Source organism: Neobacillus sp. PVCKKU3, assembly GCF_058323225.1.
In genome coordinates this window covers 1-57,671 of record NZ_JBLVQN010000017.1, presented here as the reverse complement: position 1 = coordinate 57,671, position 57,671 = coordinate 1, and the positions used below count along the sequence as shown (strand labels likewise).

56 protein-coding genes (1 of these 56 running past the window's edge) are annotated in these 57,671 nt (G+C 42.8%); 19 read left to right on the top strand and 37 right to left on the bottom strand.

The features are described from left to right. A protein-coding gene (gene guaD / locus ACNQGS_RS13220; protein WP_491487711.1) for a guanine deaminase crosses the window boundary here: on the bottom strand, positions 1 to 319 show its start. The gene continues 1,046 nt to the left of window position 1, outside the view; the window shows 319 of its 1,365 coding nt (coding positions 1-319); the start codon lies at positions 317 to 319; the stop codon falls past the left edge of the window. Between the two features lie 111 nt (positions 320 to 430). Between guaD and ACNQGS_RS13215 the strand changes: the two genes are divergently transcribed. The 4 genes from ACNQGS_RS13215 to ACNQGS_RS13200 are packed head-to-tail and all read left to right on the top strand — an operon-like array spanning position 431 to position 4,545. Further along, a complete protein-coding gene (locus ACNQGS_RS13215; RefSeq protein ID WP_491487710.1) occupies positions 431 to 2,008 on the top strand; it encodes a spore germination protein in 1,578 nt (525 codons plus the stop codon). Further along, complete coding sequence (locus ACNQGS_RS13210) at positions 2,005 to 3,186, top strand: Ger(x)C family spore germination protein (RefSeq protein ID WP_491487709.1); 1,182 nt, start codon at positions 2,005 to 2,007, stop codon at positions 3,184 to 3,186. Before ACNQGS_RS13215 ends, ACNQGS_RS13210 begins: the two co-directional genes overlap by 4 nt. An 11-nt stretch (positions 3,187 to 3,197) precedes the next feature. Next, a complete protein-coding gene (locus ACNQGS_RS13205; protein ID WP_491487708.1) occupies positions 3,198 to 3,419 on the top strand; it encodes a hypothetical protein in 222 nt (73 codons plus the stop codon). 31 nt (positions 3,420 to 3,450) lie between these two features. Further along, positions 3,451 to 4,545, top strand: coding sequence for a GerAB/ArcD/ProY family transporter (locus tag ACNQGS_RS13200; protein ID WP_491487707.1), 1,095 nt, complete (start codon positions 3,451 to 3,453; stop codon positions 4,543 to 4,545). Positions 4,546 to 4,687: 142 nt separating this feature from the next. Here ACNQGS_RS13200 and lsrB read toward each other — a convergent pair whose 3' ends face one another. The 4 genes from lsrB to ACNQGS_RS13180 are packed head-to-tail and all read right to left on the bottom strand — an operon-like array spanning position 4,688 to position 9,262. After that, positions 4,688 to 5,761: an autoinducer 2 ABC transporter substrate-binding protein LsrB gene (gene lsrB, locus ACNQGS_RS13195; RefSeq protein WP_491487706.1), complete on the bottom strand. Its 1,074-nt coding sequence runs from the start codon at positions 5,759 to 5,761 to the stop codon at positions 4,688 to 4,690. A gap of 15 nt (positions 5,762 to 5,776) precedes the next feature. Then, positions 5,777 to 6,763 carry an ABC transporter permease gene (locus ACNQGS_RS13190; RefSeq protein WP_491487705.1) on the bottom strand — a complete coding sequence of 329 codons (987 nt, stop codon included), beginning with the start codon at positions 6,761 to 6,763 and terminating at the stop codon, positions 5,777 to 5,779. Next, complete coding sequence (locus ACNQGS_RS13185) at positions 6,747 to 7,760, bottom strand: ABC transporter permease subunit (RefSeq protein ID WP_491487704.1); 1,014 nt, start codon at positions 7,758 to 7,760, stop codon at positions 6,747 to 6,749. The genes ACNQGS_RS13190 and ACNQGS_RS13185 overlap by 17 nt, the downstream gene beginning before the upstream one ends. After that, entirely contained in the window at positions 7,757 to 9,262 is a 1,506-nt protein-coding gene (locus tag ACNQGS_RS13180; RefSeq protein ID WP_491487703.1) for a sugar ABC transporter ATP-binding protein, read from the bottom strand. The genes ACNQGS_RS13185 and ACNQGS_RS13180 overlap by 4 nt, the downstream gene beginning before the upstream one ends. A gap of 251 nt (positions 9,263 to 9,513) precedes the next feature. Between ACNQGS_RS13180 and ACNQGS_RS13175 the strand changes: the two genes are divergently transcribed. The 5 genes from ACNQGS_RS13175 (at position 9,514) to ACNQGS_RS13155 (ending at position 14,634) form a co-directional block, all read left to right on the top strand. Continuing rightward, positions 9,514 to 10,461, top strand: a complete 948-nt coding sequence (locus ACNQGS_RS13175) for a sugar-binding transcriptional regulator (protein WP_491487702.1) — start codon at positions 9,514 to 9,516, stop codon at positions 10,459 to 10,461. Next, entirely contained in the window at positions 10,462 to 12,027 is a 1,566-nt protein-coding gene (gene lsrK, locus ACNQGS_RS13170; RefSeq protein WP_491487701.1) for an autoinducer-2 kinase, read from the top strand. Positions 12,028 to 12,051: 24 nt separating this feature from the next. Continuing rightward, positions 12,052 to 12,411 carry a cupin domain-containing protein gene (locus ACNQGS_RS13165; protein WP_464492868.1) on the top strand — a complete coding sequence of 120 codons (360 nt, stop codon included), beginning with the start codon at positions 12,052 to 12,054 and terminating at the stop codon, positions 12,409 to 12,411. A gap of 8 nt (positions 12,412 to 12,419) precedes the next feature. Next, positions 12,420 to 13,211 carry a 3-hydroxy-5-phosphonooxypentane-2,4-dione thiolase gene (lsrF, locus tag ACNQGS_RS13160; protein WP_491487700.1) on the top strand — a complete coding sequence of 264 codons (792 nt, stop codon included), beginning with the start codon at positions 12,420 to 12,422 and terminating at the stop codon, positions 13,209 to 13,211. An 880-nt stretch (positions 13,212 to 14,091) separates the two neighbouring features. Beyond that, positions 14,092 to 14,634: a M15 family metallopeptidase gene (locus ACNQGS_RS13155; protein ID WP_491487699.1), complete on the top strand. Its 543-nt coding sequence runs from the start codon at positions 14,092 to 14,094 to the stop codon at positions 14,632 to 14,634. 61 nt (positions 14,635 to 14,695) lie between these two features. On the opposite strand, the gene ACNQGS_RS13150 is transcribed toward ACNQGS_RS13155, so the two are convergent. Beyond that, positions 14,696 to 15,466, bottom strand: a complete 771-nt coding sequence (locus ACNQGS_RS13150) for a hypothetical protein (RefSeq protein ID WP_491487698.1) — start codon at positions 15,464 to 15,466, stop codon at positions 14,696 to 14,698. Further along, positions 15,463 to 15,963, bottom strand: coding sequence for an RNA polymerase sigma factor (locus tag ACNQGS_RS13145; RefSeq protein WP_491487697.1), 501 nt, complete (start codon positions 15,961 to 15,963; stop codon positions 15,463 to 15,465). The genes ACNQGS_RS13150 and ACNQGS_RS13145 overlap by 4 nt, the downstream gene beginning before the upstream one ends. Before the next feature lie 219 nt (positions 15,964 to 16,182). Between ACNQGS_RS13145 and ACNQGS_RS13140 the strand changes: the two genes are divergently transcribed. Then, positions 16,183 to 17,670 carry a carboxylesterase/lipase family protein gene (locus ACNQGS_RS13140; protein ID WP_491487696.1) on the top strand — a complete coding sequence of 496 codons (1,488 nt, stop codon included), beginning with the start codon at positions 16,183 to 16,185 and terminating at the stop codon, positions 17,668 to 17,670. Positions 17,671 to 18,196: 526 nt separating this feature from the next. On the opposite strand, the gene ACNQGS_RS13135 is transcribed toward ACNQGS_RS13140, so the two are convergent. After that, positions 18,197 to 18,550, bottom strand: a complete 354-nt coding sequence (locus tag ACNQGS_RS13135; RefSeq protein ID WP_491487695.1) for a ribosomal maturation YjgA family protein — start codon at positions 18,548 to 18,550, stop codon at positions 18,197 to 18,199. A 114-nt stretch (positions 18,551 to 18,664) separates the two neighbouring features. Here ACNQGS_RS13135 and ACNQGS_RS13130 point away from each other — a divergent pair, with 114 nt between their 5' ends. Next, positions 18,665 to 19,195 carry a DinB family protein gene (locus tag ACNQGS_RS13130; RefSeq protein WP_213146310.1) on the top strand — a complete coding sequence of 177 codons (531 nt, stop codon included), beginning with the start codon at positions 18,665 to 18,667 and terminating at the stop codon, positions 19,193 to 19,195. Positions 19,196 to 19,266: 71 nt separating this feature from the next. Here ACNQGS_RS13130 and ACNQGS_RS13125 read toward each other — a convergent pair whose 3' ends face one another. From ACNQGS_RS13125 to ACNQGS_RS13090, 8 genes are all read right to left on the bottom strand, one after another. After that, positions 19,267 to 20,568 (bottom strand): MFS transporter, encoded by a 1,302-nt coding sequence (locus ACNQGS_RS13125; protein ID WP_491487694.1) that lies wholly within the window; start codon positions 20,566 to 20,568, stop codon positions 19,267 to 19,269. An 87-nt stretch (positions 20,569 to 20,655) separates the two neighbouring features. Further along, positions 20,656 to 21,447: a 2-keto-4-pentenoate hydratase gene (locus ACNQGS_RS13120; RefSeq protein ID WP_491487693.1), complete on the bottom strand. Its 792-nt coding sequence runs from the start codon at positions 21,445 to 21,447 to the stop codon at positions 20,656 to 20,658. A gap of 99 nt (positions 21,448 to 21,546) precedes the next feature. Next, entirely contained in the window at positions 21,547 to 22,437 is an 891-nt protein-coding gene (locus tag ACNQGS_RS13115) for an alpha/beta fold hydrolase (RefSeq protein WP_213118412.1), read from the bottom strand. Positions 22,438 to 22,481: 44 nt separating this feature from the next. Further along, the gene (locus tag ACNQGS_RS13110; RefSeq protein WP_491487692.1) at positions 22,482 to 23,465 is read right to left on the bottom strand and encodes a DODA-type extradiol aromatic ring-opening family dioxygenase; all 984 of its coding nucleotides are present in this window, start codon (positions 23,463 to 23,465) and stop codon (positions 22,482 to 22,484) included. 30 nt (positions 23,466 to 23,495) lie between these two features. Beyond that, the gene (locus tag ACNQGS_RS13105) at positions 23,496 to 24,311 is read right to left on the bottom strand and encodes an adenylyltransferase/cytidyltransferase family protein (RefSeq protein ID WP_491487691.1); all 816 of its coding nucleotides are present in this window, start codon (positions 24,309 to 24,311) and stop codon (positions 23,496 to 23,498) included. Positions 24,312 to 24,333: 22 nt separating this feature from the next. After that, a complete protein-coding gene (locus tag ACNQGS_RS13100) occupies positions 24,334 to 24,813 on the bottom strand; it encodes a flavin reductase family protein (RefSeq protein ID WP_213146304.1) in 480 nt (159 codons plus the stop codon). 43 nt (positions 24,814 to 24,856) lie between these two features. Continuing rightward, positions 24,857 to 26,041 carry an acyl-CoA dehydrogenase family protein gene (locus ACNQGS_RS13095; RefSeq protein WP_491487690.1) on the bottom strand — a complete coding sequence of 395 codons (1,185 nt, stop codon included), beginning with the start codon at positions 26,039 to 26,041 and terminating at the stop codon, positions 24,857 to 24,859. A gap of 267 nt (positions 26,042 to 26,308) precedes the next feature. After that, a complete protein-coding gene (locus ACNQGS_RS13090) occupies positions 26,309 to 28,177 on the bottom strand; it encodes a V4R domain-containing protein (RefSeq protein WP_491487689.1) in 1,869 nt (622 codons plus the stop codon). Between the two features lie 335 nt (positions 28,178 to 28,512). Between ACNQGS_RS13090 and ACNQGS_RS13085 the strand changes: the two genes are divergently transcribed. Further along, positions 28,513 to 29,103 (top strand): HAD hydrolase-like protein, encoded by a 591-nt coding sequence (locus tag ACNQGS_RS13085; RefSeq protein ID WP_491487688.1) that lies wholly within the window; start codon positions 28,513 to 28,515, stop codon positions 29,101 to 29,103. A 67-nt stretch (positions 29,104 to 29,170) separates the two neighbouring features. Here ACNQGS_RS13085 and ACNQGS_RS13080 read toward each other — a convergent pair whose 3' ends face one another. After that, complete coding sequence (locus ACNQGS_RS13080) at positions 29,171 to 29,359, bottom strand: hypothetical protein (protein WP_491487687.1); 189 nt, start codon at positions 29,357 to 29,359, stop codon at positions 29,171 to 29,173. 410 nt (positions 29,360 to 29,769) lie between these two features. On the opposite strand from ACNQGS_RS13080, the gene ACNQGS_RS13075 reads away from it, so the two are divergent. The 3 genes from ACNQGS_RS13075 (at position 29,770) to ACNQGS_RS13065 (ending at position 33,028) form a co-directional block, all read left to right on the top strand. Then, positions 29,770 to 31,545, top strand: a complete 1,776-nt coding sequence (locus ACNQGS_RS13075; RefSeq protein WP_491487686.1) for an alpha-hydroxy-acid oxidizing protein — start codon at positions 29,770 to 29,772, stop codon at positions 31,543 to 31,545. Between the two features lie 76 nt (positions 31,546 to 31,621). Beyond that, a complete protein-coding gene (locus ACNQGS_RS13070) occupies positions 31,622 to 32,068 on the top strand; it encodes a GNAT family N-acetyltransferase (RefSeq protein WP_491487685.1) in 447 nt (148 codons plus the stop codon). A 78-nt stretch (positions 32,069 to 32,146) separates the two neighbouring features. Next, a complete protein-coding gene (locus tag ACNQGS_RS13065) occupies positions 32,147 to 33,028 on the top strand; it encodes a PhzF family phenazine biosynthesis protein (RefSeq protein WP_491487684.1) in 882 nt (293 codons plus the stop codon). A 122-nt stretch (positions 33,029 to 33,150) separates the two neighbouring features. Here ACNQGS_RS13065 and ACNQGS_RS13060 read toward each other — a convergent pair whose 3' ends face one another. Beyond that, positions 33,151 to 33,597, bottom strand: a complete 447-nt coding sequence (locus ACNQGS_RS13060) for an Lrp/AsnC family transcriptional regulator (protein ID WP_423800906.1) — start codon at positions 33,595 to 33,597, stop codon at positions 33,151 to 33,153. Positions 33,598 to 33,765: 168 nt separating this feature from the next. Between ACNQGS_RS13060 and ACNQGS_RS13055 the strand changes: the two genes are divergently transcribed. Beyond that, positions 33,766 to 34,401, top strand: coding sequence for a YitT family protein (locus ACNQGS_RS13055; protein WP_491487683.1), 636 nt, complete (start codon positions 33,766 to 33,768; stop codon positions 34,399 to 34,401). Between the two features lie 647 nt (positions 34,402 to 35,048). On the opposite strand, the gene ACNQGS_RS13050 is transcribed toward ACNQGS_RS13055, so the two are convergent. After that, positions 35,049 to 36,083 (bottom strand): SDR family oxidoreductase, encoded by a 1,035-nt coding sequence (locus tag ACNQGS_RS13050; protein WP_491487682.1) that lies wholly within the window; start codon positions 36,081 to 36,083, stop codon positions 35,049 to 35,051. A gap of 318 nt (positions 36,084 to 36,401) precedes the next feature. Here ACNQGS_RS13050 and ACNQGS_RS13045 point away from each other — a divergent pair, with 318 nt between their 5' ends. Continuing rightward, positions 36,402 to 36,620: a hypothetical protein gene (locus ACNQGS_RS13045; protein WP_213146297.1), complete on the top strand. Its 219-nt coding sequence runs from the start codon at positions 36,402 to 36,404 to the stop codon at positions 36,618 to 36,620. A gap of 271 nt (positions 36,621 to 36,891) precedes the next feature. Here the strand turns inward: ACNQGS_RS13045 and ACNQGS_RS13040 are convergent, their stop codons facing one another. Continuing rightward, a complete protein-coding gene (locus tag ACNQGS_RS13040; protein ID WP_491487681.1) occupies positions 36,892 to 37,968 on the bottom strand; it encodes a glycoside hydrolase family 25 domain-containing protein in 1,077 nt (358 codons plus the stop codon). Positions 37,969 to 37,985: 17 nt separating this feature from the next. Beyond that, positions 37,986 to 38,867: a hypothetical protein gene (locus tag ACNQGS_RS13035; protein WP_491487680.1), complete on the bottom strand. Its 882-nt coding sequence runs from the start codon at positions 38,865 to 38,867 to the stop codon at positions 37,986 to 37,988. A 351-nt stretch (positions 38,868 to 39,218) separates the two neighbouring features. Here ACNQGS_RS13035 and acpP point away from each other — a divergent pair, with 351 nt between their 5' ends. Continuing rightward, entirely contained in the window at positions 39,219 to 39,449 is a 231-nt protein-coding gene (gene acpP, locus ACNQGS_RS13030; RefSeq protein ID WP_491487679.1) for an acyl carrier protein, read from the top strand. Between the two features lie 231 nt (positions 39,450 to 39,680). Here the strand turns inward: acpP and bacA are convergent, their stop codons facing one another. The 15 genes from bacA to ACNQGS_RS12955 form a co-directional block, all read right to left on the bottom strand. Then, entirely contained in the window at positions 39,681 to 40,484 is an 804-nt protein-coding gene (bacA, locus tag ACNQGS_RS13025; RefSeq protein ID WP_491487678.1) for an undecaprenyl-diphosphate phosphatase, read from the bottom strand. 151 nt (positions 40,485 to 40,635) lie between these two features. After that, positions 40,636 to 41,343, bottom strand: a complete 708-nt coding sequence (locus ACNQGS_RS13020; RefSeq protein ID WP_491487677.1) for an ABC transporter ATP-binding protein — start codon at positions 41,341 to 41,343, stop codon at positions 40,636 to 40,638. Continuing rightward, positions 41,336 to 42,115 carry an ABC transporter ATP-binding protein gene (locus tag ACNQGS_RS13015; protein ID WP_491487676.1) on the bottom strand — a complete coding sequence of 260 codons (780 nt, stop codon included), beginning with the start codon at positions 42,113 to 42,115 and terminating at the stop codon, positions 41,336 to 41,338. Before ACNQGS_RS13015 ends, ACNQGS_RS13020 begins: the two co-directional genes overlap by 8 nt. 1 nt (position 42,116) lies before the next feature. After that, the gene (locus ACNQGS_RS13010) at positions 42,117 to 43,052 is read right to left on the bottom strand and encodes a branched-chain amino acid ABC transporter permease (RefSeq protein ID WP_491487675.1); all 936 of its coding nucleotides are present in this window, start codon (positions 43,050 to 43,052) and stop codon (positions 42,117 to 42,119) included. A 10-nt stretch (positions 43,053 to 43,062) separates the two neighbouring features. Continuing rightward, entirely contained in the window at positions 43,063 to 43,941 is an 879-nt protein-coding gene (locus tag ACNQGS_RS13005) for a branched-chain amino acid ABC transporter permease (protein ID WP_491487674.1), read from the bottom strand. 146 nt (positions 43,942 to 44,087) lie between these two features. Continuing rightward, on the bottom strand, positions 44,088 to 45,272 hold the full coding sequence (locus ACNQGS_RS13000) for an ABC transporter substrate-binding protein (RefSeq protein WP_491487673.1): 1,185 nt from the start codon (positions 45,270 to 45,272) through the stop codon (positions 44,088 to 44,090). A 357-nt stretch (positions 45,273 to 45,629) separates the two neighbouring features. After that, entirely contained in the window at positions 45,630 to 46,793 is a 1,164-nt protein-coding gene (ftsZ, locus tag ACNQGS_RS12995) for a cell division protein FtsZ (RefSeq protein WP_491487672.1), read from the bottom strand. Positions 46,794 to 47,557: 764 nt separating this feature from the next. Next, positions 47,558 to 48,343 carry an ABC transporter permease gene (locus ACNQGS_RS12990; protein ID WP_491487671.1) on the bottom strand — a complete coding sequence of 262 codons (786 nt, stop codon included), beginning with the start codon at positions 48,341 to 48,343 and terminating at the stop codon, positions 47,558 to 47,560. Continuing rightward, complete coding sequence (locus ACNQGS_RS12985; protein ID WP_491487670.1) at positions 48,343 to 49,275, bottom strand: ABC transporter permease; 933 nt, start codon at positions 49,273 to 49,275, stop codon at positions 48,343 to 48,345. Before ACNQGS_RS12985 ends, ACNQGS_RS12990 begins: the two co-directional genes overlap by 1 nt. After that, positions 49,239 to 50,348 carry an ABC transporter ATP-binding protein gene (locus ACNQGS_RS12980; protein ID WP_491487669.1) on the bottom strand — a complete coding sequence of 370 codons (1,110 nt, stop codon included), beginning with the start codon at positions 50,346 to 50,348 and terminating at the stop codon, positions 49,239 to 49,241. Before ACNQGS_RS12980 ends, ACNQGS_RS12985 begins: the two co-directional genes overlap by 37 nt. A 31-nt stretch (positions 50,349 to 50,379) precedes the next feature. Continuing rightward, positions 50,380 to 51,486, bottom strand: a complete 1,107-nt coding sequence (locus ACNQGS_RS12975; RefSeq protein ID WP_491487668.1) for an extracellular solute-binding protein — start codon at positions 51,484 to 51,486, stop codon at positions 50,380 to 50,382. A 116-nt stretch (positions 51,487 to 51,602) separates the two neighbouring features. Then, the gene (locus tag ACNQGS_RS12970) at positions 51,603 to 52,571 is read right to left on the bottom strand and encodes an aminopeptidase (RefSeq protein ID WP_491487667.1); all 969 of its coding nucleotides are present in this window, start codon (positions 52,569 to 52,571) and stop codon (positions 51,603 to 51,605) included. Between the two features lie 144 nt (positions 52,572 to 52,715). Continuing rightward, entirely contained in the window at positions 52,716 to 53,423 is a 708-nt protein-coding gene (locus ACNQGS_RS12965) for a GntR family transcriptional regulator (RefSeq protein ID WP_491487666.1), read from the bottom strand. Positions 53,424 to 53,716: 293 nt separating this feature from the next. Beyond that, on the bottom strand, positions 53,717 to 54,274 hold the full coding sequence (locus ACNQGS_RS12960; protein ID WP_491487665.1) for a DUF4240 domain-containing protein: 558 nt from the start codon (positions 54,272 to 54,274) through the stop codon (positions 53,717 to 53,719). 276 nt (positions 54,275 to 54,550) lie between these two features. Then, the gene (locus ACNQGS_RS12955; RefSeq protein WP_491487664.1) at positions 54,551 to 55,429 is read right to left on the bottom strand and encodes a DMT family transporter; all 879 of its coding nucleotides are present in this window, start codon (positions 55,427 to 55,429) and stop codon (positions 54,551 to 54,553) included. Between the two features lie 389 nt (positions 55,430 to 55,818). Here ACNQGS_RS12955 and ACNQGS_RS12950 point away from each other — a divergent pair, with 389 nt between their 5' ends. Further along, the gene (locus ACNQGS_RS12950) at positions 55,819 to 56,607 is read left to right on the top strand and encodes an HAD family hydrolase (protein WP_491487663.1); all 789 of its coding nucleotides are present in this window, start codon (positions 55,819 to 55,821) and stop codon (positions 56,605 to 56,607) included. 153 nt (positions 56,608 to 56,760) lie between these two features. On the opposite strand, the gene ACNQGS_RS12945 is transcribed toward ACNQGS_RS12950, so the two are convergent. After that, on the bottom strand, positions 56,761 to 57,648 hold the full coding sequence (locus ACNQGS_RS12945; protein ID WP_491487662.1) for a YitT family protein: 888 nt from the start codon (positions 57,646 to 57,648) through the stop codon (positions 56,761 to 56,763). Positions 57,649 to 57,671 lie beyond the last annotated feature (23 nt).

Below are 57,671 nucleotides of genomic sequence, written 5' to 3'. Positions count from 1 at the left end.
CAATCGGGAAGGTGTATGTGTTTAACCAATCGTAGAGCGGGATATCCAGCGCCGTTCCTGATTGAGCCCACTGCGGTGCGTGCACGTGCAGATCGACGAAACCTGGCAGGATGTACTGGCCTTCGGTTAAACGATGAAAGTTTGCTCCGCCTTGATATTCTGATAATAAACTTTGATAGTTTTGGTCGTCAGGAGAGACAACCTTTTCAATGGCTCCGTCATCGTTAATGAAAAACAGATAGTCTTTTAAAATTTGTACTTCTTTTGGGGATTTGCTTGAAAAAGCGGTCCCTTGGAAAATCTGAGAATATTTCTTCATGTTAGTCCGTCCTTTTATTGATTACATAGATTCCAACTGGTTTAGAAATTAGCATAATCAACATAAAATTGCAAAGAATACATGTAAATACGGATCAAGGGGAACAAGTTAATGAAATTTTTGGGGAATGGAAAAAAGTATTTTGATTTTCCAAGTAAACAATTAAATGAATCGTTAGATACGTTACCGGAAATTCCTCTTGATTCGGAGTTAAATAGAAATATCGAAATACTAAAGTCGGCTTATAAAGATTGCTCTGATGTGGTATTTCGTGAATTTCGTATCGCCGGCAGTGTCAATGCCATTCTTCTTTACATTGATGGTCTTTCGAATACGGAAGAGGTCGACCAGCATGTGTTAATGCCTCTTTTACGAATAAAAGACCTTGATTATAGCTCAATATTGGAGAGCACGAAAAAGGAAATATCAGTTTCCAGCCTTAAGGAAATTCACTCTATTCCTGATATTTTTAAACAAATTTCAATTGGCAACCCAATTATTCTGATTGAAAAACAAACGTTGGGAATTTCGATTGGCCTGCCGAAGTGGGAAAAACGCAGTATCAAGGAACCAGACGCAGAATCTGTCATTCGTGGCCCTAGAGAAGGTTTTATTGAAACTTTACGAGTGAACACCTCCTTGTTACGGAGGAAAATTCGTCATCCATTATTAAAAATGAAACAAATGGATATTGGCGGCTACACCGAAACACAAGTCATCGTAGCTTTTATCGAAGGAATTGCTGACAGCACTTTAGTTGATGAGGTGACCAATAGATTAAAGCACATCAAAATTGATGGTATTTTAGAAAGCGGGTATATTGAGGAGTTGATTCAAGATTACCCATTTTCGCCGTTTCCGCAGCTTTTAACAACGGAACGCCCGGATGTCGCCGCTGCCTGCCTGTTAGAAGGACGCGTTGTCATTTTGATTGACGGCACCCCCATCACCCTGATTGCTCCTTGTACGTTTGCAAGTCTCTTGCAGGCGCCTGAAGATTACTATAATCCATTTTACATAAGTACCTTTATCCGTTGGCTGCGCTATATCTTCTTTTTTATCGCTTTACTGGCACCATCGGCGTATGTGGCCATCTTAACGTTTCATCAGGAAATGCTTCCAACCTCTTTGCTTCTAACGATCGCCGAAAGCCGTGAACAAATCCCCTTTCCGGCCTTAGTGGAGGCATTTATTATGGAAATCACCTTTGAGGCGCTAAGGGAAGCCGGAGTGAGGCTGCCAAAACAAGTCGGGGCGGCTGTCAGTATTGTCGGAGCGCTCGTCATCGGACAAGCAGCGACGGCAGCAGGGCTAGTCTCGTCACCGATGGTCATGGTGGTCGCCATTACAGGAGTCGCCTCGTTTTTAATGCCAAGATATGCGACCGGCATTTCGATTCGGATTCTCCGCTTTCCGATCATGATTTTATCCGGCATGCTGGGGTTATTAGGCGTTATGATTGGGATTACAGCGATTGTCGCCCATATGTGTACGCTCAAATCCTTTGGGGTACCCTATTTCAATTCAGCAGCACCGCTTAAGATTCAAAATTTAAAGGATGTCCTTGTTCGTGCCCCGTGGTGGGCTATGGATACACGGCCTGAATTTTTTTCACAAGATACTAGTTACTTAAGGCGTGAGTCCAGTACCCAAAAGCCTGATCCAAGCAAAGGTGGCGACGGAAGTTGAGTTCTTTGAGTCGATCTGTAAAGAAAACTTTTACTATAATCCTACTGATTTGCTCAACTTCGTTAATCCTAACAGGCTGTTGGGACCGGGCTGAGGTAAATGATTTAGCACTCATTTTGGCATCAGGTATAGATAAAGGCAAAAAAAATAATATCGAACTCTCAGCTCAAATATTTATTCCACAGCCATCGAAAAGCGGACAACAATCTGAAATGTCCAGCGGCAGCAGCAGCGGACAGTCTTTTGTTAGATCAGCTGAAGGAGAAACCATTGCGGATGCGATGGCACGACTTCAAGAAGAACTAACGAGAGAAATTTTTTGGGGGCAAAACGAGGTGCTCATTATCGGTGAAAAATTAGCAAAGGAAGGAATAATCGACCAAATTGATTTTTGGATGCGGCACTCGGAACCTCGCATACGTGCCGACGTGTTTGTTTCAAAAGGAAGCTCAAAGACTGTTTTAAAGGCAATGCCTGAATTGGAAAGAGACACCGCAAAACAACTTCGCAAAATCGTCAAAACACATATAGGAGTGAAAGTAACGGTGAAGGATTTGTCGCAGATGCTGTCAGGCGATTCCGATGCCGCCGTACTCCCTTGGGTTGAAAACCTAGACCTATCAAAGATGGATTCAAAAAAGGCCATTCCCATCATCAAGGGGGCAGTTATTTTTAAGAAAGGAAAAATGGTAGGAAGATTAGATGATAAACAAACAAGAGGGATTCTTTGGCCGAGGAATGAGATTAAATCAGGTGTGATTACGATTTCTTTTAAAAACGAAAAAGGATACATCTCCTTTAATCTATTACGAAGCCATAATGAATTGATCCCTTCTATAAAAAATGACAAATGGAGTATGCACATTAAAACAAATGCAGACCTGGAAGTCATTCAAAATACGACAAAACTAAACTTATTCAATCCAAAGATCATAAAAGAAGCCCAGCAAAAGGTTGTTTTTGAAGTTGAACAAAGAGAGCGGTTAGCTTTTTTGGAAGTACAGAAAAAATTAAATGCTGATATTTTTGGGTTTGCTGAAGAATTCGAGAGAAAGTATCCACAAATATGGAAACAAAAGAAGGCAGATTGGAATGAAATTTTCCCGCAGGTAGCCGTTACTTTTGACACGAAGGTAAAGATTGAAAGAACCGGTTTAGGAACTGCGAAACATAACTGAGGTGAAAAGCGATGAAGATTGGAGGGATATTAGGTGTAACAGTAATACTCGTTCTCATCTTTTTATTCCAATGGCCCGAGTTGAAGAAAAATGAAAGAAAGGTAAAAAAGGCCTTTTTTTCGTTGATGATGGTGAACTGGGGCCTAGCTGCTTTACTTGTTTTCTTTCCAGAAATGCCAGGACCTGGGCAATTCATAGATTTTCTCTATAAGTCCTTTAAACCGTTTTGGTAATAGACTCCTTTTAGAAAAGGAAGGAACAAACATGATTGAAAAAGGCAGGATTTCCTACTTAGAGCTAGCCCTAATAATGTATGCAACCGTTGTTGCAACGGCCATTCTTTATATTCCATATGTAACAGCACAGCACGCAAAGCGTGACTTGTGGCTGTCTCCGATTTGGGGTTCTTTGAGCGGCTTTCTCATCGTCTTGATTATTGTCAAGCTTTCAAAACTTTTTCCGGGGAAAACACTCATTGAATATTGTGATCTTATTCTTGGCCGGGCCTTTGGAAAAATCATTGCGTTCATTTACTTGTTCTTTCTATTACATGATACGGCAATCGCTTTTAGGGAATATGGCGAGTTCATTGAAAATGCCTTTTTACATAAAACGCCCATGATTTTTGTGACAGCCAGCATTGCTCTTTCCTGCGCCATTGCTGTTCATGGCGGGATTGAAACGATTGGGCGATGTGCGATGATTTTTTTGCCAATTGTATTAGCCCTTTATATACTGATTTATATCTTTCTTATTCCAGATTTGAATGTAAAAAATATTTTACCTATCATGCAAAATGGAGTAATGCCGTCTATCCAAGGTTCTCTTGCCCCACATGCCTGGTTAAGTCAATTTTCATTGATGTCGTTCCTGCTTCCGTTTTTAACGAAACAACAAAAGGTCATGAAATGGGGAATGTTTTCGGTCGTTGCCAGTGTCTTGACAATGGTGTTCATAAATCTTGGAAATCTTTTTTTATTCGGCGGAATTATCATTAATATTCAATTTCCAGTATTTGAGGCAGCCAGATTCATTAGTATCGGTTCTTTCTTTGAACATATTGAATCGATTGTGATTGCCATATGGGTACTTGGCGGTTTTGTTCAGCTTTCCGCTTTTTTTTATATGCTTGTTCTTGGTACTGCCCAATGGCTGACATTGCCTAGTTATAAACCATTTGTCTTGCCAATTGGTTTTTTAATTATTCTATTTTCAATCTGGTCCGTCCCGTCGTTTGAGGACATGATTCGAGGGATGGGTACAACCGTACCCTATTATTTCCTAACGGTTCAGCTGCTGATTCCCATTTTCCTTTTGTGTGTTGCAGTCATACGTAGGAAAAGGGTGAAATCAGCTTGAGCTGATTTGCGGATCCAGCACTTTTATTTGCGATTTTACGAGTTTTATTTGCGAATCTTTATTACCAACAAACGTATGAAAAATGCCTTTAATAAAAGAAAACTGCCCTCAACCAAGGCAGTTTTCCAATCAAATCTCTCAATTAAAAGTCATATTTATCAATATTATCCTTCGTAAACACGACCCGCTCCGGCAAGAGGATAATTCCGCTGCGATCATCAGTATAATCATAGCCTTGAATCGTATTAGGCTCAATTTTCACATGTCCGATATTCGGTACATCAAACTCGTCGCCGACCTTCAAATCCTTGCCCTCGACCGTCATTAGGTAGGCAACATATGCAGCCAGCGCACCCTGCTTCTTAACATCCCACAGCCCGAATTGCTTCACCGTGCCGCGCTTGACAAAGTCCCGCATAACGTTTGGTGTCGAGAATCCAGTAATCGCAATTTTGCCTGCAACGCCAAGATTTTCCGCTGCTTGAGCCATGGCAGGCAGCGCAGTTGCATCCGGACAAATGACAGCGTCGATATCCGGATACGTATTAATAATGTTCTGCCCGACAGTCAGTGATTTCTGGGCATCATTTTCGCCGAATTGCGTGGTGACAATCTCCCATCCCGGGTGCTCAGCTTTAATTTTTGCCTTGGCAGCTTCAACCCATTGGTTTTGGTCCGTTACTGTTGGGCTAGAGTAGAAGAATGCAACCTTCGCCTTGTCGCCGACCTGCTCCGCCGTCATATCAATCAGCATACCGCCCAATTGGTCTGGAGTCCCTTGGTTAATATAGAAGGAACGGTGTTCTGGGTTGACATCGGAGTCCCAAGTCAGGATTTTGACGCCGCGTTTTTTTGCACGGTCCAAGGCCTGGTTCAAGCCATCTACAGATGTGGAAGAAACCATCAACGCTTTATAGCCCTGGTTTACAAAATTGTTAATGTACTTAACTTGCCCGGCAACAGACGCCTCACTTGGTCCATCGTAGGTCAACTCTACTCCAAGCTCTTTGGCCATCTCTTTTGCCCCTTCACCGCCAGAGGTAAAGAAGCCAACACCGGTTAGTTTAGGGATAAACGCTAACTTCACGTTCTTTTTGTCGGTTTTCCCGCCGCCGCCCCCGCCGGACGACTTCTCCCCGCTGCTGCTGCATGCGGCCAGTACCAGCAGTGCCGATAAAATAATAGTGAGCAGTTTCAGATAACCAGATTTTCTCATTACGCTACACTCCTTTTAAGGCCCCTTCACTTCTGCCTTTTTAATATGAAACTTTTTAAAAAGCCCCCAATTGGTTAAACGGAGTAACACGGCAATGATTAACAAAAATCCAATAACCACACTTGTTTCCTGGCTGGTCATACTCATCATCTGTAAGCCATACTGCATCATACCAATCACAATACTAGCAATTCCTGTACCGACTACTGTACCTTTGCCCCCTGTAATACTTGTTCCTCCCAAAACAACTGCCGTAATGACAGGCAATACGGCTTCCGTTCCGAGGTCTGACCTGGCGGAACTAAAGTAGGATGTCAAGATTAGCCCACTCACACCACCTCCCAAACCAGCTATGATATATGACCAAATTAAGATTGATTTTACCCGAATCCCACTGTAGCGGGCGGATTTGCTATTGATTCCCACGAGAAAAACCTGCCGGCCAAAGCGGGTAAGATTCAAAATGACCGCAAAGAAAACCATAAAGCCTACAAAAAACAGGATCGGATTCGGCAGTCCAAATGTCTCCCCATTGGCCAGCATCACAAACCCATCCGGAAACCCGCTGATTCCTTCATATCCGGAAGCACTGCTGCCGCCGGATATGACCAAAGCAATTCCGGAAAAAAGAAACATCGTTCCCAGCGTCACAACTAACGGCTGGACATTCGTCGTCGCAACAATGGTTCCGTTAACTGCCCCTGCACAGGCGCTAATCAAAAGGGCAATCAGCACGGCCAGCCAAACATTGACCCCATTCATCCAAAGAACACCGATAATAATAGAAGTCAGCCCAATTGTGGAGCCCACGGATACGTCGATTCCGCCCGTTATGATGACGTACGTCATCGGAATCGCGGCTAGTCCAATGTAGACATAGTCATTCATGCTAAAAATCAAGTTTGTTAAATTTAAAAAGTCAGGGTTCATTACTCCGAAGAAAATGAGTTCAAGGATGAGAAAAATGAAAAGTGCTCCCTCCCATCTAAAGAGTAGCTTCATCGCCCTGACCCCCTCCTTCCGCTTCAGCCGTTTCCTTCTTTTTAAATTGGCTATTTGTTAAAAAGCTTTGGAACCTAGAGTCACTGATGACAATGACGAGCAATAAAAACCCGGAAATGGCGTTATTCCAGTAGGCAGGAATTTTTAAATAAATTAATGAACTGTTAATGGCTGTTAAAAAGATTGCCCCAAGCCCTGCTCCCAGCACCGTTCCGAGACCGCCGTTTAAGCTGACACCACCTAATACCGCCGCCGCAATGACCTGTAGCTCCATCCCGCTTCCGGTTTGGTTCGGAACAAAACCGATATTCATCACAAAAATCAGCCCGGCAACCGAAGCAGATAGACCTGATAGCACGAAGGCGAGAACCCTCACCTTGGAAACAGGAATTCCAATCAGCCTTGCCCCATCAGCGTTATCACCGACTGCATAGAAATAACGGCCAAACTTGGTCAGACGCAAAACCAAATAGGCTGCAACAAGAATCACTAGTCCAATCCAAACAGGCAGCGGTAAACCGATAAAATCCGTGCCCGATAGCTTTTTAAAATAATTCGGAATGTCTTCAATCCACTTTCCGCCTGTTAAAATAATCATCAAACCTCTTAAAATACCTAATGTTCCTAATGTCATAATAATGGCGGGAATCCGTAAATAGGCAACTCCGATACCATTAAACAGGCCGGCAAGCACACCAACGGCGAGCACCGCAAGAGCCGAAACCCAGCCCGAAACTCCGCTGGTCAACAGCAGGCCACAAACCGCTGCCGATAACCCCATCGTCGACCCGACCGAAACATCTATTTCTCTCGTTAACAGAACAAATGACTGGCCGACCGCCAGGATGAGCAAAATAATCGCGCTCTCCACTAACAAAAGCAAACTTTTCCCTGTTACAAACTTGCTATTCACCATCCCTACAATTGCTATAAACACAACAATCAGAACCACAATCGAGATTTCCCGCTGCTTCATCATTTTTGAAAGGAGATTCATAGTACCTTCAACTCCTTCTGGATCCCGAATGCGGCCGAAGTGATGGAATCGATGGTTAAGTCATCTTTGGCTATCGTTGTCGTCATCCTTCCTTCATGCATGACAAGCACCCGGTCACTGAGTTGGACGATTTCTTCGGTATCGGAGGAGATGAGAATCACCGCCAGCCCCTTGTGCTTCAAGTCGTCGATCATCTTGTAAATATCACCGCGTGCTCCGGCATCGATGCCGCGCGTCGGTTCATCCAAAATAATAACTCTTGGACCAGTTTCCAGGTATTTCGAGAGAACAATTTTTTGCTGATTGCCTCCAGATAGATTGCTGATTATTTGGCTGGGGCCTTTAGTGACAACTTTTAGGCTGTTGATGGCTTGAGCGGCGATGGCTTTTTCTTTTTTAAAAGGGAGGAATAGGCTGCGAAAGGTAGGAAGGATGGTGGATGTGATGTTCATTTTTATGGAGGCGATAGAAAACAGACCGTGTTGATGTCGGTCCTCAGGGACATAAACTAAGCCCCGGTTAATCCGTTCTCGCAAAGAATACTTCTTAATACTTTCCTTTTCTAAAAAAATATCTCCGGAATCCGATGGCTCAAGGCCAAAGATTGAAGTGGCAAGTTCCGTCCTGCCTGCACCGACGACGCCGGCGATTCCCAAAATTTCACCGGGGTATAGGTCAAAGCTGATGTTTTGAAACCGGTGGCCCGATAAATTTTTCACGGAAAGGATAGGATCGCGATACTGCTCGGTTGAAGGTTGCGCCTCCATTCGTTCCACTGGCGGAGCCAAAACTTCTATTTGTTCCGGCAGTAATCCTGCCAACAATTTTTCATAAGTAAAATCCCGGACTGGCCCTTTTGCCGAGATGACGCCATCCCGAAGAACAGCAACGGTATCAGCCAGTTCGAAAATCTCGGTAAGCCGATGGGTGATATAAAACACGCCCAGGCCTTCGCTTGTTAATTTTTTGATGGTGGAAAAGAGAGAATTGATTTCACTAAAGGTTAGGGTGGAGGTTGGTTCGTCTAGGATCAGAATCTTGGCATTTCGGATTAACCCTCTAAGCAGTTCAACCAGCTGCTGCTCCGCAATCGACAGGCTCAGGCCCCTGCGGTTCAAATCCAAATTCCAGCCTAGGACGGAGAGATAATGCTGAATCCGTCTCTCGCATTCGGCTTTATTCTCATGCAAACCAATGGTCACGTTTTCGCGAATCGTCATATTGGGGAAGATTAGTGGTTCCTGTGGGACTAGATAGATTCCATGTTTGTGGGCATCGGATGGCTGGTGAAACAATACTTCGCTGCCCTCCACTACCATTTGCCCTTGATTGGGACGATATAATCCCGTGATGATTTTCATTAACGTTGACTTACCAGCACCGTTTCCGCCCACAATCGCAAAGACCTCCCCTCTATGAAGGGTTAAATCCACACCCTTTAATACGGGGTTCCCTGCAAATTGCTTGTATATTTGCCGGATGTGAAGCAGCTGGTCATCCATTCCAATCACCCGCCTTGTCCGGTTATCACACTAGTTATCTAAACATTTTTTCATGACGGCAACTTTTGTGTCAGCTCATTAAAACGCTTACAACCCAAATATTAAATGACAAAATACCCAGAGTCAATACGTTTATTTTAAATTATCTAAATTTTTAGAAATTAATTGACTTTCCATTTTCAGCCCCCTATACTCAGTATCAGAGTGAACATTTGTTACGTGATTGATTTTTTGTTGAAAGGTTGAGGAAGATGACGAACAATGATGCGTTCACTGAAAACCTCCTCGTCAAGGTCGCCTGGTATTATTACAAGGATCATCTCACCCAGACCGAAATCGCAGAACGGCTCCAATTATCCAGAAACAAAGTTGTTCGTTTACTCGAGCGCGCCCGTGCCGAAAATATTGTGCAATTTCATATCCAAGGTCACGGGGTCCATTGTCTGGAAATCGAACGTGACCTCGTCTCCGTCTTTAAGCTGCCTCAAGCCTTTGTCATTCCTACTCCAACTCATAACCTTAGCCGTTCATTGTCAAAAGGAGCCGCACAGTACCTGGAAAACAGTATTTCAAATAATAATTTGATCGGATTCGGATGGGGCGAGGCTGTATCGAGAACCATCGAAGCTTTGTCCATCGATCCTGCCATCGAGGTATCCATGGTCACCCTCACTGGCGGTGTTAACTACTATTTTCACAAGCACGATTACTCCATAGAAGGCGGCCTCGATAAATTCAAAGGCGGAATCCATGTCATTCCGGCCCCATTTCTCGCCTCCTCGGAGAGAATGGCGAAAAATATGTTATCAGAACCTTCGGTGGAAAATATACTTGATTTGGCAAGTTTGTGCCACCATGCCGTCGTCGGGATTGGCGGTTTGTCCGTCGATTCGACGATCATCAAAGAAGAAAAGATGACCCTGAACGAACTGCTTTATATTAAAAATCAAAATGCTGTCGGCGATATTCTGGGCCAATTTTTTGATGCTAATGGTGAGCTTCTGGAATTGCCGCACCACAACCGGTTAATCGGCACCCATCTTCATACATTGAAAAAATTAAAAAATGTCATCGGCGTGGCTGGCGGTCCGCATAAAGTGGAGGCCATCTACGGTGCGTTGAAAGGAGGTTACATCGATACCCTGATTACCGATGAAGAAACCGCTGCTTCACTACTGAAAAAGGAGGCTGCTTTTTAAATGGAGTATATCCTGGTTTTTGATGCCGGTACTGGCAGTGTGAGAGCTGTTCTTTTTGACAAAGCGGGCAAGCAAGTTGCCGTCTCACAATATGAGTGGACGCACCTGGAAGACCCGCGCTACCCAGGCTCGATGGATTTTGATGTGAACCGGAATTGGGAGATTATCCAAACCTGCATCTCCGAGGTGTTGGAGCGGTCCGGCGTTCCTCCAAGCAGCATTAAAGCGATCAGTGCCACAAGCATGCGCGAGGGCTTTGTCCTCTATGACGAAAATGGAAAAGAGATTTGGGCGTGCGCCAATGTCGATGCCCGGGCCATGGCAGAAGCCAAAGAGCTTAAAAACGGCGACCCCGAACTGGAGAAACGACTCTATGAATTATCCGGACAAACATTTGCCCTAGGAGCCCTCCCCCGTCTGCTCTGGATTAAAAACAACCAGCCGGAAATCTATGAAAAAATCGCCTACCTAACCATGATCAATGATTGGATTCTCTTTAAACTCACCAATAAACTTCAAGTAGACCCCTCTAACGGCTGTACCAACGGACTTTTTGATTTAAACAATCGTACTTGGACACCAGCCATTGCCGAAGCCTGTCAGCTGAAAAACAACATCTTCCCTCCCGTAAACGAAGCAGGAATTCTACTCGGAACCATTCCCAAATCAATCGCTCATTCTACTGGACTTGCAGAAGGCACGCCCGTTTTTAGCGGCGGCGGAGATGCCCAGCTTGCATCCGTCGGAGTCGGCGCTGTTAGCGACGGTCAGACCTTTATTTGCGGAGGCAGCTTCTGGCAGCAGGAAATTAACATCAAAGACGCGCTGATTGACCCTGACTGCCGAATCCGTGTGAATTGTCACGCTGTCCCGGATTTATGGCAGATAGAAACTATCGCCTTCTTCCCCGGCCTTGTGATGAGATGGTTCCGCGATGCTTTTTGTGAGCTTGAAAAAATGGAAGCCTCACAAACTGGCCGCGATGCCTATGAAATTTTAGAAGAAAAGGCAAAAGATGTTCCTGTCGGTTCAAACGGCATTATCCCAATATTCTCAGACGTCATGGATTACATCTCATGGCGGCATGCAGCCCCCTCCTTCCTTAATCTCACTATTGATCCCAATAAAACTGGTAAAAAAGAAATGTTTAAATCGATCCAGGAAAACGCCTGCCTCGTGACCTATGGCAACCTGAAGATTGTCGAGGAAGTCACCGGGCACTACCCTACGGAGGCTATTTTTGCCGGAGGTGCCTCCAAAGGTAAGCTTTGGAGCCAAACGCTGGCGGATGTGCTTGGCATTCCTGTTAGGATCCCTGTCGAAAAAGAAGCGGCTGCCCTCGGTACCGCTATTATGGCGGGGGTGGGTGCTGGTTTGTTTCTAAATCTCGAAACTGCTATTTCAGGTCTAGTGAAGTGGGAACGGGTCCACTATCCAAACATGGATAACCATGCTCGTTACCTATTACTATATGAAAATTGGCGGGCGGTTTATGCCGAGCAGCTGCGATTAGCCGATTCGGGAAAAACCAGCCACATGTGGATGGCACCCGGGTTAAGTGTTTAATTTTTGAAAGGGGGTGAAACGCCAATGTTTCACGTAAACGAAGAAAACCTCGACTACCGTTATGGCACCCACGGGCCGAAGTACTTACGAAAAGGACCAAATGTCGATATTGGCGTGGTGTTGTTAAAACCGGGCGATGACCATGAAAATCACTATCATACGACCTGCGAAGAAATTTTCTATATCCTTGAAGGGGAAATGGATATTTATATAGACGGCGAGCCTGTACATGTCAAACCTGGCGACATGCTGCAGGTGCGGCCATTCGAAACTCATTATTTAAAAAATACTTCCTCGGTCGATTTCAAAGCGGTGTTTATAAAATCGCCGCATATCAGCGAGAGAGACACGGTCATTGTAGAAAATCCGAAGATGAAGGAGTGATTTTGAAGATGAATTGGGGATTTCAAAATAGAATGAGTCAAATCTTTCCGGGTGGCAAGGCGGTCATGCTGGCGATAGACCACGGCTATTTCCTCGGCCCTGTCCATGGATTGGAAAAACCGGGCGAAACCGTTCGCAGCCTGCTGCCGCATACGGATTCGTTATTTGTGACTAGGGGGACACTCGATGCCTGCATCCCTGCCGATGTAAATAAGCCGATGCTGCTGCGGGTGTCCGGCGGTCCGAGTGTGCTGAGCGACCTTTCCAATGAGACGATTGTGACACCGATTAAGGAAGCAATCCGCCATAATGTGGTTGGGGTCGGGGTTTCGATGTTTATTGGCTCTAAGTACGAAACGCAGACGGTGGCAAATTTGGCGAATGTCGTTACCGAGGCCCACGAGTATGGCATTCCTGTACTTGCGATTACTGCTGTCGGCCACGAACTGGAGAAGCGAGATGCAAGGTTTTTAGGATTAGCTTCTCGGATTGCTGCCGAAATGGGGGCGGATATTGTTAAAACCTATTATTGTGAGGGGTTTGAAAAAGTCACGGGGACCTGTCCGGTACCGATTGTGATTGCTGGTGGTCCTAAGTTAGAGACGATTAAAGACGCGCTGGAGCTTACGTTTAATGCGATGAATCAGGGGGCGGCGGGCGTTGATATGGGCCGCAATATCTGGCAATCGGAGTATCCGGAAGCGATGATTCAGGCGATTAACGGGATTGTGCATAAGGGGCTGAAGGTTGGCGAGGCATTGGAGTTGTATGGGCAGCTGACGGGAGTGAAGGTGGGCTAAAATTGTTGCTTTAATTGGTGTGGAGGGCAAAACCTGGCCCTCCGTTTTTATTTGGTCAAATTTCACTACATAGTTTGTGCCTCTCACGACATAATTCTGGGATCTCACTACATAATTTCCGGTCCTCACGACACTTTTTGGAATAAATAGGTAATTTTTTAAACTTACTCTATTCTCTCTACCTACTTTGGATCTCTCACTACATAATTCCGGGGACTCACTACATAATTTCCGGTCCTCACGACACTTTTTGGAATAAATAGGTAACTTTTTGAACTTACTCTATTCTCTCTACATAATTTGAACCTTTCACTACATAATTCCGGGGACTCACTACATAATTTCCGGTCCTCACGACATTTTTTGGAATAAATAGGTAACTATTTAAACTTACTCTATTCTCACTACATAATTTGAACCTCTCACTACATAATTCCGGGATTTCACTACATAATTTCCGGTCCTCACGACATTGTTTGGAATAAATAGGTAACTATTTAAACTTACTCTATTCTCACTACATAATTTGAACCTCTCACTACATAATTCCGGGATTTCACTACATAATTTCCGGTCCTCACGACATTTTTTGGAATAAATAGGTAACTTTTTAAACTTACCCTATTCTCTCTACATAATTTGAACCTCTCACTACATAATTCCAGGGACTCACTACATAATTTCCGATCCTCACGACATTTTGGAATAAATAGCGTTAAAAAACCCAGTTTTTCCATTTGCTGATTATATGAAACTATTAGACTCGTCATTTCGTCTTTTATAGTGATATAATTTTTCAAAAACAAGAAAGGAACTGCTAGCTTTGAAACGAAAAAGAAAAAGAATACGAATAAAACGAGTATTACCTTTATTAGTTCTCGTGATTACCATAGTGGTAATCTTTTATAATAATACGAATTCTGATACTCCGAAACCGGCGATTGCAAAGGATGTTCCAATGCCGACTGAACTTCATCCTGTCGTGAAGGAGCGCACCAATCAGTTAATCCAGCAGGCTGCCAAAAAAGGGATTGTCGTGGTCATTACGGATGGGTTTCGCAGTGCGGATGAGCAGGACAGTCTTTATGAACAAGGCCGTACCGCTGATGGAGCGGTTGTCACCCATGCAAAGGGCGGCGAGTCTTATCACAATTACGGGCTGGCGATTGATTTTGCGCTAAAGACGCCTTCGGGAGATGTGGTTTGGGACCGGGAATATGATCGGAATGGAAACTCGAAATCCGATTGGACCGAGGTCGTCCAAATGGCGAAAAAGCTGGGGTTTGAATGGGGCGGAGACTGGGCTAAATTCAAAGATTACCCTCACCTGGAGATGAATTTTGGTTTAACGATTGCTGACCTGCAGAATGGGGAAAGACCAGATTCCTCTTTGGTTGCGGGACCAAATTCAGGCGAACAGTGATTTTCACTATTCGCCTGCGGATGTCGTTATACTTGGTCAAAATCTTTAGTAGTACCAGTGTTCATTTATCATTATTGGATACATTTTCCGTTTGAAGTGGATGGTTTTGTAAAATGGTTTCTACTTCTTCATATCCCTCTAGAAATGCAAAGTTATATCTAGCCGGCAGCGCGAAAACATATTTATCATTTTCTCCCAGCTTTGTTGGACCAATAGGTGCTGCTCCAATATGAAATTCCCCTTTTTCAAGTGAAGACCATTGTTCAAGCGTAAAAATCATAATCGGAATATCCTGTCTCGGGTTCGCCTCCGTCCAACCTGGGTGTCTAATTAAAAGGATTTTGCCACTCTCAATTATTTTATTTTGTTCAGTAGATATACCTTCCCAAGTATCCGTTACAATCTGGTACCCCTCCCAACTTTTCGGTAACGCAAAACTAAATCCATATTCTGTATTTTCATATAGACTAGGATCTGTTGATTTAGGATCAGCTGGGTTCTTATTATCATTTTCCTCTTTGTTTTTATCTATTGTTACAGGTTCTTTCGTTTGTTGCCCTGGCGTATTTAAATTAGAATTTGATAGTTTATCCTCAATGAACGGAATAGCTAAAACAGCGAATAATATGAAGGCAGCAACACTAGCTAAACCTACTAACATCTTTTTCATTATTGCAGCTCCCCTTTTCTTGTTATCATATGAACTTGCAAATTGTAATAGGTTTTCATGGATTTTATCTTGGGTATCTTTAGTAAACTGTTTATCATAATCAGGTTCTGGTAATGAGCGAATTTTTCTCTCTACATCATCAAATTTCTCATCATTTTTCATAGAGAGTATCCTCCAATACTTTTTTGTAGTGTCTTTAACGCACGATGATAGGTTATTCGAACCTTATTTTCATTCCAATTTAAAATGGATGCTGTTTCAGATACAGTGAGTTCTTTAATCCCTCTAAGGATGATGACATCTCGATAATTTGTTTTTAAAGATTGGATTGCTTGATATAGGAGCCTATTATTTTCATTTAATTGGAGAATTTTCTCCGGTGTTTCCTTATCCGTTTGCTCCTCCCTGAACCAATTCATTTGCTTGATCCTTAAACGCTTTCTTTTTCTAATTTCATCTATTCCCACATGGCGCGCAATCGAAAAAAGCCAGGTTTTAGGACTTGATTTTCCCTGATAAGTATCAAAGCCTTTAATTGCTCGGATAAAAACTTCCTGCACCAGATCTTCTACATCACTTGACCCGATGTAATAAACTAAAAAGTGGTATATATCTTTGTTATACAAGTAGAACCACTCCGAAATTGTGTTGCTTATCATCAGCTGGTCAACTCCATTTTTTCTCCTATTTTTAATCCCCACAAATTAGTCGAATTATCGCAATATTTATTTCACTTTTCACAATATTTAAGTTAACACGAAAACCTCCGCCCGGTTAGTGAAAAAATATTTTATATAACGATGTAAATAAAAGGAAAACCCCTCCCTCATCTCGAATAAAGTTAATAAGTATGATTATCGTTTGAAAGGAGAACGTTCATGTCCAATACAATTGTTGAAAGCGTTTACGGTAAATTACAGGGAGAACAGATTGATGGTGTTTATTCTTGGAAAGGGATCCCCTTTGCAAAACCGCCGGTCGGCCCGCTTCGGTTCCGGGCTCCGGAGCTGCCGGATTCTTGGGAAGGTGTTCGGGATGCTACCTCCTTTTCACCGGTTGCAGCGCAAACTCAAAAAGAAATAATGGAGTTTTTCGGGAATGACGTCTCGAATGTGAGTGAGGATTGCTTATACCTAAATGTATGGTCACCGGGAGCAGATGATAAAAAACGTCCTGTGATGGTTTGGATTCATGGTGGTGCTTATGTTACTGGATCTGGATCTGGCCATTGGTATGATGGTACTTCGTTTGCTGCCCAAGGCGATGTCGTTGTCGTGACAATTAATTACCGGTTGGGAGTTTTCGGCTTCCTTCACCTTGGCGAAATTGGCGGAGCTGAATATGCCACTTCCGGGAACTGCGGGATCCTGGATCAGGTAGCGGCACTGCATTGGGTGCAGGAGAATATTGCTGCGTTTGGCGGCGATCCAAATAACGTAACCATTTTTGGAGAATCGGCGGGGGCCATGAGTGTTGGAGTATTGCTTGGATTCCCTTCTGCTCAAGGTCTTTTCCAAAAAGCAATCCTGCAAAGCGGCGCAGCCGCAAACGTCCATCCTCCTGAAACCGCAACAAAAGTAGCGGGCGCCATACTCGCGGCTTTACAAGTAGAACCTACTAATCTGGCAAAATTGGAGGAATTACCAGTTGAACAGCTGCTTCAAGCTGCTGATCTTCTCCCGTCAATGAGCTTAGGACCGGTTGTTGATGGTGTATCCCTGCCAAAACATCCACAACTGGCGATAGCCGAGGGTTCAGCAAAGGATATCCCAGTTTTGATTGGTACCAACAAGGATGAATTTAATATTTTCAGTGTCTTTGACCCTGAGTGGAAGGATGCAGATGAGGCAAAGGTCAAGGCGATTTTTGAAAAAACCTTTGGACCGCTCGTGCCTCTTATTGCAAACTTTAATCCTGAACCACTAAGCCAAGATCTATTTAATAAACTGCTGACCATTCATATTTTTACATACCCTGCGCAAAAGCTGGCAGAACTGCAGGGTAACCAAGGCGCTCCGGTTTGGATGTATCGCTTTGATTGGGAGACACCAGTATTTGACGGCGCTCTTAAAGCAACACATGCATTAGAGATTCCATTCGTATGGAACACACTGGATAAGCCGAACACAACAAACTTTACGGGTTCTTCTCCGGAACGCCAGTTGGTAGCGAATCAAATGCACCAGGCCTGGATCAATTTTGCCCGTAACGGTAACCCAAATACCGACGCCCTTCCTTCGTGGCCAAAGTATGATTTGAACTTCCGGCCAACGATGATTTTTAATCTAGAGAGTTCGGTGGTCAATGACCCTAACCGGGCCGAACGGTTGATATGGGAACAAGCGGCAATGGTGATGAAACCGTAAGTGGTTCTATGAAAAATGGAATCTTATAAAAGCAGAGCAGTGTGGATCTGAGAAAACGCACTGCTTTTGTGCATTTATTTTACCCGCGAGCGTAGGAAAAGTGTGGTCCCGGTAAAAATAGGACGGCTATTTTGCCCGTGAGCACATGAAAAGAGTGCTCCCGGTAAAAATAGAACGGCTATTTTACCCATGAGACCAAGAAAAGAGTACTCCCGGTAAAAATAGGACGGCTATTTTGCCCGTGAGCCCATGAAAACAGTGCTCTCGGAAAAATAAAGACGGCTATTTTGCCCGTGAGCCTTAAGAAAAGAGTGCTCTCGGTAAAAATAGAACGGCTATTTTACCCGTGAGACCAAGAAAAGAGTACTCCCGGTAAAAATAGGACGGCTATTTTGCCCGTGAGCGCAAGAAAAGAGTGCTCTCGGTAAAAATAAAGGCATCTGTTTTGCACGTGCAGCCGGAATTAAAAAAGGTCCTGCCTTATAAAAGCCGGCGAGACCATTTATACGTTTCAAAAGGTACTGGTTTACCTGATGTGTGTTAATTTTAGCGCCATCTTATCTATGAAACTTCCAATCATGATACCTATTGTGTAACGAAGCAAATCCACCATCAGAAAACCATGCCCCAATACCAGCGCCCCGAGCACTGTGCCCCGAATCTGGTTAATCCAGCCGGCCTGATATAATTGGCTGAATTCAATCCCGAAACTAAAAATTAAGCTGAGCAACAGGGCGGTGAGAATTCTTTTCCGGAACAGCAAAAAGCGGAATCCTAAATATACCATCATGGCCCACAACGCATCCCCGGCGTTATCGGCTAGAAATGGCGGCAGCATATGGCTGTATTTTCTGGAGGCAAGGCCAAGTATAATAACCACCAAAATCGTTATTGAATAAATTACTCTTTTTTTAGAAAGCAATGGAATCACTCTTTTATGTTTTTTATAAGTATTAATACTAGAAACAAGATTTTACTACCATGGAGGCGTTATATGAATTTTAACATAGAGGAAGCGATTGAGGTCTTGGAGCGTACACCGAAAACATTGGAGTATTTTTTGTCTGGGATATCCAATGGCTGGCTTCAATGCAATGAAGGCGAAGGAACCTGGAATGCAAGGCAAGTTGTCGAGCACCTCATTGAGGCTGAGAAAACCAATTGGATACCGAGGTTGGAGTTTATTCTCGAGGGAAATAAGGATACAGCATTTCCCGAATTCGACCGATTTTCGCATCTTAAAAATGATTCTGAAAGATCGCTGAAGAATGTTTTTAGGGATTTTCAAGAGATTAGATCTATGAATATAACTAAGCTGAGATCACTGGTTGTCTCAGAAGTGCAGCTTGAATTAACAGGTTTCCACCCTGCATTTGGTAGGGTGCGGGTCCGTGAGCTGCTCTCTACATGGGTTGTGCATGATTTGACTCATATTTCTCAAATAGTCCGGGTAATGGCCAAGAGGTATAGGGCGGACGTTGGACCTTGGCAGAAGTATTTAGGAATACTTAATTTGAAGGAATAACAAATATATATAATGGAAAAAAGGCACCTCCCTAAAACGGAAGGTGCCCTTCATTCAATTAAACAACCATTTTATACGACCTTTGATGGATTTGTATTTAATGTTGATGGATTTTCATAATGTTTCGGACGAACTGCCAGCCACACTAAACCGCCGAACACAAGGAGAATCAAGCCGCAGACTTGGAATGCGTGATGGAAGCCGGCTGCCGGATTGGCTGAATGTCCAATCAGCCACCCTGTTACATATGGACCGGCAATGCCGCCCAGAGAGGTCAAAGCCATAAACCAGCCTTGAATTTTCCCTTGGTGTCTAGGTGAAACCAAGTCCACTAATATGGCTGGTCCCATAACAAGAGTAATACATCCAAATGTTAACCCGAGTGACAATAAGGCAATCGCTAAAATATTTGAGCTGACTAGTGTCCCTAGGAAGTAGCAGATAGCCCCAGCTGCCATAACAGGTCCAAGGACAAAGATCCGGCCCTTTACCATGCTGTTTGTTTTATGATAGATACGGTCCGAAATGGTTGAAAACGTGATTTGCGATAATGTAATCATAATCCATGGAAGTGCCACCACGATACTTAATGTTTCTTTACTAAGATGGCGGACATTTTCCAGATAGTTTGGCAGCCAGTTAAGCCCAATCGTGAATGACCAATAGGTGGCAAACCCGCATAGAGCAACCAAGATAAAGTTTTTCGAAAATAACACAGAGGTGAATTTTGTCTCGTTCTGGGCGGTACCGGCAGCAGTTTTACCTTTAGCCGAGACTGGTTCGCCCTCTGTAACCGCTTTCTCTTTAGCGCTAAATAACCACGCGATAATCCAAAGAAACCCAACTGCCCCTGTCGCAATAAATGCTGAGCGCCAGCCAAAGTTCATGATAAGATGCATTAAAACCGGTGCTGAAATCGCGACTCCAAGCGGCCCGCCAACTGAAACAAGCGTTAAACCAATCCCCAACTTTTCCTTAGGCAAATACTTTGAAGCTGCTGTCATCGCCAAGGAATAGGATGGACCTTCCCCAGCACCCAAAATAATCCTTGTTACCAACAAATAAGTAAAACTGCTGACAAAGATGGTGGAAAATTGAACAATCGACCAAACAGCGACCATACCGACAATGACTTTTTTGGCGCCGATTTTATCCGCCAGGCTGCCCCCTAAAATAGCTGACAGAGAATACAGTAGGAAGAACACACTGCCCACCACACCCCATTGCTCTGGGCTTAGTCCCAGCTCCTTTATAATCGGAACCGAAGCAAACCCGATAATCGCCTTATCAGCGTTACTAATAACCGTTAATAAAAATAAAAGAAAAATAATAACCCATGTTTTTTTCGAAACTGCACCTTTCTTTTGCTCCATATACGAACCTCCTTCAATTTCTCCCATATTAAAGTGCTTTAATAAGGACCCTTCCACTCCCTCAAATGGAAAGGTCCTTTCCCCTTTTTACTTAAATGAAACTTCTACTTTCCCAATATGCGAAAATCCGGCCGTGAACCGATCCCCTTTTTCAGCCACAACCGCTGCGGAAAGTGCACCGGATAAAATCACTTCTTCCGCTTTCAAAACCACGTTGTACTCGGATAATTTATTGGCGAGCCAGGCGACACATGTTGCGGGATGTCCCAAAACATCCGAGCCATAACCTGTATTGACCAGCTCACCATTTTTGAATAATTTCATTTCAATCGATGGCAGGTCAATATTTGATACAGCATAGCGCTCCTCGCCAATGACAAACAACCCGCTTGACGCGTTATCGGCAACCGTGTCAGCCAAAGTAATCTTCCAATCGGTAATCCGGCTGTCGACAATCTCCAAAGCAGGAGCGATGTACGCTGTCGCTGCCAGAACATCCTCGACCGTGACATTTGGTCCTGTTAAATCCTTGCTCAGGATAAAGGCAATCTCACCTTCCACTTTTGGCTGGAACAAATCATCCAACAGAATGGTTCCTTGATTGCTTACTTCCATTGAGTCCAACAAATGGCCGTAATCCGGCTGATCGACACCCAGCAGCTTTTGCATGGCAACTGAGGTTAAGCCAATCTTCTTCCCAACGATTTTCTGCCCTGCTTGGACCTTTTCGCCAATCATTTGCAGCTGGGCCTGATAGGCCTCATCAATTTTCAAATCAGGATACGTTTCAGTTAGCGGAGGGATTGATTTCTTGGATTCTTCTGCCTGCTTCAACAGCTCGTAAACACGCTGAACTCGATGAATGACTTGATTACTCATTTAAAAAACTCCTTTAATTAAAAATAGAGCACTATTTGTTAGATTCAAAATCCTGTGAAACTATGAATCAACTCAATAGTGCTCTCAAATGTTGTCAGATTATTTTGCTGCTACCGCCGAGTCTTCTTGCTTGGCTGCTTCATTGTTGTTTTTTAATAAAAAGTCTGTTAAAACGGCGTTAAACTCTTCTGGTTTCTCCCACTGCGGCCAGTGTCCTGCATCTTTGATGACAACCAATTCACTGTTTGGAATCATATCCTGGATTGGCTTGGCTTCCTCAACAGTGGATGTTGGGTCGTGGTCCGTCCAGGCAAGCAATGTTGGCACATTGATTTTGCCGCACCATGACGGATCCCAGCTATAGAGTTTGCGTACTTCGATATCCTGAAGGCAGACGATATGATGAACCGCTTCTTGGTAGGATGGCTGTGTATAGATTTTGTAGCGAGACTCGATTAGCTCTTCGGTTACCTGGCTCTTATCGTACATCAACCATTCAAGTCTTGTTTTAACATTTTCGTAGTTTGCTTCGAGAACGGCTTTTAATGTGGAATCCTTCAGCCGCTGCATGACTTCAGGCTTGTTGTTGACGTTGCCTGGAGTATTCAGCACCATTGCTTTCACATATTCCGGATGCTCGGCCGCAAACCAAGCAGCGACCCAGCCGCCTAACGATTCTCCTGAAAGATAGACTTCTGATAAGCCTAATGCTTGAATCACGCCTAATAAATGCTCGCTGTAAAAATCAATCCCGTATTGGCGGTCTGGCTTCGCCGTGTAACCGTGTCCGACCATATCGATGACAATCACACGGAAGTTTTCTCGTAAGCCTCGGATGTTTCGTGCATAGGCCTCAATATGTCCGCCTGTGCCATGCAGGAGAATCAACGGCTCCCCATTTCCGGATTCGAGCACTCTTGTTTTAATTCCATTAGCATCTACATAATAGAGTTTATATTCTAAATCAGCTAATTCTGTCCAAATTGTCATTTCAATCTCCCCTTCTTAGTAAATTTGCTTGAAAACGGCAGCTACTAAACTCCGACTTCTTGCTGGGCTGATGTGTTTGGTTTGTTCTGGTCAACCGGCTGGCTGAATTGAACAATCGCCATCCCTGTTACCCATTCCGGAATCGGCTCATAACAGGCCACACTTGCATCAAAGTTCTGCAATACGCCAAGCAGCACAAGCCAGTTGTGGATTTCCTGGCCGCCGTTACCCAAGTTCTCCTCGATAAATGCCGCACTCCAGTTTCTTAATGTGGTGTAGTCCTTTTCGGTCACCAGGCGTAAAAATTCCCGGTCAACCTGTTCGTTAACAGGACCTGATTTAAGTTTGGTTACATTGGTTTCCCGCAGCTTTAAATATTGATCGAGCTGGTCAATTTCCTGGCGTCCATTTTTTAAAACATTCACCAAGAATTGGTCTTCCGGCTTTTCGCTCTCGATTTTCGGAATTGGCACCCAGTGGGATAAACCGCCTGATGCAACAATCGCCACCTTCAAATCCTGATCCCATGATTCAATCGCTTTGCGGACAACTTCGCCGATTTGGAAACAACGGTCCATCGTTGGCAACGGCGGTGCGGACGTATTAACCGCAATCGGAACAACTGGAATTTGGAGATCTGGGTTTAAGAAATAAATTCCTTGTGTATGCCCGTGGTCGACCTTCATTTTTAAGGTAAACGCGAAGTCCACATTGTTTTCCAAGCTCGTGTTAAGAATGTGCTTTGCTAATTCCTGCTGAACCGGGATTTGGTACTTAGGGATCTGCCAGTCTCCCCAGCCTTCACATTCGCCGATCCCAATCGTAAAGGAAGGCATATGGTCATAGAAATAACTGTTAAAATGGTCGTCAGATATTAATACGATTACATCTGCACCGGATTGTTCGAGGTACTTTCTCATTTTAGCTGCGGTATTGATGAACCGCTGCCCTTTCTCGCCGCCTCCTGCTTCATTGGTCATAATCATTGGGCTATGCGACATCGCAACACCTGCAACAATTTTAGCCATTTGCATCCGCTCCTTTTCGTTTCATTATTTTTAAGAAATTCGTAATTTCTTAGATTGTGTGATTTCCTGCTGCCAGATAATCGAAAGCTTCCCTTTGAAAAATGGTGGAATCTCATCTGTGGTTTTAATCGTTGTACCATCAGCCAGGACGGTCACTTCCCGCTGGACCGTACCGCTGGTATTTTTTAACACGACCTGATAGCGGCCGGGACACGGAAGAGTGTAATGCGCTTGCAGCGTGAAGGCCTCGCCGTTCCATTCACACTGCGTTTCATAAGATCTGCCGAGAAACTCTGGAAGTTCAGCGACCTTCCCACTTAACAGCCGCTCCCGAATGCAGGTCGAACTGATTTTCTCCCCCCGCAGTTCCACTTTGGCTACCTTCGTGACATCAATCCGCCCGCCAGAGTCTTGTTTCAAACGGTCTAAGTTGCCAGCACCGCGGGAGCCATAGGAAAAATCAAATCCGGCAACGGCGTGAACCACCTGAAGACCACTCAAGTATTCCGATACAAACCGCTCTGGCGAAAGACCCGCAAACTCTTCACTGAATTCCACAATGTAAAAAGTATCGACGCCCATTTCCTGTAGCATTGCCTGTTTTTCCGAAAGCGGCATTAAATAATGGACATGAACTTTTCCTTTTGAAATCACCGTCTTCGGATGGGGAAAGAAACTCATGACGGCAAGCCGCACTTGTTTTTCTTTCGCCTTTTGATGAGCAGCTTTGATAACTGCACAGTGTCCTTGATGGAGACCATCGAAACAGCCAAGTGCCATAACATTCGGACTCGCCTTTTTCTGCCATTCTGCCAAATTACTCTCGTTCAAATGAATTGTTTCCATAAATGGTCTCCTCTCAAGGTTTCTAGATGGTCACCGGCTGTTCTGCCACTAATGAACGGTACTTGCCGCTGTAGAAAACTAACGGCTCTTTGTCTTCAAGATGAATATCGGTTACCCTGCCAATAAACAAGGTGTGGTCGCCTTCCACATGCTCAGCGGATACCTCGCAGGCCACCTGTGCCACAGCCCCGGCCAATACCGGCTTTCCATCAAGGCGTTCAAAGACAACTTCCTTGTGCTCTTTTAACTGTCCCGCAAAAATCATGGATAACTCCTGCTGATCGGCTGCCAGGATATTTACTGTAAAAATCTTGCTTTCCTTGATTTTGTTCAAGATTTTAGCTTTTTCACCGATGGAAACAACAACGAGCTTTGGATCGAGCGATACAGACATGAACGCATTCGCTGTCATTCCGTGAATGTCTCCCTCTACCTCCGTTGCTATTACCGTCACCCCAGTTGCAAACTTGCCCATAGCTGTGCGAAATTGACGATCATCCATTTAAAAAATCCCCCTTTTTAAATTCACTATTAAAATCCGAAATTTATCCTCTGACGCTGCTCTCAAAACCAAACAGGTCTTTGCCGTATGCAGCGACAGCATCTTCGTATAAAGAAGTTTTGTGTGTAGCCACCGCCATGATATCTCGCAAGAACAATTCCATTGCGCCGCCTTTATATAAAGCGCCACCGCCCAGTGTCAGCAATGATCTGACGGCAATATCGACACATAGCTTAATCGCTTTCGTACGAATTGCGAAGAATTCTGATGGCGGTGTTTGGCAGCCATCTTTTTCATAATTAACAAGCAGATTAATATATTTATCCATTAAGCTTTCCGCGACATGGAAATCAGTTGTCATTTCAGCAAGTACCCGCTGGCTTCTTGGTGACTCACTTTCCCTTACGCCGTCCATTAAGCGGACACGTTTTTCCGTCAAGGTCTTAAACTCCTTCAGCATCCGCTCTGCTCCGCCAAGTGCCATGTAACCAAAGCCAATATAGAAGGATGGGAAGAATGGGATATGATAGAAAGGATATTCTGTATCATATTCATCTACAGGAGGTCTTCTGGTCTGCTCCGCTCGATCCAGCCTTAAGATGCGATCCATTGGCACATATACATTATCGGCAATGATTTGATTACTGCCCGAACCTCTTAGCCCGAACGTATCCCAGTTGTTGATAATTTCCACTTCAGAAGTTTTTAACATTGGCAGACAGTAGACCGGTTTATCCGTTTCTGGGAACTGAATCATGACCCCGACACCGACCCAGTCACTATAGTTAATTCCGCTGACAAAGCTCCACTTACCACTAATCCGGTAACCGTCACCGTCTCGTTCCGCTTTTCCTAACGCAGCAAAGATATCGGCAATTAGCCCGCCAGAATTGATAACTTCATCTGCACCCTTTTCAGGAAGAAACGCTGGAAGCATATTGTGAAGCGGGTACAGATAAGTCAGCCATGCAGCAGAAATATTATAGTTGGCCACCTTGCGGACAACATTTGCGAACGTTTTCAAATCTGCCTGTGGACCGCCGTATTTTTTTGGAAGCATCATCCGTGCAATTTGTGTTTCTTTCATCAGGTCCACTACGTTTTGTGAAATAGTGGCGTTTTTCTCCGCTTCGGCTGCCTCCTGTTCAGCTAGTTGGCCGATTCGTTCCGCGCCGGCTAGTAAATCCTCCACAGTAAGGGTTTCACCGTTTAATAATTGACTTGCCATTTTCAACACCCCTTTTTAATGAATAAAAATATTGGTTATGGACTATGTCCGTTGGTAAATAAGGTTTGGCATCGCTTACATTTGTGATTCGACAAAGTTTTTACTGTTAACAACTTGTAAATAAAGTTTATTAAATTTTAAATATTCTAACTAGAGCAACAATTGCTCATGTTTTTGATTTAAATAGACAAAAGTTGTTCATTTAGAGGTAGGATGGATTGTTAAAAAAGACGTAAAAAACCATCCGGCATTGAAGCCAGATGGCATTTAGTCAAATGTAATTTCTCCTATTGCAATTAATGACTTTATAATCAGAAGCAGCTGATGCATTTCATCGGGGTCTCTAATATCCTTCTCCAGCAAGCTTTCAATTCGGCTGATTCGATGCCGGAGACCGCTCATCGACAAAGCCAGGTCCTGCATGGTTAGCTCAAGCTTACCTCCGTTCACCAAAAAGTAATACAATGTTTTCAGCAGTTCCAGCGTTTTAGGGTCCTCAAAGTTATAAAGAGGACCAAGCTCCTGCGCGGCAATCATTTTGATCCCGCTGATATTCTTCGAGTTAATCAGCACTCCTACAATCCCTAATGATTGGAACGGCACAATTTTCTTCTTAACTGCTAGTCTTATCGCAATGGCAGCCTCCTCATAACATCTGGACGCTTGGCCGATATCCTCTCCTCGGCGGCTGATACCCAGTTTAAAATGACCTTGGGGAAATTTCTGATTCATATAATTGAAATATTGGTGCATGACCTCATCGATTGTCTTGTTTTGCAGGGTCTCCGTCGTGATTAGTAAAACCATGCTTCCGTCTCGATGTCCAGCCAAGATATTTTGCTTTTTATTTTTAAAATAACGGAATGTCGATTCAAAAATTTGTTCCTCTAAAAGAAAGTCATCTTCAATCGAGCCTTGTGATTTCCGATATTCCATTACGGCTATATAATAGTTTTTCTCGAGGTTTTCGCCCGTATATTTCCCCCGCTTAATGATCTCACTGGCAGGAAGTCGGCCCTCCAGTATTTGTTCCAGGAAACTCCCTTTCATTCTTTCAAATGTCTCAAACTTCGTTTTTTCATTTAAGAGAATCAGTGAGGCTGCATTGGCAAACCGGTCTAAAAACAAATAATCTTCTTCATGATAATGATTGTTGATATCTTCATAGAGAAAGGAACAATAACCGATGACTTCTTTTTGTAATAGAATCGGCGTAATCAGACGTTCTTGAATGGATGTTTTGATGATTTTTTTTCTAAAGGGCAATAGCGGGTTTGTGTGAAATTGTGTTTTTTGCAGATAATTTTCCATATCGGCTTTTAAAAGTAAATGTTGTTCTTGTTCCAAGCCCGAATAGGTAATCGTACTATGGACCGCATCTTCGACGATCATCGGGATTCTTACCGTCTCATAGACCATATCGGCAATGGTTTGCAAATCACTTCCATTGATAATTTCTTCCGTTAACTGGTTTTGAAAATGGGCTAAACGGGTGACGACATTTTTTTGGTCAAGCAATTGGTCATAGGTCAACTCAAGTTCCTTTACAATCGGGGTTTCATTGTAAAAATCAAGTGCATCCTCTTCCTGAAGTTCCTGTTCCCATTCCTTCTTTGGCTTTATCACCCAGCAGCACTCTGAATCTCCCTTACCTACACATGTGGTTTCTTTTGCCAAAAGTGTCTCACCAAATATCGTTGACATAAAACCGCTCGCAAAACCAATTAGGGTATGGCACACAGGATCACTTGATTTTCCGACCCGTTTTAGATGCTCGTCAGCCTCATAGGAATCGTACCAAGTTCCATAAGAATAAAAATTCTTGATCTTTTTATTTTCATCTAATTCATAGGTGCAATCATGTTTAATCCCGCTAATATGGCCATTTTGAATGTGAATAATCGGACCGTGTTTAATGAGATATTCTAATGAGGTTTCGGCCTCAAGGGCTTCTTTCCCAACATTGACGCCCATTTCCCAGCCATAATGAAACAAGAATCCCTTAATCCGTTTAATGCCAATATTTTTTGCAAGCTGCTGCCTAAGGATCCCAAATACGGATGCAGATGTAATAATCTTGCGGTCTTCTTTAACGGCCTCTTGGCTATAATTTTCTGCTGAAATTCTAACGCTCATGCCATCACATCCTGGTTGATAATAAAATGAACATTTTCATTAAAAAAGGAAATTGTGACTTACCTATTATTTGCACGCTAATTACAAAACTCGATATTGTAAGCGCAAACATATACTATTATTCTATTAGAAAAATTCAAATATATCAAAATAATTATACCTGGAAGTTTAATACTGCTTTTACTATGAACTTGGAATATTCCAACACCATAGAGAGGAAAATAATGGAAAAACGTTAATAGAGTATTGTAATGACCTTCTTCTTCCACTTTAAAGGGGCATATGGTACTCTCTGTAGAGAAAAGTGATTAGAAAGAGGGATCATTATTAACATTTTGTGGGATTTCGACGGAACGCTTTTTGACACCTATCCAGCACTGGTCGAAGGATTTGTTCAGTTGTCTGGGCAAGAGTTAGACCGTGGTGAGGTTTTAACATGGCTGAAAAAGGATTCTAAAACCACCTTTAAACATTATGGGATTGATGAGAGCCGACGTGGCAAGTACCAAGTGTCTTTTAATTATTTTTCCAAAAGGATCAGCAAGCCATTTGATGGGGTTGAGGATGCTTTAGCGGCGGTTGAGAACAATGTAATTGTGACTCACCGCGATAAGGAATCCACCCTTTATCTGCTGGAGAAATTTCATTTATTAAAATACTTTAAGGACATTGTTTCTGTTGAAGAACAGGGCTTTACTAGAAAACCTCATCGCTCGTCATATGAATATGTCCTTAAAAGCCATCACATTGATTTGGTAGTTGGGGACCGGGAACTGGATTTAATTCCTGCAAGAGAATTGAACATTAAAACCTGTGCTTTTCAAAATCGTAACATCGAGGCTGATTTTCATATTGATAGCTATTCGGACTTTATTCCGATGGTTCTTACTCCTCTTATAAAAAAAGACAAAAACCCCTTAGATTGAATCAAGGGGTTATGTGTTGGCTTATAAAAGACATTTTGACCTTACAGCAGCTCAATTTTGTCCTTCCCTACTCCCCATTATTGTCAACTTGTTCACCAATCGGCTCATTTCCGATTCTAGGTTTAGCTGCAAAATCATGTTTGCCTGTTTCCCAATCAAAGCCTGGCTCAGTCGTGCCCGTTGACATTAATGGCTGCTCGGTATCGCTTTTATCTGAAGTCTGATTCTTTTTATTAAAGTTTTCTTGGGGATCCATTTTCCGCCCTCCATTATTGAGTTTTTCATATTATTTTCCTGATCGGCATCACCTATACTTAACTTAAACTGTTCAACATCTATTCATATTTTTTAATGCAGGTTTAACAATTTGATAACATCTATAACACTGTTTATTAACATCGGACCGTTATAGTATTCAGTAGAGGGGATGGCATGCGTGGCCATCACGGTATTTGGCGTAGGAGGAGCCGATACTTTTTCAGAGTCCTTTCTTCCCATGTGATATGTATTTTGCCCGCAAACTATAAACTTTAAATTTGTACAAGCAAATGGCTCAGGTAAACTGAGCCATTTGCTTGTTACCTTTCAAAAACAATTAACTCCACATCCTTGAAATATAGTAAAATTCAGGTAATGACTTACTGCACGAAAGGAGGAAACTCCACCATGCCTGATTGGTCGTATCACACCATCTTTAAGCCGATTCTTCAAAAATTGCAGCCCTCGTTTAGCCGGGAGTTTATTCATCGAGGGATGAGCCTGTTATCGTCCTCAAGAATAGGTGAAGCATTGATAGAATTTCTTGGCCACATGGCACCTTCGAAAAAACTGGAGAAAACATTGTTCGGAGTTCAAATTGCTTCACCTGTTGGACTAAGCGGCAAAATCGATCCCCAATTATCGGGACTTAAGGCTTTTCAGAACCTTGGCTTTGGCTTCATTGAGGTTGGCCCGGTTTCGATACAGGGTTCAGCAAGTTCAGAAGAACTTCATTTTGACCCAAAACAGGAACAAATTTCGGGGAATCCAGACTTCTCGATAAAGGTATCCACAGTTAAGAAGATGCTGCACTCTGTTAAGAAAAAGAAGGTACCATTTTTTATAAGAGCTGAAGGAACGATTACAGAAATAGAACACATTTATGAAGAACTCCTCCCTTTTAGCGACGGATTTATTATCAACAGCCATACCTTTGAATCAGCCAACCAATTTCATCTTTTTCAAAAAAACTTGAACAAACCTGTAATACTGTCCTGTTCTGTGGAACAAATCGAAAGACTAGCAAACTATCAACCAAGTGGAATACTACTTGAAGGTGATCCTTCACCTGATACGCTTGCTGCTATAAGGAAAACAGTTGGTGTCGACCTGCCAATTATCACTTCAGGCGGTATCCGCGAGCAGGCAGATGCGGTTAAATTATTGGAAAACGGTGCTTCCCTTGTGATGTTAGGCTATGAATATGTATTTGCTGGACCTGGTCTGCCAAAGCGGATAAATGAAGCGTACTCCAACACTTTACCGAAAGAATCCGTGTCGGTTAAAGGATGGTTGTGGTATTTGTTATTTGGTTTAGCCATTACCCTCGCTGGGTTCATCGCCTTGTTTTTCAGTATGACAGCGATTATCCTTCCATACGACGAGGATTTTTTAGGCATCCTTCGAGGCGACATTGTAAATTTCAATCCTGCCATTTTATACTTCATGGCGCACGACAGGATGACCCTATCCGGAACCATGATATCAGGTGGAATCATCTACATGCAGCTGGCGAGGCATGGCATAAGAAACGGCCTGCATTGGGCCAGAAAAGCAGTGAATATTGCGGGGATTATTGGTTTCCTTGGAATTTTTCTATTTATCGGGTATAGGTATTTCGATTGGCTTCATGGATTGTTTTGGCTTATTTTATTGCCGTTATTTATTTTTGGATATGTAAAATCAAGAAATGCCAAAGAAGCGCCATCAAGCACCAACCTTTCCAATCATCGATCTTGGAGGTGGAGCTTAATCGGGCAGCTGGCTTTTGTCATATTAGGATTTGCTTTAACGGTTGGCGGGGGCGTCATCTCCGTAATCGGCGCATCCAGTGTCTTTGTGCCAACTGATTTAGAATATATATGTCTTTCACCGGAATTGCTGAATGAATTTAATGAACGGTTAATCCCTGTTATCGCCCATGACCGGGCCGGGTTTGGCAGTGCCCTGCTGAGTGTAGGACTGCTTGTATTGATGCTTGCTCTGTGGGGAATCCGCGAAGGGGAACGCTGGGTCTGGTGGACCTTCACCATCGGTGCTATTCCCGCCTTTTTATCTGGACTAATCACTCATTATATAATTGGCTATACCGATTTTATTCACCTATTGCCTGCTTATATTGCAGTCATTCTTTACATTATCGGAGTCATTTGCACAGCGCCATTTTTATTGAGGCACGGATGAGGCACGGGGACGGTTCTCGTGCCTCATTATATGTTAAAATTAGTGAATTAAAAATATTCTAAAATGGGGTGCAAAAATGAATACATGGCTAAAGAATGGTTTTTCCATATCTACGAACAAAGAGTATTTAGACCTTAATACTATCCACAAGTTTTTAAGCGAAGAATCCTACTGGGCACTGGGCCGCCCAAAGGAAATTATAAAGAAGTCGATTGACAATACTGCCTTATGTTTTGGCGTCTATAAAGGGGATGTCAGCAAAGGCGATGTAGAGCAGGTTGGCTTTGCAAGGGTCGTCTCTGATTTGACGATCTTTGCGTATCTTGCAGATGTGTTCATTGTGCCCGAATACCGTAAATTAGGGTTGTCCAAATGGTTAATGGAAGTGATCACCAACCACCCTGACTTGCAAAACGTCCGCAGGTTTATGTTAGTCACAAATGACGCCCATTCCCTGTATAGCCAATTCGGTTTCAAAGCGATTGATCACCCCGAACGGTTTATGGAAAAATTTCGTGGATGATACATGGGGACGGTTCTCGTGCATCAGATGCACAAGAACTGTCCCCATGATTCAATTTTAATAGAATAGGAGATTTCTATGGAGAAAATAAATTTTTCAATTGTGGATGTTTTTTCGCAAGGAAAATATACAGGGAACCAGCTTGCTGTTTTCAAAAATGCGGGTAATCTTTCAGACCGGGAAATGCAGCAAATCGCGAAGGAAATGAATTATTCAGAGTCTACTTTCATTTTATCGGATCAGCCAAAAGACGGCGGCTATGATGTGCGCATCTTCACCCCTAATGAAGAGGTGCCATTTGCCGGCCATCCGACGCTAGGGACTGCCCATGTTATTCAACATGAGCTATTAGAAGAACCGGCAGGAACGCTTACGCTGAATTATAAGGCTGGCCAGATTCCTGTCTCGTTTGATTCAAAGGAAGGTCTTATTTGGATGAAACAAAATAAACCTACCTTCGGTAAAATATTAGAGGCCGACCCGGTTTGTAGTGTCTTACAGATTGAGAAGGATGCCATTGATGAGCGGTTCCCCATCCAAGAGGTTTCCACTGGGCTTCCCGTAATTCTTGTCCCTTTAAAAAATCTGGACGCTGTCAAAAGAGTAAGAATCAATTTAGAAAAATACTATGAGTTGATTGAGAATACGGACGCAAAAGCAATTATGGTATTTGCTCCTGAAACATATCATCCGGAAAATCAGATAAATGTTCGCGACTTTGGAGATTATTATGGGATGCCAGAGGATGCCGCCACGGGCAGCGCAAATGGATGCCTGGCTGCCTACCTGGTTAAATACCGATTTTTCCAAACAAGCGAAATTGATATAAGAGTCGAACAAGGATATGAAATGGGCAGACCATCTTTATTGTTTTTAAAGGCAGATGAGGAAAACGACGAAATCAACATTTCCGTTGGTGGAAAGGTTGAAAAGATCGCTCAAGGTGAATGGTTACTATAAATTTCCACATACGTGGACGGCTCTCATGGTTTTTACATGCATAAGGGCCGTCCCCATGAATTACTCCACAGGAAGAAACAGCACACTCTCTTCTCCCCAAACTTCCCCTGTAGGAAGGAAGCCTATGAAGATTCTTCAAATGGCAGAATGTATCGATATGGAACAGGTGATGACAATACAGTAGAAGTATTGATGTTTCCAAATGGAATTAATTTATCGATTAATTGCCTCATGCCATTCATGTTTGAAACAGCAGCTTTTAAAATATAGCTTACTTCCCCGGTCACACGATGGCACTCGATAATTCCCTCTTCTTTTTTAACGAATTCTTCAAATTCTTGTAAGGATACTTTAACGCCGCCCACTTGAATAATTAACAGTATGTCTCTTCCAATTGCAGGAAGGGAAATTCTGGCACTGTATTCTTCGATAACCCCTTTCTCTTGCAGCCGGTGAAGACGTTCCGAAATACTCGGCCTACTTAACGCTAACTCCTGTGATAAGTCGCTGATTGTCATGCGGGAATTTTTTTGCAAAAGCTCTAATAACTTAATGTCTATTTGATCCACCGAAAACACTCCTTTCATTATGAATATAAAACAATAGATTTTAATTCAAATTGAATACAACTTGATAATAACGCCTTCTTCTTGATATGTAAAATTGTCCTTTTATCTTTTATTATTAAAATAGTTATTAATCGTATTAATATTGATAAGAAGTTAGGTGATTTAAAAATGAGGAAGTCAATATATATTTTCCTAGGATGCTTGGTAACAAGTTTTGGGGTTATCCTTTTAAAACATGCCAATATTGTCACAGGAGGCACAGCCGGACTCTCGCTAAGTGTAGCGTATCTTTTTAATCTTCCATTCGCCGTGATTTTCTTTTTAGTAAATATCCCTTTTTATATTTTTTCAGTTTTTAGAATGGGATGGAAGTTTACCTTAAATACCGTTGTTTCTGTTTCCATCCTGTCGTTATTGACTGGAATGGACCAATGGCTGCCACACTTTTCACTTCCGATTTGGATAGGTGCAATGTTGGGCGGGTTAATCATTGGAATTGGTGTAACGATACTGTTTATGAATGGAGCTTCCCTTGGCGGGGCTAATATTCTTGCTTTGTATCTGCAAAAGAGATTTCAATTCAACCCTGGTAAAATAAACTTCATATTTGATGCCATTGTTGTTCTATCTAGTATTTACGTTGTCGGGCTGCTAAGAGGTCTTTGCTCCATCTTGTCGATTGCGGTAACAGCCCAAGTAATAAGCTATTATAAAAATGACATCGCGAACAGAAACAAAGCAGCTGAGGGAAAAGAAACCTTTTCCATTCATCCAGCGAAATCGCATGCAGCTGTTCCTAGATAGTGTCAATACATATGGGAACGGTTATCATGGCTCTTTAGTCATGATAACCGTTCCCTTATTTTTATAGCAAAAGGAATAAATTGTAAACACATGCAAACCCTACTAGTAAACATCGTTCGGAGGGTTTCTAATTGAATGTTAGGTCATTAATTATTCTTTTTTTTACTGTTGTTCCATGGCTAACGGCTCCAATAATAAGGAAATCTGAATGGAAACGATTTTATCCTGTTCTACTTTTTATCACGTTTGTCATGTCTATAGAAAGTTACCTAGCCTATAAGCGGAAATGGTGGGAATTTCCGAAAGGTACCATTTTAAACTACCTAAAAGACTTCCCATACATTGTGGGTCCCTTTTTTATAGGAACCTTATGGATATTAAAATTGACGTATGGAAAATTTAAAAAGTATATGCTGGTGAATATCGGATTAGATTTGGGTTTTGTCTATGTTTTAATGGCCATTTTGAAGAAATGTAACATAATGAAATTAGTTAGATTGAAAAAATATCAATTTTTGTCTTTCTTCATGATAAAGGCCTTAGCCATTTACGGGTTTCAATATCTCTTAGATAAGAAAAAACAATAATTGGAATAAAAAAGGGATTGCCCCCAGCAATCCCTTTTACCATTGTTAATTTTTCATATATCATTGTTGTCCTTTTGGAAACCATGCCTCTAACAATTCTTGTTCTCTTTCCCGCGAAATCCCTGCTCTAAGATTATGCTGCTGGCGGGCCTTCAGCCATTCATAAACCTCTTTAATCGTCTTTTCCAGAGCTCGGAAGGTAAGGCCCGCGTTCACTGCTTTTTCGATATTAATTGAAAAAGAGCCTTTCCACGGTTCTGTTTCTCCCTCTAGCGGGAAGTGCTCGGGAACCCATAGCGGCATTTCCGTCCATGGCTGCACATTACGCTCCAGCAAAAATTGCTCATCTGCCCATACCCATTCGCACTCACTGTTGGTGACAGCTTTACAGGTATCCAGCAGCTCTTCCATCGTCATTTTTTCGTTTGTGCCTGTCACATTAAAGGTTCCAGCTTTTCTGTTTTCCGCCATATCAAACACCCATTTGGCGATATCTTTTATATCAATTAACTGAACAAGACGGTCCGGACGCCCCGGTACCAATACTTTTCCACCCTGCGCTACCTGCTGGACCCAGTACGGAAGCCGGTCTGTGTAGTCAAACGGCCCGACAAGCTGCCCTGCTCTTATTTGCAGCACACGGCCCGGCCAATGCTTTTCTGCTTCCCTCTCACATAGGACCTTCAAGGCGCCGTAGTGCTCATAAGGTGAAGCGCTACCTTCCTCAACAGCTCTTAGTTGATCCTGCGATAAAGTTTGCAGATGATAGTCTTCGGTAATATTGAGCGGAATCCAATCTTTATAAACAGAGATGCTTGAAATATACGTATAATGTTCGATATTATCTCCAAGTACAGCTGCGATTTCTTGAATCTGCTGGGGAACAAACCCGCATGTGTCCATTACAACATCCCACTTGCGGTTTTTCAGAAGGGACACATCTCCGTCCCGATCCCCGATGAGCTGCTCCACTTCAGGAAAAGCACCTTTATTGGTCCCACGATTAAATAAGGTTATTTCATGGCCTCTTTTCAATCCCTCTTCTACCAATGCTCTTCCTAAAAAACGAGTCCCTCCTAATACTAAAACCTTCATCCTTCTCCCCCATTCCATTTATAAATCTTTTTTACTTTATATAACGATTATTTTTTATAAAAAGATACGGGGAGGATAATAAATTTATCCTAGGGGGAATTTTCACAATGGAAAGTTATATTTTCATCACTCCTTTATGAAATTATTTCACCATTTTTTTCCTTATAATCACTATTCAACTAAACTGCCCCTAAACAATGCTCTTATAATGTTTACTTTAAAATATGTAATTTAATTTTGTTTTGGACAAGGATTAAATAATTTTTTTAGAAGCATTCTATATTTTGTGTTGTAAACAAATAAAAGGAGGAAATACAAATGACAAATCAAGTCGACACTAATAAATTGAAACAAGCAGAGGCTGCTTCTTCTATTGTAAAAGATATGATCACTTCAGCCATTGAACAATCAGCTGCTAACACCACTCTTTGCTTAGAAGCATTGAAACAAGCATCAAGTGAAGTTGCACAAATTCAAACATTGATAAGTCAAGTGCAGTCCCAGATGCAAACCCAACCGTCTTATTCAGAAGAATAATAATGACTTTAATCTTCTTTCAAAGAAGAAAAAAGAACACTAATTGGAGGGGCTTCCGCAAAGGAACCCCCTATTACCTTTGTGGAAATCCAGAAGGTGTTAGAAGGAGCGAACATTAAATTGGGAGTTGTTGTTTATGCTCGATGCTTTAGGTACTTTTTAAAAAAAGAGGAACATTGCCATCTCACAAAAAAAGACTGCCCCTAAAAGTTATACTTTTGGGACAGACTCTTTATTTGGTTACTATGGAAAATAGAAACCGAATATTTCGTTATGGCAATTTCCAAGCTACATTATAGTCATCATAGCCGCCATAGTACTGCCAGATTTCGGCCTTTTCGGTTGTTCCTGGGAAGTTGACCCAGTATGAATTGCTGGTTGTCAAATCGGATGGGATGTCACCTGGGTAATAGGCAACCCAATAAGCACCCGGAGTATTTGGCGAAAAATCCCCCATGGTACGGTCCCAGTTGCCTGGAGATGAATAGGTTCCTGGTTTTACACCTTGTCCATATTGATTTAAATAATTGACGAATGCGTTATAAATCTCATGATTATTGGCATAGTCATAGTCACTTAAACCGGTATAAGCCGATTCTACATCAATAAAAATAACGGGTCTAACCTTTGAGCCATATACACTCTTCATAGCTTCGTAGCTATCTAGAGCTAATTTTGCCTGCTGCGCACCCCAATCGCTTGCGGAGATTCCTGCTGGCGCTGTTTGCATACCGGATAAAAACCAATAACCGTACACATAGCTGGCACTCTGTGCTCTTGCACTGCTGAAATAAATGGCACCGCCCGTGTTTGCATCAAATTGCACTGTGCTCCCATAACCTAACTTCCCAATATAAAAATCTTCCCCTGCAGGATTCGCTGATGAAGCGGAATCCGATCCGAATAGATATCCCGCAGTTTCAGCAGTTGTAGTCGATTCTTCTAATTGACTATCAGAAGTAGTTTGATAGATTGCTGAGTTTTCCGAAGCATGCATTTTTGCCGTTTCACTGGCATGTATGCTTGCCTGTGATTTTCCGATGCTTCCTTCTTCTTTATGTTCTACTTCAGTTTTGACTTCCTCTATTGGCTGAGCATCAGCTTCGACTTCTTCTGCTGGCTGAACAGCTATCTCCGTCTCAGCAGGAACTATAGGGGTTTCAACCTTTTTTTCATTGGCATGTCCATTTTGGGAGCCAACTGCTTGAACAGCTTTAACAGGCTCCACTTTTGCTTTATCGAGTCCTGCCGCTGCAGTAAATTGGCCTCCTGACATAAGTCCAAACGACAATACTCCAGTTACTACGAAGGATTTTACGAGTTTATATGTTTTAAGATAATGTTTCATTTTTCAATTTTGCTCCTTTATTTTTCGTTACGCGTGGCTAAATTAGCAGTTAACGTTTTAAAAAAAGGAGCGGTTTCTGGTGGTGGTGAAGGTGGAGCATTAATCCATTGGTGACTGTACTTAGCTTGGCGAGAAGTGTAGTTCAGGCCAAGGGTCAGCGATAAATGTTCATCCCAGTCTGACCAATTTGCTATAAAACCTACCGCACCTGTCCCAGGACTGAACTGAACATCAGACTGCCCTCCAGGGGATTGCGTAAGCTGCGGAAGGATATTCATGACCTCAAAAGGAATCTTCCTATCGTTAGATGGAGCCTTGCTTTCTTCAACTATATGTGGTTCCTGCGAAATGCTAGTCTTTATTGATACTGAGGAATCACTTTCTTCCTTAATGGTTTCTGACTTAGCATTCACACCTGAAGGATGGCTGTCCATTTCGGCTTCAGGAGCTGATTGGTTTGAGTGCGTTGACTCAGGGACCTCCTGAACTTGGTTCGTGTCGACATTTGGCTTTGGTGGCCCTGGTTGTCCTATGTCCTTCACCTTTGCAGTCTGTTCAGCAGATTTACTTGCATTCAAACCCTTATCTAAGGGAGGCGCTGGCCTATTCGTCTTGTTTGGTGACGCTGAAACAGGTTTGATTGGTATGGATTTTTGTGTACTAGGATTCGTCGCCGGTTTTTGAACCACTTCACCTTGACTTTTATGTACATTTTCAGTTGGAACTGGCACTTCTTTTTCAGAAACTATTGGATTTTCAGCATTCGCTGAAACGCGAGTTTGTGCTGCTGCGTTTTGCTGTTCCGGTTGGCCGGCTGCTCCGTTTGCCAATGCATTATTTGGCAAGAAAGCGGCCGCCCCTAAAATAACACCCATTAAAATAAAATGCCGAAAGTACATTCTTTCACCCCCTTTCAAAAGCAGAGTTTTATCACTTCCACTGACAGCATTCGACATCATCATTAAATTTTTTGTCGGTTTTAACAATAATGGGTTCTTTTAACCTAAGCGGGATTTATAATCGATGAGTCAAAATTCCTCTACAAAGGGGCTATACTCACAACAAATCTTCTGATGAGATGCCCCCTTATAAATGCAGCTTGCTCCGAACTGTTTAGTGCCCTAACTGAGAGTAGAAACGACTTCTATTTGGTGAAATGTTCGCCGAATATTGGAAATACTTTTATGTTTTACGTTCCGAATTAGGTTGTTATAATGGTGGGTATGAAACGTGAGGAAGGAGATGCCGCAATGACCACATTTGAAAAGTTAAAGCCGATTATTGCAGATCAACTGGGGGTTAAAATGGAGGAGGTCAGACTTGATGCATCATTCAAGGATGACTTTGAAGCTGATTCGCTTGATATGGTGGATCTGACGATGGAAATTGAGGATGAATTTGCGATTGAAATTAGTGATAAAGTGGCGCCGACGCTTCAAACTGTCGGAGATGTCGTGAACTTTATTGAAAATAATCGTTAACAAATAAGGCGGATAGCCCTACGCAGACGGACACTCGACCGTATAGCAGAAGGCATCCGCTTTTTCTATATTTAAAATAATGCTGTTTGGAAACCTATCATTTTTTCAAAAAAAAGCTCCGCAAGTTCTTTAAGGAAGTCTAGTGCTTCTGAAGTTAATAAATAGAACAAAAGACACATGGGGACGGTTCTTCATGCATCTGATGCATGAGAACCGTCCCTATGATTCACTTTATAGGATGATAAACGCAAAGACGATTGCAAGGATGATGCGGTAGTAGGCGAATGTTGATAGCCTTACTTTGTCGAGCAGTTTTAGGAATGCGATGCAGGATAGCAATGCGACTACAAAGGCTGTTACAAAGCCGATGACAAAGGTCGTGATGTCTCCTGACGTGATGGCGTCCATATTTTTCAATAAGTCTAATCCTGTTGCTCCTACCATAATAGGCAATGCCAGAATGAAGGAAAATTCGGCAGCTGTTTTTTGGCTTGCACCCACTAGTAATCCTCCGGAAATGGTAGAGCCGGCTCTTGAAAATCCTGGCCAAACGGCTAAGCATTGAAACAAACCAATATATAGGGCTTGCTTATAAGATAATTGATCAATGGTGTGGGCCGTAACCGTTGTGTTCTTTTTGTCAGCATAAATTAATAAAAAGGCACCGACTACTAAAGCTACCAAAACCACTGTTGTAGAAAACAGTACATTTTTTATAAAATCGTGGAGAACGAAGCCTACAATCACGGCTGGCAGTACTCCTAAAAATACGTGAAGAAGATTCAGTTTCGTTCTATTGTTGTCCTTTATATTTAAACTCTTAAAGTCTAACAGTGAAAAAAACCTTCTCCAATATAACACGACAATCGCTAGGATCGACCCTAATTGAATGACAACTTCAAATGTTTTCGCCCGATCTCCCTCGAATCCTAATAGATGACCGGCTAAGATGAGATGTCCTGTTGATGAAACGGGAAGATATTCTGTTAACCCTTCTACGATTCCCATTATAAACGCTATTACGTGCTCACTCATAAAAATATTTCCTCCTAATTAAATGCTACCTTTTAATAATACCCGTTAATGACCAAAAAGCAGTATTAATTTTTAGTTAAAAAATATTTTAACATAAAACATAGGGACGGTTCTCATGCAACTGATGCATGAGAACCGTCCCTATGAATCACTAATGCCCGCCAAGGTAGGCTTTTTTGATTTCTTCGCTTGCTTGGAGTTCTGCGGCGGTGCCTGAGATAAGGATGCGGCCGGTTTCGATGACGTAGGCCCGATCGGCGACGGATAAGGCCATGTTGGCGTTTTGTTCAACGAGCAGGACCGTCGTTCCTTCCTTATTGATCTGTTCGATAATGTTAAAAATTTGTTTCACGATCAGCGGAGCCAAGCCCATTGAAGGCTCGTCCAGCAACAGCAGCTTTGGCTTGGCCATGATGGCTCGTCCCATTGCCAGCATTTGCTGTTCCCCGCCGGAAAGTGTTCCGGATAACTGCTTGCGGCGTTCCAGCAGCCTTGGGAACAGTTCGTAGACTTTTTCCATATCCTTGCGAATTCCGCTGGCGTCCTTTCTCGTGAAGGCGCCAAGCTCCAAATTTTCCTCTACTGACATATTGGAGAAAACACGGCGTCCTTCTGGTACTTGGGAAATTCCGGCCTTCACAATCGCTTGCGGGGCCAATCCGGAAATCTTTCCTCCTAAATATTCAATCGTCCCTGATTTTGGCTTAAGTAGTCCGGATAAGGTTTTCAGAAGCGTACTTTTTCCTGCTCCGTTAGCCCCAATTAAGGTGACAATTTCCCCTTCCTTCACTTCTAATGAAATGCCTTTGAGCGCCTGAATGTTTCCATAAAATACATTAATATCATTGACCTTAAGCATGATCGTTAGAAACCTCCTCTCCCAAGTAAGCCTCGATGACCTTCGGATGACTCCGGATAACTTCTGGTGTACCTTCGGCAATCAGTTGGCCATGGTCGAGGACATAAATCCGTTCACAAATTCCCATGACAAGCTGCATGTCATGTTCAATTAATAAAATCGTCAGGTCAAACTGTTTACGAATAAAGGCAATCAGTTCCATTAATTCGTGGGTCTCCTGCGGGTTCATCCCCGCGGCAGGTTCATCCAACAGCAGCAGTTTTGGACCGGCCGCTAACGCCCGGGCGATTTCCAATCTCCGCTGCTGCCCGTAAGGTAAATTTTTCGCCTTTTCATCTTTAAATCTTTCTAAGTTAAAAATTTTTAAAAACTCAAGCGCTTTTTCTTCCATCTTTTTTTCCTCAGAAAAATGGGAAGGCAGACGAAAAATAGAGCTGATAATGGAGTTTTTCGCTAACGAATGATAGGCAACCTTTACATTGTCTAACACGGATAATTCACTAAACAGGCGAATATTTTGGAAAGTTCGGCTGATTCCGCTTTGCGTCACCTTGTAGGGAGGCAGTCCGTTCAGCCGCTTTCCGTTAAACAAAATCTCGCCCTCAGTGGGAACGTAGACGCCAGTTAACAAGTTAAAGCTTGTCGTTTTTCCAGCACCGTTCGGTCCAATCAGGCCGGCCAGTTCTCCTTGATTTAGTACCATATTAAAGCCGGAAACAGCCTTTAAGCCGCCGAACTGAATGCCGGCATTTTTTACTTCCAGAAGTGCCATGCTAATTGCCTCCTTTCGCAGGTTTCCACTTGAATAAATCTGTAATTTCACGCGTGCCCATCAATCCTTGTGGACGATAAAGCATCACGATAACCAAAACTAAGCTATAGATAATCATCCGTGTCTCCGGATATTGTGCCAAGAATGCTGATATAACGGTTAATAAAATGGCCGAAATCACGGACCCGGTAAGGCTGCCAAGGCCGCCTAAGACAACGAAGATGAGGATATCAAATGATTTTAAGAAACCGAAATTTCCCGGCTGGATGATATAGAAATTATGGGAATAGAGCCCGCCGGCAATTCCCGCAAAAAACGAGCCAATTGCAAAAGCAAGTACTTTATAAAACGTAGTGTTAATTCCCATCGCATCAGCAGCAATTTCATTTTCGCGAATCGAAATACACGCCCGGCCGTGCCTGGAATTCGTAAAGTTCGTGATCACCAAAATCGTTATGACCAGACAGACAAATGTGACGGTCCAAGTCGTCAGATGCGACACCTGCATACCAGCGGCCCCGCCTACATAATCAATATTAAATAAGGCAATTCGAATGATTTCTGCAAAACCAAGCGTGGCAATTGCCAAATAGTCACCGCGCAATCTTAGGGTCGGAATGCCGACAATCAGACCGGACAAAGCGGCAATCACCCCGCCAATGACAACGGCGAGAATAAATGGCAGCTCTAATTTCATCGTGGCAATCGCCGAAACATAGGCGCCGACTGCCAGGAAACCAGCATGGCCGATGGAGAACTGACCGGTGATGCCAATGACCAGATGGAGACTGACTGCCAAAATAATATTAATGGCAATGGTAATCAACAAATTACTATAATAAATATTTATGAGTCCTGAGCCGATGAAAAATTGGACGACTACGTAGACAACCGCCGCTAGAATCAGAAATGCCCAAAATGATTTTGATTTCTTCATTATTTTTCACCTATACTTTCTCTCTTGTATTTTTCCCAAAGATGCCGGATGGTCTGAAAATAAGGATGAGAATCAAAATGACAAAGGCGGCTGCATCTCTCCATAAAGAAAATCCTGCTGCACTGACAATCGATTCAATGACACCGAGGAAGATCCCGCCAACCATCGCTCCCGGGATACTGCCGATGCCCCCTAATACGGCGGCAACGAACGCTTTTAACCCAGGAATGACACCCATCAGCGGTTCAATTTTTGTATAATAAACCCCAAACACGACCCCTGCTGCTCCTGCTAATGCCGACCCAATGGCAAACGTGAAGGAAATTGTCTTGTCAACGCTTATTCCCATTAAACGGGCGGCGTCCATATCAAGGGAGACAGCACGCATCGCTTTCCCCATTTTCGTACGTTGAACAATAAATTGTAAAATAATCATCAAAATAATCGATGTTAATAGGATAAATAAAGACTGGCTGTTAATATGGACACCCAAGAAGTTGATGGCCTTATTTGGCAATACGTCAGCAGGATACGCTTCCGGCTGAGCGCCGCGGATATAGATCATTCCGTATTCAATTAACAAAGACATTCCTATCGCTGTAATCAAGGCAGCGATTCTCGTAGCATTCCGAAGCCGTTTATAGGCAATCCGTTCAATTAATACGCCAAATACCGCACAGAAAGCCATCGAAATGATGAGTGCAGGCAAGAAGCCTAATCCCCATCCCTTAATCGCATAGAATCCAATAAAGGCACCTACCATAAATACATCGCCATGTGCAAAGTTAATTAATTTAATGATCCCATACACCATGGTGTATCCTAATGCGATTAAGGCATAGATGCTGCCGAGTGAAATTCCATTTATCAGCTGTTGTAACCAATCCATACTTTTTTGCTCCTTTTTTCTAAGGCTGTGTTAAACTTGTCTGTTCTATTTATCAATAGTTCACAAACTAACAATTATTTTTAGCATAGCCTTTTTTTACAAAAGTAAAATGGAAGGATAATCCTTCCATTTTACTGGTTTAAATATTAAGGATTAATTTTCGAGTTAAATACTTGTTTACCGTCTTTGTATTCTAGCACTGTTGCAGATTTAATTGGGTGATGATTTTTATCAATCGATAATACTCCAGTTACAAGTGATAAATCTTTCGTTTTTGCTAATTCCTTTTGAATCTTGACAGAGTCTGTGCTGCCTGCACGTTTAATGGCGTCTGCTAAGAAATAAACAGTGTCATAACCAAGGGCATTGAAAGCGTTAGGCGCATCGCCATTGTTCTTGTCTTTGAATGCTTTAACAAAGTCTTGAACCTTTTGATCAGGATCTTCAGTTGAATAGTGGTTGATTAAGTAAGTGTTATTTAATGCTTCAGCACCTGCTAAATCAACTAACTTTGGTGAATCCCATCCGTCAGCACCCATTAAAGGAGCCGTGATGCCAAGCTCGCGTGCTTGCTTAACAATTAAGCCAACTTCTTCATAATATCCAGGGATAAAAATAAAGGATGGATTTTTCGCCTTAATACGAGTTAATGTGGCACGGAAGTCAGTATCCTTACTTACATAAGACTCTTCTGCAACGATTTTGCCGCCAGCTTTTTCAAATGTTTTCTTGAAAGCATCGGATAATCCTTTTGCATAGTCACTTGAGCTATCTGAGAAAATGGCTGCATCTTTTACTTTTAAATTATTGGAGGCAAAGTTCGCAGCAACTGTGCCTTGGAATGGATCAATAAAAGATGTACGGAAAACGAATTCTCTTACTTTTCCTTTTTCATCTACAGTAACAGTTGGGCTGGTTCCGCCTGGTGCGATTAGAACGGTTTTCGTATCATTGGCAATTTGTGCTTGGGCCACTGTATTTCCGCTTGTTGCTGCACCGATTACCGCATTTACTTTATCTTGGCTTGTCAGCTTAATAATTCCGTTTGTTGCTTCAGCCGCTTCTGATTTATTGTCATTTTTAATCACTTCGATTTTCTTGCCCTCAACACCGCCAGCTTTGTTAATTTCAGCTACGGCCATTTCAACACCTTTTGCCATGGATTCACCGTATGATGCAACGTTACCGGAAAGCTCCATGTTTACGCCAAGCTTGAAGACATCTGAATTGCCTCCGCCACCGCTGGCGCTTTGGTTTCCTGTCCCACAGCCGGCAAGGATTCCAGCAGCTAATGCTGATACCATAAATACCTTACTAAATTTCTTTTTCATCTCTAGGTTCCCCCTCTGTTGTTTTTCTCTTTTTTTGATTTTTCTGACATTATTAACCGAATATTAGTATCGGGAAATGATAGTTAGAAATTTATTAACTATTAGTATATTAAAACAATTTTTTATATTCGTCTAGTATATTATTTTAATATTTCAGAAACTTGCGTATCTTATGGAAATGATAGTGTTTTCATAAGGATAAACATAAGGAAAAAGCGGGTGTTTTCCATAAATTACATTAATTCGGATAATAAACTAATTAGATATAAATTATTATGAAATCAAAAACCAAAAAACAGGGGGACGGTTCTGTTGGCCTTTGCGGCCGCTAGAACTGTCCCCCTGTTTATCCTCTATTTATCGATTTCTCCGTCTGCGCAGGAACGATGGAATATCCAGAGATTCTTCTTCTGGCTGTTCATAGTATCGTTCTGGTTCTGGTTGTTGTTCTGGTTGTTGTTGTTGTTCGTAAACCGGCTCCTCGCGTTTTATTGGAGTGCGCCCGAATCTTTCTTCTCGCTGAAAGGTCCTTGTTGGCTGAGGGGCAGGCTGTTGAACTTCAGGCGCTTGCTCATCGAATCCTGTCGCAATGACCGTTACGATTATTTCATCCTTCAGGCTTTCGTTAATAACCGATCCAAAAATCATATTTAATTCCTCATGAGAAGCAGAAGCAACTAAATCGGCTGCCTCTTGAACTTCAAAAAGGCTTAAATTGGCTCCTCCGGTAATGTTCATGATCACACCTTGTGCACCATTGATAGACGTTTCCAAGAGCGGACTATTTAAGGCCTTCTTGGCAGCTTCTGCAGCGCGATTATCCCCTTTTGCTACACCAATTCCCATGAGGGCCGTGCCTTTATGGGACATGACCGTTTTCACGTCGGCAAAATCGAGGTTGATTAAGCCAGGGACAGCAATCAGGTCGGAAATACCCTGAACCCCCTGCCTTAGGACGTTATCCGCTTCACGGAAAGCTTCGATCATCGGTGTTTTTTTATCAACGATTTCCAACAAGCGGTCATTTGGAATAATAATTAACGTGTCCACCGCGTTTCTCATGGCGTTAATGCCATTCATAGCATTTACTGAGCGCTTGTGTCCTTCAAACTTGAAAGGACGGGTGACAACTCCAACAGTCAGGGCACCGATTTTTCGAGCAATCTTCGCAATTTCAGGCGCTGCCCCTGTGCCTGTCCCGCCGCCCATTCCGGCTGTAACGAAAACCATGTCTGCGCCTTCCAGCACTTCTTCAATCTGCTGCCTGCTTTCTTCCACGGCTCTTTTGCCGATTTCCGGATTGGCCCCCGCTCCTAAGCCTCGTGTCAAAGATGATCCAATTTGCATCGTAATCTCTGCTCTTGATTGGTGAAGTGCTTGTGCATCCGTATTGACAGCAATAAATTCTACACCGCCAACGCCATCCTCAATCATCCGGTTCACAGCATTGTTCCCTCCGCCGCCGATACCGATGACTTTAATCCTAGCAAATTGGTCCAAGCTTGGTTCAAAGTTAAACATATTTTTTCCTCCTCATTCATCCAATTTTCCTTTGTTCATACGAATCATGGCTGCCCAAAGGGCTCCTATGTAATTGTCAGATCAATCTTTATTCTGTGTATATTTAATAGATTAGGAGTCAGAAAAAAATCACCTTAGTTTTCTAGCAAACTTCCAGCAGACTCCAAATAGTTTATTTAATAGTCTACTTAACGATAATCTTATTGTCCAGTTAAGAATAGCCTATTTTCGTTAAAAAGCTTGAGACATGGGGACGGTTCTCGTGCCTCATTCTTGTGGTGGCGGTTCAGGGATCGGATTTGATGGATGATTCAGCGCAAATTTCCGAAATCCCAGAAATGATGCATAAGAACCGTCCGAGACTATTGAAGAAACTTCCTAAGAAGGCGGATGAAAGGAAATTTTGCCTCCTGGACAAGTCGTTTTGGTCTTCATAGACCTTATGAAGACCATTTTCCTCCCTGGCCAGGGTCGTTTTGGTCTTCATTGACCTTATGAAGGCCATTTTCCTCCCTGGCCAGGGTCGTTTTGGTCTTCATTGACCTTATGAAGACCATTTTTCTCCTTGGCTTGGGTGGTTTTGGTCTTCATTGACCTTATGATGGGGGATTAAAGACTTTTCAACCACGACTCAGCCGCTCTTTTTTGTCTTTATAAAACCGAGGTAGGTTGTGTTATTCAGTAGTCACGAACGCCCCCATGCATCGCCCCTGCTCCGCACAAAAATAACCCTAGGCTCAGCCTAGGGTTCTGCTAAAAATTTATTAATGCGACCCGCCAAATAGTTTGCCGACTCCATAGATTTTTTCAAATATCACTATAAATATCACGGATATGAAGATAACGATACTTGATACGGAGGCGACCATTGGATCATAGGAATCCTGCATATGGAAGAACAGTTCAAGCGGCAGGGTTCTCATATCGGTTGATACCATGAACAGCGAGACGGTGACGTTGTCAAACGAAATCAGGAAGGCAAACATCGCACCGGACAAAATCGCAGGACGGATAATCGGCAGCGTAATCTTCCAAAATACCACAAACGGATTAGCGCCAAGCACCGCCCCCGCCCTCTCCAGCGTATAATCAAAACCGCTCAACCCAGTTAACACAAACCGTATCGCATAGGGCACACAAATGACAATATGGGCAATCAGGAAGCCGGTCGGCTTACCCGCCAGCAGCATCGGCGTGAAATAAATCAACAAGGCTGCTCCCAGCACCAAATGCGGGATGGTTAAGGGCGATGTCAACAGCGATACGATAAAAGTTTTACCCGGCACATCATATTTGGCCAATGCCAGGCCTGCAATAGTACCGAGCAGGACCGAAAAGAACGCGGCCAGGAAGGCAAACTTCACACTATTGAAAAAGGCATCCATGTATTCAGGACGGTCCAATATTTTTTCATACCACTGCAGGGAAAAGCCCTTAGGCGGGAACGTCGGGTAGCCTGCTGTGGTAAACGATGCCCCAATAGTCACGATGAGAGGGATCAGCAGAAAAATCAAACCTATCACGGTCACGGTAATCCTTACACCCTTCATTATCGGAACACCTCCTTGAACTTTCTTTCAAAAATCCTTGAAAAAATCGTAACAGAAATTAACGTAACCCCGAGCAAGATATAAGAGATCGCCGAACCGAACGTCCACCGGAATAACGTATTGATTTGCTCATAAATCACGATTGGAAGAACCGGCACATTCGCACCCCCCATTAACGCTGGCGTTACATATGAGCTCATCGACATACTAAAAACAAGAACAATCCCGGCCACAACACCCGGGAGACTCAGCGGCAGCGTAACCGTGAAAAAGGTTTTTAACGGACTTGCGCCTAAAATACTACTCGCCTTTTCTAAAGATGGGTCAATATTGTACAGGCTTGTGGCGATCGACAGAACCATAAATGGCAGGAACGAATTCGCCAATCCAATAACGACCCCTGGTACGGAAAACAGAAGCTTTAAAGGCGAATCTGTAATTCCAATCCCCATTAAAAATTGATCAATAACCCCGTTTGGCACAAGTAGCAAGTACCAGCCAAAGTTGCGGACCACCACGCTAATCAATAATGGCGATGCCACAAGCAGTGTCAGGTAGCCCCTCACCCGGGCCGAGCTTTTCGCCATTGTCAATGCAATAGGGTAGCCAAGGATAAGAGCGATGATAACCGCATAGACGCTCACCTTAATCGTCATCCAAAGCGATCTTAAAAAATAGGGGTCTGTAAAAAACGTCAGATAGTTGCCGATGCTGTAACTAGCATTTGAAACATCAAGCCCTTCCACTTCAATGAAACTTAAATAAAACACATAAATCATCGGGACGACAAAAAAAGCAAGAATAAATAAGAGCAGTGGTGCAAGAAGCAGCATGGCTGCCATGTATTTTCGTAAGACGTTTACTTTTCTTTTTGGTGCCAGTGGCAGGCCGGTGCTCATCTTTTGGTCAGGCGAATATCCGAGGTTTTCCATTCCACCAACACCTCCGTCCCTACCGACCAGGAATTCTCAATCGTTGGTCCGATAATTTGCACATGGTGCTGCCCCTTAACGGATACCTCAATTTCCCATTGTGAACCGAGATAATTCATTTGCTTGATGACGGCCCTTTGCTGGACAAGTTCTGAATCGACCGCCGCAAGCCCCTGGTCATCTGACTTTATCGAAATTAATTCCGGCCGAATATACAGATTAACAGCATCATGAACACGGAATGTCCGGTCCTTGCCGATGACATTCTCTTTTTTCGTTTTGATGACCCATCCTTCGCCAATTTCCACAGTGGTATGCTCAGCATCAGCATCTATCACTAAGCCCTCAAACCGATTGGACTTTCCGATAAACTGGAAGACAAATTCAGATTGTGGATTTTGATAGATTTCGGTTGGGGTGCCGATTTGCTCAATCTTCCCCTGGTTCATGACAACAATCCGGTCTGACATGGATAGGGCCTCATCCTGGTCATGCGTTACAAAAATGGTGGTGACGCCGACCTCTTTTTGCAAACGCTTAATTTCCGCCCGAAGCTCGTGGCGCAGTTTGGCATCTAGGTTACTGAGCGGCTCATCCAACAGCAGTAACTCTGGCTCCACAACCAACGCACGGGCAATCGCCACCCGCTGCCGCTGTCCGCCTGATAACTCCCGTGGATACCGCTTTTCTAAGCCTGTCAATTTGACCAATTCTAGTGCTCGTTTAATTCTGCCTTCCATTTCATCCTTTTTTAACTTCCGCAGCTTGAGACCAAACACAAGATTTTCCTCCACGGTCATGTGCGGAAACAAAGAATACGTTTGAAACACCATCCCAAGGTCCCGTTTATAGGGAGGGACGCCATTCATCTTTTTTCCTTTTATAAATAGTTCTCCCTCGTCCGGGTCGAGGAACCCGGCAATGGCATTTAGTGTCGTGGTTTTCCCGCAGCCGGAGGGACCAAGCAAGGTAAGAAGCTCACCTTGCTTGATATCCAAGTCAATATTTTGCAAAACGGCATTTGTTCCAAATCTTTTACTGACACCGCGAATCGTCACATCACTTGTAGTCATCTTCAATCCCTCCAATGTTCGTTGATGCTAATTACTTCTTCACCTTTTTCCCAAGCTCAGGAGTAACTTCCTTCGTCCACTTTTCTGTCCATTCCGGTTGAATTTTTGCGATGCCGGCGAAATCTGGTTTATATACAGGGTCATTTTCTTTAAAGCCGATAATAGAATCGTAGTTTTCAGGTAGTTTTACATTTTTCACGACCGGATAGAAGGCAATTTCTGCGATTTTCTTCTGGGAATCTTCTGTTACCATGAAATTGATGAAATCTTCAGCGGCCTTTTTATTCTTAGAATTCTTTACGACTGTTGCGACAATCGCTTGCAATGGAGCTCCTTCTTTCGGGATCACCATTTTGACCGGAACACCAGCATCATGTAAGCCTGCTATTGTATAGCTGGCTTGTACCGTCACGGCCGCGCCCTGCTGCATAGCCGGTTGAATCTGTGTTGAGTTTTTATAGAACGTATCGGAATAGGCAGCTAATTCCTTACCTTTATCCATTCCAGGCTGCATATTGTCAATGCCGCCGCCATTTGCTTTAGCCAAGCTCAAAAACATCGTAAATCCTGAATTGCTGGAGACATCAGGGAAAGCTGTCATCCCTTTATAATCAGAGCTGATTAGGTCATTCCAGGAACTGATTGCCTTCCAGCCTTTTTCTTTAAAAATATCCGTGTTATAGCCAACCGCAACCGAGTAGCCTAGGACAGGAACACTATGTTCATCAATTAAATAACGTTCATCAATGCTGTCTAAGCCTTTAATACTTTCCTTCGCGATGGCCTCAGTCAAGCCCTCTTCCTCAGCACGAACCGCTACAGGGGAATCATACATGGCGATATCGATTTGCGGGTTATCCTTTTGCAGCTGGACTTTTGTTAAAATTTCATTCGAAGAACCGGCTACAAAATTAATCGTAATACCATACTTTTCTTTAAACTTTGGCGCCAAATCATCACGGATTAACTTCTCAATTTTTCCGCCATTGGCTGCAATCGTAATTTCTTTCGTCTCTGTTTGAGGCTCCGCTTTCGAACCGCTTTCTTTGCTTGTTTCTTTAGAAGAAGGGTTTGGAACACCACAGGCTGCCAGCATCATGACCATTAAAAGAATAACTGCACTAAACATTCTTTTCATCGTAAATTTCCCCTTTTAAGTTCTTTTTTGAAAAAACTCATCCCTAACAAAAATAACATTGCCTTTTTTGGAGTGAACGCTTCCAAGAGTCAGGTCATTCGAAAGATTCTGACTTTCTAAACAAGAACTTCCCCATTTTGTAAAATTACTTTTCCGTCTGCAATCACGGTAGGTTTTGTCATAATCAAATCATAATGGCAGGCCGCTTTTACATTTCCCCCTAACGTAATATTGGTACCAATCCCGATATGCACGGAACCGAATACCCCTTCATCTTCAAGCATCGAGCCAATGAATTTACAGTTAGGATTGAGCCCAACGCCGATTTCTGCGATGTTATAAACATTCGGATCATTTTTTGAAGCAAGATTTTCAGCCAGCATGTCGGCCTGTTTTCCGCCTGAAATGGAAACAATCATTCCATCTTCCACTTTTACTGTCACCGGTTGGTCGAGCAATCCAATCCCTATGTAAGGAATGCTGGCATCTGCTACAATCACGCCCTGAGCGGATCCTTCGATTGGTGACACATTCGCTTCGACCGTTGGCACTGGTGCAAATTCACCTGGCTTGACCATACATGGCATGGCGTTTGAGCGTCTTCCCGTCGCTGAAAGTGTCAAGTCTGTCCCATGTGGAGTGGTAAGCCTGATTTCATTTGCTCCTTCAAGGGCGTTGGCTACTGCCCGGCAAATCGGTTCAACGGCTTTAAAATCAGCATGAACCCCGCCTTCAATCAACATTTCATCATGAAACTGGGTCAGCATAATCCCTCTTGAGCCTGCATCCACAGCATTGCGGACAGCACTGGTGTGCGTAATCGAAGTATAGACCGCACTGATAAACACATCACTCGCCTCCATGGCAGCGGCAATTGGTGCCGGCGGCTCCTGCCCATCTGAGTTCCGCGGCGGCATCATGGCCATTGTCGGCTCTGCCCCTGCAGCGACAACGGCTGCGGAAATGCTCTTGGCAATATTCAGCATTTTTGGTTCTGTCACAATCAATACTTGTTCATTTGGCTGGACACCCGCGCACACCTCTACAATTGTTCGGGCTCCCTTGCTCATCAAAATCGTTTTCATCTGATTCTTCTCCCCCTTTGTTCTGGTTGGATTGATAAAATTTTCCACTTTTCTATATTCTATAGAATTTGTACTTAAAAAATATATTCTATAGAATCTATATTTAATAAAAAGTGAGAGGTTGGTACTTCTCACGATTTCCCCTTATTCTGGAGACTTGGTCCCCTTCTTTTTTGACAAGTTTTCTTGATTGATATATTCGAGTCCATTCTGAATATGAACTCTCATCGCTTGTTCCGCTTTGTCCGCATTCTTCTCTTTCAGAGCATGAAAGATTTCCAAATGCTCGGCATTGATCTTTTCTCTTCGGCTTGAATTATAAGCAGAAATATTGCGGTCATGATAAATCACGTCACTGACCAAACCTAAGAGCATCTTTAATTTCGCATTTCGTGCGTACTCAATGATGACCGAGTGGATTTCGGAATTTAACCGGACAATTTCGGTTTCATTTTCTGCCTCGAAGGATTGTTCGAGCAATACCCGCACCCTTTCAATCCCCTCTTCATCCATATTCTCGACCGCCAATCGTATCGCCAGTACCTCCAACGCTTCCCGGCATTGATAGGATTCCTTCACTTCCTCATCGGAGAAACTCTGGATGACGACCCCTTTCCAAGGGACAATTTTCACCAAGCCTTCTGCAGCCAAACGGCGGAAGGCTTCACGGACTGGAGTCGGGCTTACCTTCATTTGTTTCGCCACTTCTGTTTCGGTTAACCTGCTGCCCGCTTGCAGGTCCCCATTTATGATGGCCGCCTTTAAATTCTCATAAATCCTGACATTTAATGGCTGCCTTTCCACTGATTCTACTTTCGAAAGATCCAAGTACCCCTGGCTCAACTGCTTCACCTCTCTGCATGTATCCGTTTTCAGATAATTCTTAAATACATTATTATTTTTTGGACTATAGTTTGTCAATACAATATTCTATAGAATATTGAATATTTTTTATTTTTACTATTTTATAAAAATAACAATAATAACCACTATATTATTTTACAATAAAAACCGTCTCTAAAAAAAGACGGTTTACGATTTTTGAATCCCTTTGAAATTTGAAATGTTCCCTCTTTTATCTTTCAAAGAGCAGATGAGATAGACCAGCCTCCAGCCAAAACGAAAAGTCTTTTCGTTTCATCTACTTAACCTAATGGATTTTCTCCGAAACGTTCCCATAATAGCGGGAACATCTCCATTAAATCATCCTCATCTTCCCAATCAAATTCAATGTCACTGTTGTGGTCTAGTCCTCTTTCGGTCATCAAGTCTAACATTTCGTCATACAAATCCCCGTCCCAGTCCTCGAGATCCCCGTCCTTTTTCAAGGTGTAGGCATCAAATCCAATATTCAGAAAATCCTCATTTTCAGGAACGCCTTCTTCTCCCAAATTTTCATCGGAGATATAATCAGCCAAGAACTCGGGATTCTTTAGTGTTTGCTCATACACATCACGCCCCTGCGAAATAAGCCAGCCACGAAAATAATCGAAGGAATCGTCTGAGCACCCCCCCATGATGAGATAGGCCGCTCCCCAAAGACGTGATTGATAACTTTCATTCATGTAGCTTCGGAAACTAAACTCATAATCTATTATTTCGCTCTCTTCTTTCTTACTTAATACTTCTGTCAGCCATGGTACCTGCTCTTCTTCATACATCTTTGATTGCTCTATTAAATTCCAAAATTGTATTTTGTCCATTTCAATCCCTCCAAGATAAACAGCCTTTGCAACAGTTGTATTCTCGGTAGAGGCAATGAAATCCTGCTCGTTTTTACTCCATCTTCAGGACATTCCCGCCTGATTTTTTGCTAGATTTGTCCTTTAGACCATTTCTTAAAGACAGAATAGAGATTCATAGTAAAAGGGATGGACATTTTTGGAAATTTTAGAAGAGTGATGCAGGGGGACGGTTCTCATGCATCATTTCGCGGTGCCTGACCTGGCCCGTGTTAGCAGTAAAACAAATTACTTCACTCACGCGCTTCTTTTTACAGTGTGTTTTTTAAAAGATGGCTTTATTTCAGCAATTAAAATGGCCATCATAATGAGCATAGCCCCCATAATCATACGACCGGTCAATACTTCATGTAAAAATAAAACAGACAACACCATTCCGAAAAATGATTCTGTTGATAAAATAATGGATGCCTTTGTAGCGGTTGTAAATTGAAGTGCCCTATTTTGAGTAAGATAGGCAATCGTTGTTGAAAACACCGCTAGGTACAAAATCGAATACATTCCTTCTCCCTCAATCGTCGCAGGTATATCACCCTGGATGAACACCGAGACTACACTTAACAGAGATGCTGTGATGAATTGTACTATCGTCAGTGAAATGGTATCTTCCTTTTGGACAAAAAGATTGGTGTAAAAAATATTAAAAGCAAAGGCTACTGCACACCCAAGGGATAAGGCGTCGCCTATATTGATTATCATAGAGCTTTGTATGGATAAAAGGCCAATGCCTACTATAGCTATGATTGAACCGAGCATTTCAAATCGATCAATTCTTCGCTTATAAATGAGGTAAGCAATGATCGGCACAATGACAACATTGACGGCAGTCAAAAATGCATTTTTAGATGGTGTCGTATATTGCAAACCAACCGTTTGTAGAGCAAATCCCAGATATAAAAAGGTTCCTAGAATAGCACCTTTCCTCACGACAGCTTTTGTGAATTTTTTAAATTTGCAGCCAAATAGCACTGTAAGTAAAATTGTAGCTAAAACAAATCTACCTGCCATCACCTGATAAGCAGTAAAATATTTTAGTGCAATATCGGTTACAACAAATCCGCTGCCCCAAATTATCGCTGTAATGAGCAGCATTCCATCACCTATATATTGTTTCATCTCTTTCCCTCCTTGACTATAACCAAGGATATCACAAGAAGAAATGCAATAGTTTGATTGCATTTCTAAACTTTTTAGCTTATTTTTGGAATGATTCCAATCTTCTTTCGTTTGCTCAATCAGAAAAAGCTGTCAAATTGACAGCTCCGAACTTAAACTTTCACCCCGTTCGTCAAAAAAGTTAACTTTGCTCGCCCAGCAGATCACCGGATTTTAAGAAAAAAACATAAAGATTATTAAGGAAAGCACCCGTAATGAAATGCTATTTGATCTTGCATAGAACTTCCCTTGCTTCCAAATAAACTTCATTTAATCTATACACTCAGTTTACAAGACTTTAATTTTCAGATGTTATGATTGGTTTACCAACGAATGAGGGGGCAGAATAAATGAATGTGCGTGCGATATTTATCGATATGGATGGTACACTGCTAAAAGCCTCAAACAACATTTCCCAACGAAATATGGAGGCCATTTATAGGCTTATGAATCAGGGTGTCAAGGTGTTTCTAGCTACTGGCCGGCACTATGAAGTAACTGCTCCCTACCATAAAGAAATTGGATTAGGAACTCCAATGATCTGTTTGAATGGTGCCGCTATCCACGATGGACAGACTGGAAAAGCTATACAAATGCAAACCGTTCGAGTGGACGAAGCACGATTTCACCAGCTAACCGCCGAAAATCCTTTTAATGTTATTGTTCATACAGCAAATGGGCTTTATTGTAAGGAAACTAATGAAGAAATTGATTATTGGACAAAAGTTGGGCAAATTCCGCCGCGGTATATTGGGGATTTAAGACAGGCAAATTATCAGGATGTACTGAAATATAGTGTTCTAACAGGTGCACCAAGCCCTAAATTTTCTGCTTTGTTTAAAAAGGAAGCAGAAGTCATCGATTGGAATAATGGATTTGAACTGCTTGCTCCTAATGTTTCCAAATGGTCTGCCATAAAAAGCTTACTTCGCGCTTATCGAATTAGCCCAAAAGAAGCCGTAGCCATTGGAGATGGACCCAATGATATTGAGATGCTTCGTCATATCGGTACGGGTGTGGCAATGGGGAACGCTAGCGAAGAGGTTAAAGCAGCAGCTGATTTCGTGACTGGACACCACGAAAAAGATGGATTAGCAGAATTTATAGAACGTTATCTTCATAAAGCATACGTGGTTTGATGCATGGGTGGTTCTAGTTTGATGCATGGGGACGGTTCTCTTGTCTCATTTCGGCCCTGGCTCAGGGTTCCGTATGGTGCATGATTATGTATAGTTCAGTTCTAAAAAAAGCGCCCGATATGATGCATAAGAACCGTCCCCATGCCTCACCCATTAGTGAATGTCCTTTTTCTTAAAGCGGCCGCCGTGGACTGCGGAAACGTCTGTTGCTATGATGAAGGCTTGGGGATCTATTTCTCTAATGATGTCTTTCATTTTTGTTTCTTCCAGCCTTGTGAAGACGCATAGAATAATGCGTTTGTCCTCGCCGCTATAGGAGCCCTCTCCGTGCAGATATGTCACTCCCCGGCCTAGCCGCTCAGTGATAGCATCTGCTATCTCATCGGTATTGTCACTTATGATATACACGGATTTCATATCATCCAATCCCTTAACCACAACGTCAATGGTCCGGAATGCAATATAGTATGTAAGCATTGAAAATAGTGCATTTTCGATAGAGAATACAAAAGCTGCAACCGAGAAGATAATCACGTTTACAAACATGATAATTTCGCCCACAGTAAATGGTACCCTCTTTTCAACTAGAATAGCCAACGTTTCTGTACCATCTAACACTCCGCCATTTCTGATGGTTAAACCTACTCCTAAACCTAATATTAAGCCTCCGAAAACAACAGCCAGCAATTCATTATTTACGATTGGTTTTACATGATGCAGGAAAGAAGTCGCCACAGATAGAGCTATAATCCCATATAACATGCTAATCGCAAAGGTTTTCCCAATTTGTTTATAGCCTAAGAAAAAGAACGGCAGGTTTAGAATAACCAAGAAAATACTAAGGTTAAAGGATGTCACATGGCTCAATATCATGGATAAGCCCGTTACTCCACCGTCAATCATATTGTTTGGAATTAACACAGCCTCTAACCCATAAGCCATAATGATGGCACCAACCGTAATAAATAATCCCCTTTTCACAATATTTCTTGCCGTTAACCTTTTATGATTTGCCTTCTTTCTTTCTACATATGTATTCATACATTTCCCCCTTTATTTTATGC

Bases quoted from the DNA above. Each gene is read 5' to 3' on its own strand.
- ACNQGS_RS13215 (WP_491487710.1), top strand. From the start codon at position 431: ATGAAATTTTTGGGGAATGGAAAAAAGTATTTTGATTTTCCAAGTAAA.
- ACNQGS_RS13205 (WP_491487708.1), top strand. From the start codon at position 3,198: ATGAAGATTGGAGGGATATTAGGTGTAACAGTAATACTCGTTCTCATC.
- ACNQGS_RS13200 (WP_491487707.1), top strand. From the start codon at position 3,451: ATGATTGAAAAAGGCAGGATTTCCTACTTAGAGCTAGCCCTAATAATG.
- lsrB (WP_491487706.1), bottom strand. From the start codon at position 5,761: ATGAGAAAATCTGGTTATCTGAAACTGCTCACTATTATTTTATCGGCA.
- ACNQGS_RS13190 (WP_491487705.1), bottom strand. From the start codon at position 6,763: ATGAAGCTACTCTTTAGATGGGAGGGAGCACTTTTCATTTTTCTCATC.
- ACNQGS_RS13185 (WP_491487704.1), bottom strand. From the start codon at position 7,760: ATGAATCTCCTTTCAAAAATGATGAAGCAGCGGGAAATCTCGATTGTG.
- ACNQGS_RS13180 (WP_491487703.1), bottom strand. From the start codon at position 9,262: ATGGATGACCAGCTGCTTCACATCCGGCAAATATACAAGCAATTTGCA.
- ACNQGS_RS13175 (WP_491487702.1), top strand. From the start codon at position 9,514: ATGACGAACAATGATGCGTTCACTGAAAACCTCCTCGTCAAGGTCGCC.
- lsrK (WP_491487701.1), top strand. From the start codon at position 10,462: ATGGAGTATATCCTGGTTTTTGATGCCGGTACTGGCAGTGTGAGAGCT.
- ACNQGS_RS13165 (WP_464492868.1), top strand. From the start codon at position 12,052: ATGTTTCACGTAAACGAAGAAAACCTCGACTACCGTTATGGCACCCAC.
- lsrF (WP_491487700.1), top strand. From the start codon at position 12,420: ATGAATTGGGGATTTCAAAATAGAATGAGTCAAATCTTTCCGGGTGGC.
- ACNQGS_RS13150 (WP_491487698.1), bottom strand. From the start codon at position 15,466: ATGAAAAATGATGAGAAATTTGATGATGTAGAGAGAAAAATTCGCTCA.
- ACNQGS_RS13145 (WP_491487697.1), bottom strand. From the start codon at position 15,963: ATGATAAGCAACACAATTTCGGAGTGGTTCTACTTGTATAACAAAGAT.
- ACNQGS_RS13140 (WP_491487696.1), top strand. From the start codon at position 16,183: ATGTCCAATACAATTGTTGAAAGCGTTTACGGTAAATTACAGGGAGAA.
- ACNQGS_RS13130 (WP_213146310.1), top strand. From the start codon at position 18,665: ATGAATTTTAACATAGAGGAAGCGATTGAGGTCTTGGAGCGTACACCG.
- ACNQGS_RS13125 (WP_491487694.1), bottom strand. From the start codon at position 20,568: ATGGAGCAAAAGAAAGGTGCAGTTTCGAAAAAAACATGGGTTATTATT.
- ACNQGS_RS13120 (WP_491487693.1), bottom strand. From the start codon at position 21,447: ATGAGTAATCAAGTCATTCATCGAGTTCAGCGTGTTTACGAGCTGTTG.
- ACNQGS_RS13115 (WP_213118412.1), bottom strand. From the start codon at position 22,437: ATGACAATTTGGACAGAATTAGCTGATTTAGAATATAAACTCTATTAT.
- ACNQGS_RS13110 (WP_491487692.1), bottom strand. From the start codon at position 23,465: ATGGCTAAAATTGTTGCAGGTGTTGCGATGTCGCATAGCCCAATGATT.
- ACNQGS_RS13105 (WP_491487691.1), bottom strand. From the start codon at position 24,311: ATGGAAACAATTCATTTGAACGAGAGTAATTTGGCAGAATGGCAGAAA.
- ACNQGS_RS13100 (WP_213146304.1), bottom strand. From the start codon at position 24,813: ATGGATGATCGTCAATTTCGCACAGCTATGGGCAAGTTTGCAACTGGG.
- ACNQGS_RS13095 (WP_491487690.1), bottom strand. From the start codon at position 26,041: ATGGCAAGTCAATTATTAAACGGTGAAACCCTTACTGTGGAGGATTTA.
- ACNQGS_RS13090 (WP_491487689.1), bottom strand. From the start codon at position 28,177: ATGAGCGTTAGAATTTCAGCAGAAAATTATAGCCAAGAGGCCGTTAAA.
- ACNQGS_RS13080 (WP_491487687.1), bottom strand. From the start codon at position 29,359: ATGGATCCCCAAGAAAACTTTAATAAAAAGAATCAGACTTCAGATAAA.
- ACNQGS_RS13075 (WP_491487686.1), top strand. From the start codon at position 29,770: ATGCCTGATTGGTCGTATCACACCATCTTTAAGCCGATTCTTCAAAAA.
- ACNQGS_RS13070 (WP_491487685.1), top strand. From the start codon at position 31,622: ATGAATACATGGCTAAAGAATGGTTTTTCCATATCTACGAACAAAGAG.
- ACNQGS_RS13065 (WP_491487684.1), top strand. From the start codon at position 32,147: ATGGAGAAAATAAATTTTTCAATTGTGGATGTTTTTTCGCAAGGAAAA.
- ACNQGS_RS13055 (WP_491487683.1), top strand. From the start codon at position 33,766: ATGAGGAAGTCAATATATATTTTCCTAGGATGCTTGGTAACAAGTTTT.
- ACNQGS_RS13050 (WP_491487682.1), bottom strand. From the start codon at position 36,083: ATGAAGGTTTTAGTATTAGGAGGGACTCGTTTTTTAGGAAGAGCATTG.
- ACNQGS_RS13045 (WP_213146297.1), top strand. From the start codon at position 36,402: ATGACAAATCAAGTCGACACTAATAAATTGAAACAAGCAGAGGCTGCT.
- ACNQGS_RS13040 (WP_491487681.1), bottom strand. From the start codon at position 37,968: ATGAAACATTATCTTAAAACATATAAACTCGTAAAATCCTTCGTAGTA.
- ACNQGS_RS13035 (WP_491487680.1), bottom strand. From the start codon at position 38,867: ATGTACTTTCGGCATTTTATTTTAATGGGTGTTATTTTAGGGGCGGCC.
- acpP (WP_491487679.1), top strand. From the start codon at position 39,219: ATGACCACATTTGAAAAGTTAAAGCCGATTATTGCAGATCAACTGGGG.
- bacA (WP_491487678.1), bottom strand. From the start codon at position 40,484: ATGAGTGAGCACGTAATAGCGTTTATAATGGGAATCGTAGAAGGGTTA.
- ACNQGS_RS13020 (WP_491487677.1), bottom strand. From the start codon at position 41,343: ATGCTTAAGGTCAATGATATTAATGTATTTTATGGAAACATTCAGGCG.
- ACNQGS_RS13015 (WP_491487676.1), bottom strand. From the start codon at position 42,115: ATGGCACTTCTGGAAGTAAAAAATGCCGGCATTCAGTTCGGCGGCTTA.
- ACNQGS_RS13010 (WP_491487675.1), bottom strand. From the start codon at position 43,052: ATGAAGAAATCAAAATCATTTTGGGCATTTCTGATTCTAGCGGCGGTT.
- ACNQGS_RS13005 (WP_491487674.1), bottom strand. From the start codon at position 43,941: ATGGATTGGTTACAACAGCTGATAAATGGAATTTCACTCGGCAGCATC.
- ACNQGS_RS13000 (WP_491487673.1), bottom strand. From the start codon at position 45,272: ATGAAAAAGAAATTTAGTAAGGTATTTATGGTATCAGCATTAGCTGCT.
- ftsZ (WP_491487672.1), bottom strand. From the start codon at position 46,793: ATGTTTAACTTTGAACCAAGCTTGGACCAATTTGCTAGGATTAAAGTC.
- ACNQGS_RS12990 (WP_491487671.1), bottom strand. From the start codon at position 48,343: ATGAAGGGTGTAAGGATTACCGTGACCGTGATAGGTTTGATTTTTCTG.
- ACNQGS_RS12985 (WP_491487670.1), bottom strand. From the start codon at position 49,275: ATGGAAAACCTCGGATATTCGCCTGACCAAAAGATGAGCACCGGCCTG.
- ACNQGS_RS12980 (WP_491487669.1), bottom strand. From the start codon at position 50,348: ATGACTACAAGTGATGTGACGATTCGCGGTGTCAGTAAAAGATTTGGA.
- ACNQGS_RS12975 (WP_491487668.1), bottom strand. From the start codon at position 51,486: ATGAAAAGAATGTTTAGTGCAGTTATTCTTTTAATGGTCATGATGCTG.
- ACNQGS_RS12970 (WP_491487667.1), bottom strand. From the start codon at position 52,571: ATGAAAACGATTTTGATGAGCAAGGGAGCCCGAACAATTGTAGAGGTG.
- ACNQGS_RS12960 (WP_491487665.1), bottom strand. From the start codon at position 54,274: ATGGACAAAATACAATTTTGGAATTTAATAGAGCAATCAAAGATGTAT.
- ACNQGS_RS12955 (WP_491487664.1), bottom strand. From the start codon at position 55,429: ATGAAACAATATATAGGTGATGGAATGCTGCTCATTACAGCGATAATT.
- ACNQGS_RS12950 (WP_491487663.1), top strand. From the start codon at position 55,819: ATGAATGTGCGTGCGATATTTATCGATATGGATGGTACACTGCTAAAA.
- ACNQGS_RS12945 (WP_491487662.1), bottom strand. From the start codon at position 57,648: ATGAATACATATGTAGAAAGAAAGAAGGCAAATCATAAAAGGTTAACG.